53 protein-coding genes, 2 rRNA genes and 1 riboswitch (1 of these 56 running past the window's edge) are annotated in these 57,671 nt (G+C 46.7%); of the genes, 31 read left to right on the forward strand and 24 right to left on the reverse strand.

The window, feature by feature from the left end:
- Nucleotides 1–352: ribosomal RNA gene (locus tag J3U76_RS07930) — 23S ribosomal RNA — on the forward strand; the annotation flags it as partial.
- A gap of 150 nt (nt 353–502) precedes the next feature.
- Nucleotides 503–617 (forward strand): 5S ribosomal RNA (gene rrf / locus J3U76_RS07935).
- Between the two features lie 339 nt (nt 618–956).
- Here the strand turns inward: rrf and J3U76_RS07940 are convergent.
- Nucleotides 957–3,623, reverse strand: coding sequence for a bifunctional acetate--CoA ligase family protein/GNAT family N-acetyltransferase (locus J3U76_RS07940; RefSeq protein WP_208005435.1), 2,667 nt, complete (start codon nt 3,621–3,623; stop codon nt 957–959).
- Nucleotides 3,624–3,797: 174 nt separating this feature from the next.
- Between J3U76_RS07940 and J3U76_RS07945 the strand changes: the two genes are divergently transcribed.
- Nucleotides 3,798–4,409, forward strand: coding sequence for a LysE family translocator (locus J3U76_RS07945; RefSeq protein ID WP_208005436.1), 612 nt, complete (start codon nt 3,798–3,800; stop codon nt 4,407–4,409).
- Between the two features lie 119 nt (nt 4,410–4,528).
- Nucleotides 4,529–5,419 (forward strand): cysteine synthase CysM, encoded by an 891-nt coding sequence (cysM, locus tag J3U76_RS07950; protein WP_208005437.1) that lies wholly within the window; start codon nt 4,529–4,531, stop codon nt 5,417–5,419.
- Between the two features lie 81 nt (nt 5,420–5,500).
- Here the strand turns inward: cysM and cysA are convergent, their stop codons facing one another.
- The 6 genes from cysA to J3U76_RS07980 all read right to left on the reverse strand — a co-directional run bounded on the left by cysA (nt 5,501) and on the right by J3U76_RS07980 (nt 12,815).
- Entirely contained in the window at nt 5,501–6,592 is a 1,092-nt protein-coding gene (gene cysA / locus J3U76_RS07955) for a sulfate/thiosulfate ABC transporter ATP-binding protein CysA (protein WP_208005438.1), read from the reverse strand.
- 6 nt (nt 6,593–6,598) lie between these two features.
- Nucleotides 6,599–7,441 carry a sulfate/thiosulfate ABC transporter permease CysW gene (gene cysW, locus J3U76_RS07960; RefSeq protein WP_208005439.1) on the reverse strand — a complete coding sequence of 281 codons (843 nt, stop codon included), beginning with the start codon at nt 7,439–7,441 and terminating at the stop codon, nt 6,599–6,601.
- Nucleotides 7,441–8,283 carry a sulfate/thiosulfate ABC transporter permease CysT gene (gene cysT / locus J3U76_RS07965; RefSeq protein WP_208005440.1) on the reverse strand — a complete coding sequence of 281 codons (843 nt, stop codon included), beginning with the start codon at nt 8,281–8,283 and terminating at the stop codon, nt 7,441–7,443. Before cysT ends, cysW begins: the two co-directional genes overlap by 1 nt.
- 3 nt (nt 8,284–8,286) lie before the next feature.
- Entirely contained in the window at nt 8,287–9,291 is a 1,005-nt protein-coding gene (gene cysP / locus J3U76_RS07970; RefSeq protein ID WP_208005441.1) for a thiosulfate ABC transporter substrate-binding protein CysP, read from the reverse strand.
- A gap of 551 nt (nt 9,292–9,842) precedes the next feature.
- Nucleotides 9,843–11,807 carry an exoribonuclease II gene (locus J3U76_RS07975; protein ID WP_208005442.1) on the reverse strand — a complete coding sequence of 655 codons (1,965 nt, stop codon included), beginning with the start codon at nt 11,805–11,807 and terminating at the stop codon, nt 9,843–9,845.
- A 72-nt stretch (nt 11,808–11,879) separates the two neighbouring features.
- Entirely contained in the window at nt 11,880–12,815 is a 936-nt protein-coding gene (locus J3U76_RS07980; protein WP_208005443.1) for an o-succinylbenzoic acid (OSB) synthetase, read from the reverse strand.
- A 147-nt stretch (nt 12,816–12,962) separates the two neighbouring features.
- On the opposite strand from J3U76_RS07980, the gene menA reads away from it, so the two are divergent.
- From menA to J3U76_RS08010, 6 genes are all read left to right on the forward strand, one after another.
- Nucleotides 12,963–13,841, forward strand: a complete 879-nt coding sequence (gene menA / locus J3U76_RS07985; RefSeq protein ID WP_208005444.1) for a 1,4-dihydroxy-2-naphthoate octaprenyltransferase — start codon at nt 12,963–12,965, stop codon at nt 13,839–13,841.
- An 87-nt stretch (nt 13,842–13,928) separates the two neighbouring features.
- A riboswitch (TPP riboswitch) is annotated at nt 13,929–14,032 on the forward strand.
- 76 nt (nt 14,033–14,108) lie between these two features.
- The gene (gene thiC / locus J3U76_RS07990) at nt 14,109–16,109 is read left to right on the forward strand and encodes a phosphomethylpyrimidine synthase ThiC (RefSeq protein ID WP_208005445.1); all 2,001 of its coding nucleotides are present in this window, start codon (nt 14,109–14,111) and stop codon (nt 16,107–16,109) included.
- On the forward strand, nt 16,106–17,614 hold the full coding sequence (gene thiE, locus J3U76_RS07995) for a thiamine phosphate synthase (protein WP_208005446.1): 1,509 nt from the start codon (nt 16,106–16,108) through the stop codon (nt 17,612–17,614). The genes thiC and thiE overlap by 4 nt, the downstream gene beginning before the upstream one ends.
- A 1-nt stretch (nt 17,615) precedes the next feature.
- A complete protein-coding gene (locus J3U76_RS08000) occupies nt 17,616–18,401 on the forward strand; it encodes a HesA/MoeB/ThiF family protein (RefSeq protein WP_208005447.1) in 786 nt (261 codons plus the stop codon).
- Nucleotides 18,398–18,601 (forward strand): sulfur carrier protein ThiS, encoded by a 204-nt coding sequence (thiS, locus tag J3U76_RS08005; protein WP_243454144.1) that lies wholly within the window; start codon nt 18,398–18,400, stop codon nt 18,599–18,601. Before J3U76_RS08000 ends, thiS begins: the two co-directional genes overlap by 4 nt.
- Before the next feature lies 1 nt (nt 18,602).
- Complete coding sequence (locus J3U76_RS08010; RefSeq protein WP_208005448.1) at nt 18,603–19,370, forward strand: thiazole synthase; 768 nt, start codon at nt 18,603–18,605, stop codon at nt 19,368–19,370.
- A gap of 117 nt (nt 19,371–19,487) precedes the next feature.
- Here the strand turns inward: J3U76_RS08010 and frdD are convergent, their stop codons facing one another.
- Genes frdD through frdA form a run of 4 tightly spaced genes read right to left on the reverse strand, consistent with a single transcriptional unit; the run spans nt 19,488 to nt 22,775 of the window.
- Complete coding sequence (gene frdD / locus J3U76_RS08015; protein ID WP_208005449.1) at nt 19,488–19,865, reverse strand: fumarate reductase subunit FrdD; 378 nt, start codon at nt 19,863–19,865, stop codon at nt 19,488–19,490.
- Nucleotides 19,862–20,245 carry a fumarate reductase subunit C gene (locus tag J3U76_RS08020; protein WP_208005450.1) on the reverse strand — a complete coding sequence of 128 codons (384 nt, stop codon included), beginning with the start codon at nt 20,243–20,245 and terminating at the stop codon, nt 19,862–19,864. The genes frdD and J3U76_RS08020 overlap by 4 nt, the downstream gene beginning before the upstream one ends.
- Entirely contained in the window at nt 20,245–20,961 is a 717-nt protein-coding gene (locus tag J3U76_RS08025; protein WP_208005451.1) for a succinate dehydrogenase/fumarate reductase iron-sulfur subunit, read from the reverse strand. Before J3U76_RS08025 ends, J3U76_RS08020 begins: the two co-directional genes overlap by 1 nt.
- Nucleotides 20,958–22,775, reverse strand: a complete 1,818-nt coding sequence (frdA, locus tag J3U76_RS08030; protein WP_208005452.1) for a fumarate reductase (quinol) flavoprotein subunit — start codon at nt 22,773–22,775, stop codon at nt 20,958–20,960. Before frdA ends, J3U76_RS08025 begins: the two co-directional genes overlap by 4 nt.
- A gap of 249 nt (nt 22,776–23,024) precedes the next feature.
- On the opposite strand from frdA, the gene J3U76_RS08035 reads away from it, so the two are divergent.
- Nucleotides 23,025–23,426 (forward strand): TM2 domain-containing protein, encoded by a 402-nt coding sequence (locus tag J3U76_RS08035; RefSeq protein ID WP_208005453.1) that lies wholly within the window; start codon nt 23,025–23,027, stop codon nt 23,424–23,426.
- A 98-nt stretch (nt 23,427–23,524) separates the two neighbouring features.
- On the opposite strand, the gene J3U76_RS08040 is transcribed toward J3U76_RS08035, so the two are convergent.
- Entirely contained in the window at nt 23,525–25,090 is a 1,566-nt protein-coding gene (locus J3U76_RS08040) for a phospholipase D family protein (protein WP_208005454.1), read from the reverse strand.
- A gap of 316 nt (nt 25,091–25,406) precedes the next feature.
- Between J3U76_RS08040 and J3U76_RS08045 the strand changes: the two genes are divergently transcribed.
- From J3U76_RS08045 to J3U76_RS08070, 6 genes are all read left to right on the forward strand, one after another.
- The gene (locus J3U76_RS08045) at nt 25,407–26,795 is read left to right on the forward strand and encodes an NAD(P)-binding domain-containing protein (RefSeq protein ID WP_243454145.1); all 1,389 of its coding nucleotides are present in this window, start codon (nt 25,407–25,409) and stop codon (nt 26,793–26,795) included.
- A 171-nt stretch (nt 26,796–26,966) separates the two neighbouring features.
- A complete protein-coding gene (locus J3U76_RS08050; RefSeq protein WP_208005456.1) occupies nt 26,967–28,589 on the forward strand; it encodes a methyl-accepting chemotaxis protein in 1,623 nt (540 codons plus the stop codon).
- Nucleotides 28,590–28,913: 324 nt separating this feature from the next.
- Entirely contained in the window at nt 28,914–30,458 is a 1,545-nt protein-coding gene (locus J3U76_RS08055; RefSeq protein WP_208005457.1) for a TerC family protein, read from the forward strand.
- A gap of 446 nt (nt 30,459–30,904) precedes the next feature.
- Entirely contained in the window at nt 30,905–31,441 is a 537-nt protein-coding gene (locus J3U76_RS08060) for a tetratricopeptide repeat protein (protein WP_208005458.1), read from the forward strand.
- Between the two features lie 41 nt (nt 31,442–31,482).
- Entirely contained in the window at nt 31,483–32,283 is an 801-nt protein-coding gene (locus J3U76_RS08065; protein WP_208005459.1) for a tetratricopeptide repeat protein, read from the forward strand.
- Between the two features lie 385 nt (nt 32,284–32,668).
- Complete coding sequence (locus J3U76_RS08070; RefSeq protein WP_341534326.1) at nt 32,669–32,884, forward strand: SEL1-like repeat protein; 216 nt, start codon at nt 32,669–32,671, stop codon at nt 32,882–32,884.
- 126 nt (nt 32,885–33,010) lie between these two features.
- Here J3U76_RS08070 and J3U76_RS08075 read toward each other — a convergent pair whose 3' ends face one another.
- The 4 genes from J3U76_RS08075 to zntB all read right to left on the reverse strand — a co-directional run bounded on the left by J3U76_RS08075 (nt 33,011) and on the right by zntB (nt 36,131).
- Nucleotides 33,011–33,382 (reverse strand): hypothetical protein, encoded by a 372-nt coding sequence (locus J3U76_RS08075; RefSeq protein ID WP_208005461.1) that lies wholly within the window; start codon nt 33,380–33,382, stop codon nt 33,011–33,013.
- 369 nt (nt 33,383–33,751) lie between these two features.
- Nucleotides 33,752–34,153 (reverse strand): hypothetical protein, encoded by a 402-nt coding sequence (locus tag J3U76_RS08080; RefSeq protein WP_208005462.1) that lies wholly within the window; start codon nt 34,151–34,153, stop codon nt 33,752–33,754.
- A 416-nt stretch (nt 34,154–34,569) separates the two neighbouring features.
- Nucleotides 34,570–35,109: a glutathione peroxidase gene (locus J3U76_RS08085; protein ID WP_208005463.1), complete on the reverse strand. Its 540-nt coding sequence runs from the start codon at nt 35,107–35,109 to the stop codon at nt 34,570–34,572.
- A 56-nt stretch (nt 35,110–35,165) separates the two neighbouring features.
- Nucleotides 35,166–36,131, reverse strand: a complete 966-nt coding sequence (zntB, locus tag J3U76_RS08090) for a zinc transporter ZntB (RefSeq protein WP_208005464.1) — start codon at nt 36,129–36,131, stop codon at nt 35,166–35,168.
- Nucleotides 36,132–36,239: 108 nt separating this feature from the next.
- Here zntB and J3U76_RS08095 point away from each other — a divergent pair, with 108 nt between their 5' ends.
- From J3U76_RS08095 to J3U76_RS08125, 7 genes are all read left to right on the forward strand, one after another.
- Nucleotides 36,240–38,054, forward strand: a complete 1,815-nt coding sequence (locus J3U76_RS08095) for an ABCB family ABC transporter ATP-binding protein/permease (RefSeq protein ID WP_243454147.1) — start codon at nt 36,240–36,242, stop codon at nt 38,052–38,054.
- A 43-nt stretch (nt 38,055–38,097) separates the two neighbouring features.
- Nucleotides 38,098–38,580, forward strand: coding sequence for a DUF3465 domain-containing protein (locus J3U76_RS08100; RefSeq protein ID WP_208005465.1), 483 nt, complete (start codon nt 38,098–38,100; stop codon nt 38,578–38,580).
- Nucleotides 38,581–38,623: 43 nt separating this feature from the next.
- A complete protein-coding gene (locus J3U76_RS08105) occupies nt 38,624–39,181 on the forward strand; it encodes a DUF1415 domain-containing protein (protein WP_208005466.1) in 558 nt (185 codons plus the stop codon).
- Between the two features lie 12 nt (nt 39,182–39,193).
- Nucleotides 39,194–39,706, forward strand: a complete 513-nt coding sequence (locus J3U76_RS08110) for a lipocalin family protein (RefSeq protein ID WP_208005467.1) — start codon at nt 39,194–39,196, stop codon at nt 39,704–39,706.
- 114 nt (nt 39,707–39,820) lie between these two features.
- On the forward strand, nt 39,821–40,282 hold the full coding sequence (locus tag J3U76_RS08115; protein ID WP_208005468.1) for a c-type cytochrome: 462 nt from the start codon (nt 39,821–39,823) through the stop codon (nt 40,280–40,282).
- A gap of 169 nt (nt 40,283–40,451) precedes the next feature.
- Nucleotides 40,452–40,973, forward strand: a complete 522-nt coding sequence (locus tag J3U76_RS08120; RefSeq protein WP_243454148.1) for a cytochrome b — start codon at nt 40,452–40,454, stop codon at nt 40,971–40,973.
- Between the two features lie 32 nt (nt 40,974–41,005).
- Nucleotides 41,006–41,584, forward strand: coding sequence for a YceI family protein (locus tag J3U76_RS08125; RefSeq protein WP_208005469.1), 579 nt, complete (start codon nt 41,006–41,008; stop codon nt 41,582–41,584).
- Between the two features lie 667 nt (nt 41,585–42,251).
- Here J3U76_RS08125 and J3U76_RS08130 read toward each other — a convergent pair.
- Together J3U76_RS08130 and J3U76_RS08135 are read right to left on the reverse strand one after the other, a co-directional pair.
- A complete protein-coding gene (locus tag J3U76_RS08130) occupies nt 42,252–42,926 on the reverse strand; it encodes a cytochrome b/b6 domain-containing protein (protein ID WP_208005470.1) in 675 nt (224 codons plus the stop codon).
- Nucleotides 42,927–43,107: 181 nt separating this feature from the next.
- Nucleotides 43,108–43,785, reverse strand: a complete 678-nt coding sequence (locus J3U76_RS08135; RefSeq protein ID WP_208005471.1) for a hypothetical protein — start codon at nt 43,783–43,785, stop codon at nt 43,108–43,110.
- A gap of 349 nt (nt 43,786–44,134) precedes the next feature.
- Here J3U76_RS08135 and J3U76_RS08140 point away from each other — a divergent pair, with 349 nt between their 5' ends.
- Together J3U76_RS08140 and J3U76_RS08145 are read left to right on the forward strand one after the other, a co-directional pair.
- Nucleotides 44,135–45,253 carry an endonuclease/exonuclease/phosphatase family protein gene (locus tag J3U76_RS08140; RefSeq protein ID WP_208005472.1) on the forward strand — a complete coding sequence of 373 codons (1,119 nt, stop codon included), beginning with the start codon at nt 44,135–44,137 and terminating at the stop codon, nt 45,251–45,253.
- 417 nt (nt 45,254–45,670) lie between these two features.
- Nucleotides 45,671–46,645 (forward strand): transposase, encoded by a 975-nt coding sequence (locus J3U76_RS08145; protein WP_208005473.1) that lies wholly within the window; start codon nt 45,671–45,673, stop codon nt 46,643–46,645.
- Nucleotides 46,646–47,002: 357 nt separating this feature from the next.
- Here J3U76_RS08145 and ftsZ read toward each other — a convergent pair whose 3' ends face one another.
- From ftsZ to J3U76_RS08160, 3 genes are all read right to left on the reverse strand, one after another.
- Nucleotides 47,003–48,085, reverse strand: coding sequence for a cell division protein FtsZ (ftsZ, locus tag J3U76_RS08150; RefSeq protein WP_208005474.1), 1,083 nt, complete (start codon nt 48,083–48,085; stop codon nt 47,003–47,005).
- A gap of 71 nt (nt 48,086–48,156) precedes the next feature.
- Nucleotides 48,157–49,116 carry a helix-turn-helix transcriptional regulator gene (locus tag J3U76_RS08155; RefSeq protein WP_208005475.1) on the reverse strand — a complete coding sequence of 320 codons (960 nt, stop codon included), beginning with the start codon at nt 49,114–49,116 and terminating at the stop codon, nt 48,157–48,159.
- A gap of 409 nt (nt 49,117–49,525) precedes the next feature.
- Nucleotides 49,526–49,915 carry a SirB2 family protein gene (locus J3U76_RS08160; protein ID WP_208005476.1) on the reverse strand — a complete coding sequence of 130 codons (390 nt, stop codon included), beginning with the start codon at nt 49,913–49,915 and terminating at the stop codon, nt 49,526–49,528.
- A gap of 150 nt (nt 49,916–50,065) precedes the next feature.
- Between J3U76_RS08160 and J3U76_RS08165 the strand changes: the two genes are divergently transcribed.
- Nucleotides 50,066–50,494, forward strand: a complete 429-nt coding sequence (locus J3U76_RS08165; protein ID WP_424022306.1) for a DUF411 domain-containing protein — start codon at nt 50,066–50,068, stop codon at nt 50,492–50,494.
- Here the strand turns inward: J3U76_RS08165 and J3U76_RS08170 are convergent, their stop codons facing one another.
- Nucleotides 50,495–50,833 carry a DUF2500 domain-containing protein gene (locus tag J3U76_RS08170; RefSeq protein ID WP_208005478.1) on the reverse strand — a complete coding sequence of 113 codons (339 nt, stop codon included), beginning with the start codon at nt 50,831–50,833 and terminating at the stop codon, nt 50,495–50,497.
- Between the two features lie 84 nt (nt 50,834–50,917).
- Here J3U76_RS08170 and J3U76_RS08175 point away from each other — a divergent pair, with 84 nt between their 5' ends.
- The 4 genes from J3U76_RS08175 (at nt 50,918) to J3U76_RS08190 (ending at nt 55,437) form a co-directional block, all read left to right on the forward strand.
- Nucleotides 50,918–52,720 (forward strand): intermembrane phospholipid transport protein YdbH family protein, encoded by a 1,803-nt coding sequence (locus tag J3U76_RS08175; RefSeq protein WP_208005479.1) that lies wholly within the window; start codon nt 50,918–50,920, stop codon nt 52,718–52,720.
- Nucleotides 52,717–52,899: a YnbE family lipoprotein gene (locus J3U76_RS08180; RefSeq protein ID WP_208005480.1), complete on the forward strand. Its 183-nt coding sequence runs from the start codon at nt 52,717–52,719 to the stop codon at nt 52,897–52,899. Before J3U76_RS08175 ends, J3U76_RS08180 begins: the two co-directional genes overlap by 4 nt.
- Before the next feature lie 9 nt (nt 52,900–52,908).
- Complete coding sequence (locus J3U76_RS08185) at nt 52,909–53,223, forward strand: YdbL family probable chaperone protein (RefSeq protein ID WP_243454149.1); 315 nt, start codon at nt 52,909–52,911, stop codon at nt 53,221–53,223.
- 159 nt (nt 53,224–53,382) lie between these two features.
- Nucleotides 53,383–55,437 carry a prolyl oligopeptidase family serine peptidase gene (locus tag J3U76_RS08190; RefSeq protein ID WP_208005481.1) on the forward strand — a complete coding sequence of 685 codons (2,055 nt, stop codon included), beginning with the start codon at nt 53,383–53,385 and terminating at the stop codon, nt 55,435–55,437.
- Between the two features lie 175 nt (nt 55,438–55,612).
- On the opposite strand, the gene J3U76_RS08195 is transcribed toward J3U76_RS08190, so the two are convergent.
- Both J3U76_RS08195 and J3U76_RS08200 read right to left on the reverse strand, forming a co-directional pair.
- On the reverse strand, nt 55,613–56,959 hold the full coding sequence (locus J3U76_RS08195; protein WP_208005482.1) for a sodium-dependent transporter: 1,347 nt from the start codon (nt 56,957–56,959) through the stop codon (nt 55,613–55,615).
- A gap of 190 nt (nt 56,960–57,149) precedes the next feature.
- A protein-coding gene (locus J3U76_RS08200; protein ID WP_208005583.1) for an acyl-CoA desaturase crosses the window boundary here: on the reverse strand, nt 57,150–57,671 show its 3' end. Its footprint extends 603 nt past the window's final position; 522 of the gene's 1,125 nt are visible here — the last part of the coding sequence; the start codon falls outside the window, past its right edge — the gene reads right to left on this strand; it ends in the stop codon at nt 57,150–57,152.

Genomic DNA, 57,671 nt, shown 5'->3' on the forward strand with positions numbered 1-57,671 from the left:
GTTCGCCATTTAAAGTGGTACGCGAGCTGGGTTCAGAACGTCGTGAGACAGTTCGGTCCCTATCTGCCGTGGGCGTTGGATGATTGAGAGGAGCTGCTCCTAGTACGAGAGGACCGGAGTGGACGAACCCCTGGTGTTCGGGTTGTTATGCCAATAGCATTGCCCGGTAGCTACGTTCGGAATCGATAACCGCTGAAAGCATCTAAGCGGGAAGCGAGCCTCAAGATGAGTCATCCCAAGGGCTTTACGCCCTCTGAAGGGCCGTTGGAGACTACAACGTTGATAGGTTGGGTGTGTAAGCGCTGTGAGGCGTTGAGCTAACCAATACTAATGACCCGTGCGGCTTAACCATACAACACCCAAGAAGTGTGAGACCTTGCGGTCAAGAACAAACACAAATTATTTAAATCATACAAGCGCAATTTATTCTTAAGAATAAGGCACTTGTAGGGTCGAATTTATTCGACCGATTTTGATTCAGCTTTCTAGATTCCAATTTATGCCTGGCGGCCATAGCGCTGTGGAACCACCTGACTCCATGCCGAACTCAGTAGTGAAACGCAGCCGCGCCGATGATAGTGTGGCAGCTGCCATGTGAAAGTAGGTCACTGCCAGGCGCCCAATTAGTAGGGTCGAATTTATTCGACCAAGAAAGCCCTTCACCGATGTGAAGGGCTTTTTTACGTCTGGAGGTATGTGAGGGGTGAGGCGTAAAGGGTGAGGTGGACAAGCCAAAGCCAACCTTCACGCACCCTGCGAATACCGGCCTACATATTGCACGAATGTAGAGGCCGCTTCAGCTGGCCGGTGGCGCGGAGCGCCACACAAGCCATCACATCACACAGATCCCACAAAGACACACCGAAAATATACCCCAGTTCACATCGATGCCGCCTGTAGATCTTTGTTTTGCTGCGCAAAACCGGCCGACTACTCTTTACCTAAAATACGGGCCTCTACGTTCGTGCTGCGCCTTCCAATTGCAGCTTTAACTCAGCTTCACCATCTTCTAGGTTTACCTTTACTTTAAAGCCGAGCTTACGAGCGAGCCCTATCATGCCGCGGTTAGTCGGCATAGTGACACCGCTAAGGGTTTTAAGTCCCTTAATCGCCGCATAGCGGATTATTTTCTCCATTAATAAACGGCCTAATCCAGCCCCCTTAAGTGCCGAACGCACTAAGATGGCAAATTCAGCATCTTCGTTATCTGGATCCGATATGGCCCTAACAACAGCTAAAATCTTGCCATCGTCAGATACAGCAACAAACGCCATTTCACGGTCATAGTCTACTTGTGTCAAATGAGCTAACTCTTCATGGCCGATGACGACATCGGCAAAGAAGCGTTGATAACGATCTTCATCGGATACGTGATTAATAAAGTCCTTATGAGCGGGTTCATCTTCTGGTAACACGGGGCGCAGTAAAATAGTACGCCCATCTTTAAGAGTAGTCGTTTCTTCCCATTCGCTTGGATAGGGGCGTATCGCCAAACGCGCTTGCCCGTCACCACTAAAAGGCTGTAACTTGATATTCACATCGAGCGCGACTAGCTCTTTACCGGTTGCTAAAAGTGGATGAATATCGAGCTCGGTAATTTCAGGATGATTAATAATAAGGTGTGACACTTTGGTCAATACACGACACACGGCTTCCATATCCAGTGATTGATGGGAGCGGTTCGCTCTTAACTTACCGCTTTTAAGGGCATGGATGACCAAGTATCTGGCTAGTGCCATATTTAGTGGTAATAAAGAGACGGCAGCTTGCTCTTCGCCATCCCAATCAATGCCGCCATCGCCTAGCAGTATAATAGGGCCAAAGACGGGATCGGAACGCACGGCTATATGCAGCTCTTGTGAACCGGCGCGGCTGGCCATGGGTTGGACCATTAAGCCCGTAATACGCGCCCCAGGGTATGACTCTCCCACCCTGTCAAAAATAGCATCGGCTGATTGAGCAACTTCAGAGGCAGAGCGCAAGTTAAGGACAACCCCTGACACTTCAGACTTATGCACTATATCGGGAGAACGCAGTTTAATGGCGACCGGGTAGCCAATTTGCTCCGCTATGTGTGCGGCCTCTGTACTATCGCTGGCAATCCAAGTGGGCAGTGTTTGTATGCCGTAGGCGGCCATAAGGTGACTGACTTCGTGAGTATCTAGTTGGTAAATATCTTGAGAAAAGGCCTCTTGAATGAGGCCGTTAGCCGTTTTTTGATCGCTTGGCATATCAGAGATAGAGACCGGGGTTTCCATTAATAGCTTTTGGTTGCGCTTATATTCTACAAGGTGCATAAAAGCATTAGCGGCACTTTCAGGAGTGCGATAAGTGGGAATGCCGGCTTCGGTAAAACAACGTCTAGCCTCAAACGCACTGGTTTCACCTGACCAGTTGGTCAAAATATTAACGCGGCGCGCACGGGGATGATGTTTAAGTAATTGAATAATATCATTTGCTACCTTAATGCTGGAAACTGACGCAGAAGGCGCGTGCATAATTAAAATAGCGTCGCAGTCATTACTGTCGAGCAGTATTTTTAGCGTATCGGTATAACGTTTGATGGGGGCATCACCCACAATATCAATGGGGTTGGTGTGAGACCAAGAGGGCGGTAATAACTGGTTGAGCTGGTGATGGGTTTGTTCACTTAGCTCAGCCAATTTACCACCTCGGGATAACAAAGTATCTGTGGCCATGATGGCAGGGCCGCCGCCATTAGTGAGAATAACTAAGCGTTCACCTCGTAGACTTTGTGCATGATTAAGCGTCTCTACCGCAGCAAATAAATCGTGAGTGTCTCTAACTCTCAGCATACCTGCACGTCTAATGGCGGCATCGTAAGCTGCATCCATTCCTAGGTTCCCCCCTGAATGCAAGTGACCTAATTGCGCTCCAAGTTGGGTTTTGCCGCTTTTTACGACTAATACGGCTTTATTACGAGATGCAGTGCGTGCTGCCGTCATAAAGGTACGTGCTTCTTGCACTGAGTCCATATAAAGCAAGATGGCACGGGTATGACGATCTCTGGCTAAATAATCTAATAGCTGTGCAAAGTCGATGTCGCAGGCATCTCCCAAAGACACAAAGTGTGAGAAGCCAATATCATTGTGACGGGCCCAATCAAGAATTGTAGAGCACACAGCGGCAGATTGTGAAACAAAGGCAATACGACCCGGTTTGGCAGGAAAAGGCGCAAAACTAATGTTTAAGTCTAAATGGGGCAAAATGATCCCCATACTATTAGGGCCAAGCAGGCGCATTTTATGACTGCGGGCACTGTGCTTCATTTGTGTTAACTGCTCGAGAGTGGTGCCAGCCGCTAATATAATCGCGGCTTTACAGCCTTTATGGCCTAGTTGCTCTATTATGTCGGGGTTTTTATTACTGGGGGTGCAAATAATAGCCAAGTCGGGAGTGCGCGGTAGGCTGGCAATGTCGGGGTAAGCCATCACGCCTGCTATGGCTTCGTGTTTAGGGTTAACCGGCATAATAGGGCCTTTGAAGTTGCCTGCCAGCAGGTTTTTCATCACCAGTTTTCCCGCGCCATTTTCTCGGTGCGAAGCACCAATCACAGCAATGCTGGTAGGTTTAAATAGGGCGTCGAGTCCTTGCTGTGGCATGCTGGCTCCTTATTATATGGTCGAGTATCCAAGCTAGGTGTTAGGCACTATGGGCTATTATGGCCCTACGAATCACTATTTTTGATAAAGTATTAATGCTTACCGTTTGTAGCATATTATTTAAGGCTTGGCCTGTGTTTGATGTAAGAGACGTGAGCTTGATAGAGGTATTAAATGGACGTCTGGTTGCTTTTTATCCCTGCTTGTTTGGCGTTAAATTTAACGCCTGGCCCTGATATTTTCTTTGTGCTTTCGCAAGCATTAAGCACTCGTCGCTTTGCTGGCTTTTGGGCGGCGCTGGGTCTAGGGCTGTCTTATCTTGGGCATACGCTGTTAGCCGTAATTGGACTATCAGCGTTACTGATGCAGTCTGCGATGGCTTTTATTGTGATCAAATATCTTGGTGCCGCTTATTTACTGTATCTCGGTTGGACTTGTTTGCACACTGCAGCAACACTTGAACTTTTGGAAGTACCAAGTCGTGATAGTCGACTGCAAATTTTTTACCGTGGCTTGATGGTTGGCTTACTAAATCCTAAAGTTGCACTGTTCTTTCTGGCTTTTCTACCCCAGTTTGTTGATCAAGAACTGGGCTCTGTACCGGTGCAGCTGTTGATATTAGGTGCAGTGTTTACACTGACCGCCACTTTATGTAATGGCGCCTATGCGCTACTTGCTCAGCGTTTAAAACGAAGATTACAGGGCTCAAAGCGTGCGTCTGTGATAATGAATCGACTGTCGGGTTTCATTATGATGGCCTTGGGAGTGAGGCTGATTGTCATGTAGGGTTTCACGATAAATAATGAATTTGTTCGTTTAGTAATAACTGATACCTAAATAAGCTTTCTAGCGTCATAGTCAGATCAGGTAACATGGTTTAAATGCATCGCTTTCAAGGACTAACAATGCAATTTCCAACCTTAGAAGACTTTGTGGGCAATACCCCTTTGGTACGCCTGCAACGTTTGGCAAGCCATACCAAGAGTCAGGTTTTGGTTAAGCTAGAGGGAAATAACCCCGCAGGATCAGTAAAAGACCGACCGGCACTGAATATGATAAGCCAAGCCGAAACCCGTGGCGAGATTAAGCCGGGTGATACCCTGATTGAAGCAACCAGTGGCAATACCGGCATTGCATTGGCCATGGCGGCGGCCATTAAAGGCTATCACATGGTATTAATTATGCCCGATAACGCCACTGAAGAGCGCAAGGCGTCTATGTTGGCCTATGGGGCTGAGCTGATATTGGTGAGCAAGCAAGCAGGCATGGAAGGCGCGCGTGATCTGGCCGATAAAATGGCCGCCGATGGTAAAGGGGTGATTTTAGATCAATTTAATAACGCCGATAATCCAGAAGCGCATTACTTAACGACAGGCCCCGAGATTTGGCAACAAACTCAGGGTAGGCTAACCCACTTTGTATCGAGCATGGGCACCACCGGCACCATAATGGGCGTGTCTAGATATCTAAAAAAGCAAAGCGAAGATATACAAATTGTTGGATTACAGCCCTGTGAAGGTAGCAATATTCCAGGCATTCGCCGCTGGCCAGAGGCCTATTTGCCGGGCATCTTCGAGCAAAGCCGTGTTGATCAGGTGTTAGATATTAGTGAAGACGAAGCTGTGGCTACCATGCTGCGTTTAGCTCGTGAAGAAGGTTTATTTTGTGGTGTGAGCTCTGGCGGTGCGGTCGCCGGTGCGCTAAAGCTTGCCGAACAAGTGGATAACGCTATTATCGTCGCTATTATTTGCGACCGCGGTGACCGCTATTTATCGTCAGGAGTGTTTAACGGGTAACAGCAGGGAATAGGGATTGGGGACTGGAAAAGCGTGTCTGCCAATCCCTAGTCACGAATCCCTAATCCCCTTTTTGCCCTTTCAAGCTGTAAGCGCTAAGTTGCTGTCGGTGATCTGTTGCTCGCCAACATACAAGCGGCCGCCTTGGCTGCCTAAATACAAAGTTTGGCCACGGGTGACGCCTGTTAAATGCTGATGAGTCAATTGCGCCGCCATTAGTGTACCTGGCCAATCTTTAGGTTCTAACTCCAGTTGTACCAAGCTGCCACGGGCATTCACATCGGTGACCAATACCGGTAATGGATGCTGAACGTCGGGCGCTGTAGTGAGGCTTATCTCGTGGGGGCGTAAGTACCAGCTGGCGGCACCTTGCTTATGGCTGGCCACGGGAATTTGCAGTGGGTAATGACCGACCTGGAAACGACTGCCGGTAATGTCACCGTTAATTTTGTTTACTTCGCCTAAAAACTCCAACACAAAACGGCTGGCGGGCGCTTGCCAAATGGCATCGGGCGTACCGATTTGCTCAACATGACCTTGGCTCATGACTACCACTTGATCGGACACATCTAGCGCTTCTTCTTGATCGTGGGTGACAAATACACTGGTAAAATGCAGTTCGTCATGTAAACGACGTAACCAACGGCGTAATTCTTTACGTACTTGGGCATCTAGTGCGCCAAAAGGCTCATCAAGCAATAATACCTTGGGCTCTACCGCCAGTGAGCGGGCCAAGGCGACGCGCTGGCGTTGACCGCCAGACAGTTGGGCCGGAAAACGGTTCGCCACATGAGCCAGCTGGATCATTTCTAATAAGTTATTGACTCGGCGTTTAATTTCACTTTTTTCTGGGCGTTGAGCCTTAGGCATAATGCTTAAGCCAAAGGCGATATTGTCGAACACCGTCATATGGCGAAACAACGCATAGTTTTGAAACACAAAACCAACGTTACGATCGCGGGCATGCAAGTCGGTGACGTCTTCGCCGTTAAAACGAATGCGGCCGCCGTTGGCATGCTCTAATCCGGCAATAATACGCAACAGCGTGGTTTTACCCGATCCCGATGGGCCCAATAGACCGACCAGCTGGCCGCTTAGCAAGTCGAGGTTAATATCATGTAGCACCTGGGTTTTGCCGAAGGACTTGTGAATACCCTCAATCTGAATACTCATGCTGGATTACTCCTGTTCTTCAGCGCTTTGCAGGCGCCATTCAAGATAAGATTTAAATAATAAGGTGATCACAGCCATCAGTGTTAATAAGGCGGCAGCGGTAAACGCCCCCACGGCGTTATAGTCTTGATGTAATAACTCGACGTGTAGCGACAAGGTATTGGTCTCACCCCGAATTCCGCCCGAGACTACAGACACAGCACCAAATTCCCCTACGGCGCGGGCGTTGGTTAAAATAACGCCGTAAAGCAGTGCCCAGCGAATATTGGGCAAAGTAATGCGGCGAAATAACTGCCAGCCATTAGCACCTAATAATACCGCGGCTTCTTCTGAATCAGTCCCTTGGCTGCTCATCAATGGCACTAATTCGCGCACCATAAAGGGGCAGGTGACAAACACCGTTACCATTACAATGCCTGGCCATGCAAACATTAGCTGCATGTCGTAGCCGTCAAACCAGCCGCCCACAGGACCATTTACACCATACATTAGCAAATATAATAAACCGGCCACCACAGGCGAAACCGCAAAGGGTACATCCATTAAGGTGAGCAGCAACTGGCGGCCGCGAAAGTTAAAGCGGGTAACCAGCCAAGCTAACAAGGTACCGAACACTAAGTTAATGGGTACAGTCAGTGCCGCCACCATAAGTGTAAGGCCGATGGCGTGCAGCATATCGGGATCGTTGAGGTTTTCTAATACGCCCCCCACACCAGCGGCAAAAGCACCGGCAATAATAGCCAGTAAGGGCACCACTAATAACAGTATAGTGAGCAGGGTACCGGTGCCAATTAACAGCCAGCGGCCCCAAGGGCGAGAGGTGTGGCTCAAGGTGACTGATTTTTCCATTAGCTGTTACCTCGCACCCGGCGCATAAAGCGACTTTGTATGCCATTGATGGCAAAGAGCAACACGAAAGAAGCCAATAGCACGACGCTGGCAATAGCACTGGCGCCGGCATGATCAAATTCTTGGATTTTGATGAAAATCATCAAAGAGGTAATTTCAGTTTGCCAAGGCATATTGCCGGCAATAAAAATAACGGCACCAAATTCCCCCAAACTGCGGGTAAATGATAAGGCGGTACCAGTAATAAGCGCGGGCTTTAATTCGGGTAATACCACGCGGCTAAACGCCTGCCAGGGGCTTGCGCCCAAGATGGCCGCCGCTTCTTCATACTCTGGGCCTAAGTCTTCTAATACTGGTTGTACGGTACGCACCACAAAGGGCACGCTGGTAAATACCATGGCAATCACAATGCCCACCCAAGTATAAGAAACCTTAATACCTAACTCGGCCAAGGCTTCGCCGTACCAGCCGTTAGTGGCAAACAATGAGGCCAAGGTGAGGCCAGCCACAGCGGTCGGTAAGGCGAAGGGCAAGTCCATAAGCCCATCTAACAGGGCTCGGCCAGCAAAACGATAGCGGGTTAAAATCCACGCCATCAATAGGCCGAACACCATGTTAAATAAGCTGGCCACGGCGGCAGCACTAGCAGTCACCTTATAAGTGGCCACCACTCTTGGGTCACTAATCACTTGCCAGTATTGTGACCAGCCCATTTGGCTAGTGTTCATTATCAAGCCCGTTAATGGCAGCAAGATAATTAGACTGACAAACAGCAAGCTGGTACCCAAACTTAAGGTAAAACCGGGTAATACTCGCTTAGATGATCCCAAGAGCGCCGCCATGGTTTAGCGTCCTTGTGCTTGAAGCTGGTCTAGCGTGCCGCCACTAACAAAGTGATCTTGCATGGCTTGTTCCCAACCACCAAACACTTCTTCTACGTTAAACAGTTCGGTTTCAGGAAACTTATCAGCGACTTCTGCGGCTACTTCTTTATCGTTTACGCGATAGTAGTTATTAGCCAAAATACGTTGTGCCACTGGAGTGTATAAAAACTCTAAATAGGCTTTGGCTTCTTTTTCGGTGCCGTTACGCTTAACGTTTTTATCAACCCAGGTCACCGGAAACTCTGCCAATACGTCTACCGAAGGCACCACTACCTGATAGCCGTCGTCTGCGTATAAGTCGCGAATATTGTTTACTTCAGACTCAAAAGTGATCAGCACATCACCAATACCGCGGTCGATAAAGGTAGTGGTTGCGCCACGGCCGCCAGTATCAAATACCGCAACTTGCTTAATAAGCTTGCCCATGTGCTCAAGAATTTTTTCTTGGTCGCCATCAAACTGCTTATCAGCAGCGCCCCAAGCGGCTAAATACGTATAACGGCCATTACCTGAAGTTTTCGGGTTCGGGAACACCAACTGCACGTCTTCACGGGTTAAATCGTTCCAGTCTTGAATGTTTTTTGGATTATCTTTACGCACCAAAAACGCCATTGTGGATACATAAGGTGAGCTGTCGTTAGGTAGGCGAGCTTTCCAATCTTTCGGGATCAATTTGCCTTTTTGATATAGCACATCAACATCTGTCACTTGGTTATACGTGACCACGTCGGCGCGTAAGCCTTGCAAAATCGCCTGAGCTTGGCGAGAAGAGCCGGCATGAGTTTGCTTAATCTCTAGCGTTTCACCGGTTTCTTTTTCCCAGTGTTCAACAAAAATAGGATTAATTTCAGCAAACAATTCGCGGGCAATGTCGTAGCTACTGTTCAGCAGCTCTTTAGCTTGTACTGGTACCACTGAGCTTAAGCCGGCAGTGAGTAACAGAGTGGCAATAACAGATTTGCGCATAATGAGCTCCAAGAACATGAATAATGTTGATGAAGTAAGTCTAATAGATCTATAAGTGATTGATAAGTTGTTTTATATACCTTTTAAGTATACATAAGCAGAGGGGAGCATAATGGATAGGGGCAGCGCCGAGCGCCGAGCACCAAGCTAAAAACAAACACGGGCCCGAAGGGCAGCTGTCAGCTTTAAGCCGTCAGCGATCAGTTAAAGGCCAACACCAGAGACTAATCGGCAACGGAATCCACAGACGCCACGGAAAAATAGTGATCAGTTCTGAAAAATAAAGCTTTATGGGTAAAGGCCAGACACCAGATCTTTATCGGATAAGTTCTCACCATTAAATTTATTATCTTTGGTCGATCTTATCTCATCTTAATTTTTCCGTGGATTTCGTGTTCTTCCGTTGCAAAAATAGCATTAGTCTTGAGTGTGTCGGTGTTGAACTTATCTCGTCTGCTTCACTCTTTACGCCTCACCCCTCACACACCAATAAAAAAGGCCTGCTAATGCAGGCCTTTTGGCGTTCTTACTGTTGCTACTACACTCGTGCCTTACTTGGGGGTGGCGGGTGAAATAGGTTGTGCAGGTTTAGCGATTAAAGAGCGGGTGTCTTCAATGGCTTCGGTGATAATCACTTGCACCGTTTGACCCAACTCATACAAGGTTTCTTTGTCTAAGTAGACGCGGCCATTGTCCCAGCTGCATTCTAAACGGTCACGATTAGCTAAAATCAGTGATGACGGCATAAAGACGCCCGCCCCGTTTTCTTGTAAACGTAACCGTACACCGCCTCGGCTTACATCGACAATATCTGCGTCAAACACCTTGCCCTCGGCAACCGCTGGTTGCAAGAAACGCACGTATAACCAATCGGCAATATCGCGCTCGGCACGGCGGTGCATACGGCGCTGTTCCGACAAATGCACAGCCAGCTCATCACTTGGCACAAAGGCGTCGTGCGCTTGCTCAGTTAAAATCGCCTTAATTAAGCGATGGTTAACAATGTCGCCATATTTACGAATCGGTGAGGTCCAGGTGGCGTACGCTGTTAGGCCTAAACCAAAGTGTGGCCCAGGTGTTGGGCTCATCATGGCGAAAGATTGATAACGGCGGGTGCGGCTATCTAAATAGCTGGTTTCGCGCTCATCTACCCAACGGCGTAGGGCACAAAAGCCGTCTAGAGTAGATAAGGTAGCAGGGTCAAAGGGGGCGTCGTGAGCCTGTAAAAGCTCAGTTAGGCCGTCCATTTTCTCGGGATCAAAACCAGTATGTACGTTAAAAATACCGGTGCCAATACGCTCGTTTAACCAGTTGCCACAGGCTAAGTTAGCAGCAATCATCGACTCTTCAACCATTTGGTTAGCGATACGGCGATAATCAACCAAGATGGCGGTCACGCTGCTGTCGGCATCCAATGCAAAACGAAAGTCGGGTCTGTCTTTAAATACAATGGCGTGTTTGGCGCGCCAAGCGTTGCGCACTAATGTGAATTCATTCATTTGGCGCAGTTGTTCAGCTATGTCTTCAGTTGCTGGCTGCCAATCACCAATTTCTTCAATCCAGTCAGATACTTGGTCGTAGCTTAACCGAGCATGTGAGCGTATATTTGCCGCAAAGAACTCGGCGTTATCATCAACTTTGCCTTCAAAATCGATAAATAAGCGCGCGCATAATACAGGGCGCTCAACGCCTTCTTGCAGCGAGCAGAGTTCATCGGCCAGGGTGCGCGGTAACATAGGAATGTTGCGACCAGGCAAATAAACGGTAAAGGCACGCTCGGCGGCCACTTTATCCATGGCGCTGTTGTGAGCCACATAAGCGGTAGGATCGGCAATGGCAACTAATAGCTCCCAGCCGTTTTCTAAGCGCTTAATGCTCAGTGCGTCATCCATATCGAGGGTAGACTCACCGTCGATAGTGAAGAAAGGCACATCGGTGAGATCGCGTCGCGGTAATTTTTCTTCTACCTGCTGCCACTCGGCTTGGTCTGCGGGAGCTTGATTGGCAAGTTTGTTACGAGCCAACACCACCCACCAAGGAGCGATAGGATCACTCGTACCCGCAATCACTTCTACCACATTGGCAAAAAAACCATTATCTTTTAGCGCATGGCGAGTTAATTCACCTAACACCCAGTCGCCTTCTTTCAAGCTTTTTTCATCAATACCTTTGGCGGCACGAGCTTTAATGGCGTCTTTCATTAAGGGATGATCGGGCACAATATTTAAACGGTCACGAAACCACTTAACCCGGCCAACAAAGCGCGTAACACCGGCTTCAATCAGGGTTTCTGGCTCTACCAGCTCGCGATCGTTTTCGGTGCGCACTATGGCGGTAATGTGATCGCCATGCATGACTTTCTTCATGTGAGGCGGTGGAATAAAGTAGCTTTCTTTCTCGCTGACTTCTAAAAAGCCAAATGCTTTAGAGGTACCTTTAACAACACCTTCTTTAATAGGAAGGTCTTCACGCATTTGCTGCTTTAGCTGAGCTAATAGGGGGTTGTTTTGAAACATATATAGAAACCTGTCGAAATATGCAGCTGACTATACGGATTTACCTTCTTAAAGCCAAGAAGTCCTTAACTCTTAGACAGGGGTGAGTTGCGTGATATCGGGTTGCCCTAGATCATTTACTTGGGTATCTAACAAATAACGACAGCGGCCTAATGCCGCTTCAACGCCGGGGTTCCACGCTTGTGACAAACGTGCAAGCTGCTGTTGACCTAAGCGAGTTTGTAAGCTGTCGCCTATGATCACCTCTAATCCTTGGCGATGAGCGTGTGTGACTAATTGCTGACAGTCATTCAGGCCGCCTATTTGGGCGGGTCTAAGCACAACGGCGTTAAGCTCGGCAAATGGAGCAGGCAGGCGAATGCTCTTGGTATCGTTTGCATAACGCACTAAATCAAAGGCGACTGGCATTTGATATTGCTGTGCAAGGTGTTGGCCTGTAGCCATGTCTGATGCAGGGTCGAGCAGCCAATCGATGCGTTGTCGGTCAACGCGCTGCCATAAGCCTAATAACTGCTCGGCGGTTAGGTGACCACCGGCATCTAACACCAAGCGCACATAGGGTGCTAACAAACAAAGCTCTCGCACTAAGCCTGCATCGTATTGCACATCGCCCGTTAGCGTTAAGCAGGCGCGATTAGGCTGTATTCTGCGACAGCGCCATGCGCGCACTATGGGATCTCTTGGGCCCTCTAACAAAGGCAGGGTGGAGGCGGAATCTTCATTATTAGACAAAGCGGAGCTGACCTGTGCCAAAGCGCAATCAATGCCAAATTGCACGGCTGCTGTGGTGGCGCGATGAGGCAGGCCATTGCGCAGCCGTTGGCAAGCGAGACGTAAATCTTCTTCTATCGCTAATAAGGATTCAGCAGATGCAGCAGGAGGTGGGGCAATTTCGCCCCAAAAGCCGTCGATATTGATATAAAAGCCAGTGCGCTGTACTAAGGTGGTGTTATCAATGACTCGCGTCATGGTTAGCGGCAGCTGATAGCGATAAGTCGTTATTTGCATGGTGAGCCTTCTGTTATATCTTCACATAAAAATAACATGCTACTGAGGTGCTGACTAGCGATCGATATTGATATTAGTTAAAGCATAACGAATCTGTCTTGGTTACCATAACTTATTGCATTCACTACGTTAAAAGATAAAAAATTCATGTCATTACACTCTTGGTTATTAGCGATTCGGCTTAAAACACTACCTTTAACGCTGGCTGCTATTTTATTAGGCGCCGGCAGTGCGGCCAAGGCGGACAGTTTTAATGCTGTTGTTTTATTACTGGCACTCACCACAGCGTTATTACTACAAATATTATCGAATATAGCCAATGACTATGGCGACGGAGTACGAGGCACAGATTCAGGTGCGCGTACTGGCCCCACTCGAGTGTTGGCGTCTGGACAAGTGAGTGCGGTGCAATTACAGCAAGCCATGAAGGCGGTAGGCCTGTTCGCCGTGGTGTCGGGCTTATTATTATTGTGGCAGGCGTTGGGCAGCAATATTAGCGCTTGGTTAGGCTTTATCGCTCTAGGAGTATGTGCGCTATTAGCCGCACTGGGCTACACCTTAGGTCGGCGCCCTTATGGCTATTTGGGCTTGGGTGATATTGCGGTGTTTATCTTTTTTGGCCCGGTTGCGGTATTAGGTACCCATTATTTAATGCAACATCAGCTAACAGGTACGGCTGGCTGGGCGGCGCTAACGTCGGGGTTATTGTCGGTAACTGTATTGAATATTAACAACATTCGCGATCTTGAGGCAGATTTAATCGCAGGTAAACACACTTTGGCATTGCGGTTAGGTTTAGCCGGTGCCCGCATTTATCAGCTATTGCTATTAGCGGTGGTGGTATTGGCGGGCAGCCAAATTATGCAGGGAGTGGGCTTTTTAAGTTTGCTGGCACTGTGGCCATTAAGCAAAGCACTAATGCAAGTGTTAACCGTAACGGGCGGTGAGTTAAATCGCACCCTAGCGCTTACCGCCCAAGGCGCACTGCTGTTTTGTGGATTACTGGCGTTGGGGTTAGCTTGGTAATAATAGTAATAGAGCTATCCGCACAACGTAAGGTATTTTTTTGCATGTTCAGCTTTGCTTTTATAATTGAGATCTGATTTACTGGGATCTATCTTGTCGGAGTGCTCTATAAGAGCTGAGACCACCAATGTGGGATCCGTTGAACCTGATCAGGCTAGTACCTGCGTAAGGGAAGCAAGTGAGAGTATAGCGTACATTCTTCTGCTGTATTCTTCATCAACACTCCTGACAAGCTTTTTCACCAACATGGATTAACGTGAGATAGCTATGTCAACAGCAATACCAACCGAAGTAACCCAAGAAGCGACCCAACAGTCTGCTAAAAAAGTGAATCGCCGCGAAGTTCGCTCGCAAGCTCAAGCCTTTATCGATAATTTAAAAGGTGAACACTTTCCTAATTCTAAGCGAATTTATCTGCAAGGCTCGCGTCCCGACTTAAAAGTGAGCATGCGTGAAATTCATTTAGCCGACAGCTTTAAAGGTGGCACAGAAGCCAACCCTATTCTTGAACCCAATACACCTGTCCCCATTTATGACACCTCTGGCCCTTATGGCGATCCGCAGGCAAATATAGATGTGCGCCAAGGGCTACCCCAGTTACGTCGGCAGTGGATTTTAGACCGAGATGATACCCTTGAGTTAGCACAAGTCAGCTCCGAATTTACGCAAGAGCGCATGGCAGATGATGGTTTTGATCATTTACGGTTTGAGCATATGCCCAAGCCTCGTAAAGCTAAAGTAGGCCAATGCGTGACGCAAATGCACTATGCGCGTAAAGGTATTATTACGCCAGAAATGGAATATATCGCCATTCGCGAAAACATGGGCCGTGAGCGAGTACGCGATGCAATGCTGTTACAACAGCACAAAGGTGAAAGCTTTGGCGCGCATTTACCTGAAAACATTACCCCTGAATTTGTGCGTAAAGAAGTTGCAGAAGGGCGCGCTATTATTCCTGCCAATATTAACCATGCCGAATCTGAGCCTATGATTATCGGTCGTAACTTTTTGGTGAAAATTAACGCCAATATCGGTAACTCGGCGGTAACCTCCTCGATTGAAGAAGAAGTAGAGAAGTTAGTATGGGCAACCCGTTGGGGTGCGGATAACGTAATGGACTTGTCTACTGGGCGTAATATTCACGAAACTCGCGAGTGGATTTTGCGTAACAGCCCAGTGCCCATCGGTACTGTACCTATTTATCAGGCGCTAGAAAAAGTAAACGGCGTGGCCGAAGACTTAAACTGGCAAGTGTTTCGCGACACTTTAATTGAGCAGGCCGAGCAAGGGGTAGACTACTTTACTATTCACGCCGGTGTATTGCTGCGTTATGTACCCATGACGGCTAAACGGGTGACCGGTATTGTGTCGCGTGGTGGTTCTATTATGGCTAAATGGTGCTTATCGCATCATAAAGAGAGTTTTCTTTATGAACGTTTTCGCGATATTTGTGAAATTTGTGCTGCTTACGATGTGTCACTCTCGTTGGGTGATGGGATGCGCCCAGGCTCAGTAGCCGATGCCAACGACGAAGCCCAATTTGCCGAGTTATATACCTTGGGTGAATTGGCAAAAGTGGCGTGGGAATACGACGTTCAGGTGATGATTGAAGGCCCAGGCCATGTGCCGATGCACATGATCAAGCGCAATATGGAAGAGCAGCTTGAGCATTGCCACGAGGCGCCTTTTTATACGTTAGGTCCCCTCACCACAGATATTGCCCCCGGTTACGACCACTTTACCTCTGGTATTGGGGCGGCGCTTATCGGTTGGTATGGTTGCGCCATGTTGTGTTACGTGACGCCAAAAGAGCATTTAGGTTTGCCGAATAAAGAAGATGTGAAGCAGGGGCTAATTACCTATAAGATAGCCGCCCATGCTGCTGACTTGGCTAAAGGACACCCGGGGGCACAAATTCGTGATAATGCGCTGTCGTTAGCGCGGTTTGAATTTCGCTGGGAAGATCAGTTTAATTTGTCGCTAGATCCCCAAACAGCGCGCAATTATCATGATGAATCTTTGCCGCAAGAGTCAGGCAAAGTCGCCCATTTTTGTTCTATGTGCGGCCCTAAATTCTGCTCAATGAAAATTACCCAAGAAGTGCGCGAATACGCAGCAGAGCAAGAAGCCATCGCTATTCAGATGGTCGATATTGATGGTACTCATGAAACGGTAGTTGCGGGCATGGCACAGATGTCTGAAGAATTTAAAAAACGCGGCGGTGAACTGTATCACCAAGCGGATAAACTGGAGAAAGAATTGCTATGACAAGACCCATAGTCTGGACCATTGCCGGTTCTGATTCGGGCGGCGGTGCTGGAATACAGGCCGACTTGCACACCATTCACACACTGGGCGGCCACGGCTGCTCGGTTATTTCTGCCATTACCGCACAAAACTCTGTTGCTGTATCCATGGTTGAGCCTGTACTCATGCAGGCATTTACCAACCAATTGGTCTCATTAGCCACGGATATGCCGGCAAAAGCCATCAAAATCGGCTTGCTGCCCGGCGGCTTGCGTGCTGAAGTGCTGACGCGCTACTTGCGCGAATATCGCCGCCAATGGCAGCCATATGTGGTGTTCGATCCCGTCGCTATTGCAAGCACAGGTAAGGCGATGGCTGAAGCTAGCTTATTACCTGCTATAAAGCAGCATTTGTTAGCAGAAGTCGACCTGATCACCCCTAATGCTATTGAGTTAGCTGCTTTGTCGGGCATTGCGCCCGACTCTGCCGATAATGTACGAGCAGGCGCCGCAGCCTTATTAGAAATGGGGGCGCGGGCGGTGTTGGTAAAAGGTGGCCATTTAGATTGGTCTGACGCACAGGCCATCGATTTTTATACCGATGGTGAGCGTGAAATTTGGCTGGCTAGCCCCCGAGTGGACACCTCACATGGCCATGGCACGGGTTGTACTTTGTCATCAGCCATTGCCACCGCCATTGCACTTGATTACCCCATAGAAGATGCACTCGTGTTGGCTAAAGCCTATGTAAACCAAGGTTTAAAAGCGGCTCAGGGTGTGGGAGAGGGCCCAGGGCCTGTGGCTCATTTAGGTTGGCCGACGGATCTCAATGACTTCCCGACTGTGGTAATGCCAGGCTCTGCACTGGCACCGTCACTGGGAATTAGTGGCCCGCACCCGAGCGGTGAGTTTGCGGCCATGGATACACTACAGCTTGGTTTATATCCCGTGGTTACCACAGTGGCATGGCTCGAGAAATTGCTAAACTGGGGAGTGCGTACTTTACAGCTGCGTATTAAAGATAAAACCGATGCCGAAGTTGAGGCGGATATTAAAGCCGCCGTTGAACTAGGCGAGCGGTTTAATGCCCGTTTGTTTATTAACGATTATTGGCGCTCTGCCATTAAGTTTGGCGCTTATGGCGTGCATTTAGGTCAAGAAGACATAGAAATTGCCGAACTTGAAGCTATTCGCGCTGCGGGCCTTAAACTCGGTTTATCGACCCACGGCTATTATGAAATGCTGCGTGCCCGTGAACTTAAGCCTTCTTACTTGGCGCTGGGACATATTTTTCCGACCAAAACCAAAGATATGCCATCGCGTCCGCAAGGGCTTGAGCGCTTGCATCTTTATGTGGCGTTAATGGAGCAAGAGTTTCCATTAGTGGCTATTGGCGGCATTAGTCGTGATCGGGTGCCGTTAGTGGCTGAAACCGGCATTGGTAGCATAGCGTTAGTGACGGCTATTACCGAGTCCGACCATCCCGAAGCCGCTACGCGTGACTTACTAGCCTTGGTGGAGGGCTAATATGCTAAAAGATGGCGAACTGAGTGTTGATGAGCTTAGCGATAGCGAATTTATGCGCTACAGCCGACACTTATTGCTGGACGAAGTTGGCGAAACCGGTCAGCTCAAGCTGAAGCAGGCTTCTATATTGGTGGTAGGGTTAGGGGGGCTTGGTTCCCCTGCTGTGCAATACTTGGCTGCGGCGGGGGTGGGCACCTTGTGGGTTGCGGACTTTGACCATATTGAGATGAGTAACTTACAGCGCCAGACCCTGTATGATATGGACGTATTAAAGCAAAGTAAGGCAGAAACCGCGCGTATTAAGCTACAACAGCTCAATCCCGAAGTAGAAGTGATCGCCATCCATCAACAACTCGATGAGCAGAACCTGCCGGATTTTGTATCTGAAGTCGATTTAGTATTGGACTGCACCGACAATATTTTAATTCGTCAACAGCTCAATGCGGCCTGTTATAAAGCACAAACACCGCTCATTGTGGGGGCGGCTATTCGCTTTGAAGGTCAATTGCTAGCACTCGATCCTAAGCGAGACCATGGCTGTTATCGTTGTTTGTATGGCACCGATATTGGTGAGCAGCTTAATTGTAGTAATTCTGGTGTTATTGGTCCTGTGGTGGGCACTATTGGTCTGCTACAGGCATTGGAAGCCATTAAATATTTCACTGACACGGGCGTAGTGCCTTGGGGTGAATTAAAACTGTTTGATGCTAAACATCATAGTTGGCACGGCTTGCGGGTACCTAAAGATCCTGCTTGCCCGGTATGTGGACTCAAGGGAGAGAAATGATGCAAATAACACTAAATGATAAAACCATGATGTTGACAGAAGGCATTACTCTTGCCGAGCTATTGCTACAACTTGAACAAGATAAGCCGGGTGTGGCAGTGGCACTAAACAAAGAAGTGGTTGCGCGTAGCCAATGGACTAAGCACACCTTGAATACAAACGATAATATTACCCTATTTCAAGCCATAGCAGGAGGCTAACATGAGTCTTACCATTGCCGATAAAACCTTTAACTCTCGTCTTTTTACTGGAACCGGTAAATTTGCTAATAGCCAACAGATGAAAGACGCCTTTTTTGCCGGTGGTTCAGAGATGGTCACTATGGCAATGAAACAGGTTGATTTAGTGAACCACAGTGATGACATCTTGCCGCCGTTATTGGAATTAGGTGTACACTTATTGCCTAATACCGCTGGCGCATACACGGTCGAAGAGGCATTATTTGCGTCCCGTTTGGCGCGTGAGGCGTTGGGAACTAAGTGGGTGAAGTTAGAAGTACACCCAGATCCTAAGTATTTGTTGCCTGACCCAATAGAAACATTAAAAGCGGCAGAAATTTTAGTGAAGGAAGGTTTTATCGTACTGCCCTATTGCAGTGCGGATCCGTTACTGTGTAAACGGTTAGAAGAAGTCGGTTGTGCTGCTGTTATGCCACTGGGTGCGCCTATAGGTACCAATAAAGGTCTAGTAACGCACGACTTTCTGCAAATTATTATCGAACAGGCCAATGTTCCTGTGATTGTAGATGCGGGTATAGGTGCACCAAGCCATGCTGCCTATGCAATGGAATTAGGCGCGGATGCGGTATTAGTAAATTCTGGAATCGCCAGGGCAAAAGATCCTGTTGCCATGGCAAGCGCTTTTAAGCTAGCGGTCGAGTCTGGCCGCCAAGCTTATTTAGCCGGCCTGCCGAGCAAAAGCCAATATGCCCAAGCTACCAGCCCGCTTACTAACTTTTCTCAAAAATAGTTCTAAACTGAGCGGTTGAATAGGCTGATCTAGAATAAAGAGCCTCTACAAATGTGTTTGTAGAGGCTCTTATCTTTTAAACATCCGATGGATTTGTATCATTTTGTAGAGGCGAATTTATCCCCATAGCCAAATGCCAAGACAAAATAGACTCAATAAAGTGACTGCGCCATAGCAGGCGGCTTTCACTAAGCCATGTTGACGTACCTTTAAATCATGCAAGCCGTGGCGAATGCGGTGAGCTGCGTGAAATGCTGGTAGCACAATACAGGCTCCAATAAACACTAACCCCCAAAAACTAAAGAGCCCAGTATGGGCTTGCTGATAGCTGATTTCTATTAAGCCTAATGGCAAAAATAAGCCCAAATACAGCACTGTCGCGGGAATAAAGACTGCAAAGCAAATGCCACCACCACTAAATAATGCCCACCAAATAGGTTCGTCGCTGCGCTTAATGGCTTTTGTTGCTTTGGTTTGTTGGATATCAGGTTTCATTGTGCGCCTCCAAACAAGTAACCAAATAATAAAAATATCATAAATACCCCCAGCCATTGCCCTGCAATTAATAGGGTGGGTGGCAAAGCTTTTCCTGCAATACGAATGGGCATCACCCGCGGGAAAAGCTCAAAAAAAGTCCAAGCATGAAATAAGCTAGCTAACAGGGCAAGGCCATTAATGGCCAGCACCGGCGGTAGCGCCATAAAAGCGTGCCAGTGTTGCCATTGGCTTTCACCTTGCCCCAAGCTATAGATACCTGCGCTTAAGCAGAGTAAGAAAAACATTAGGGGTAATACGGTGGCCTCGCGCAGCATATAGGCTTTAAAGGCATTATTTTTTAGCCACCAAGTTCTAGATAATGTTGGGCGATAACTCATTATTTCCCCCTAAATAATTGGATCAACATATCTTTGGCTGATTCAACCTTGGTTTGGTTAACGGCAGCCGCTGGGTCTACTTTTTGTGGGCAAACATCTGAGCAGTAGCCCACAAAGGTACAGCTCCAGGCGCCTTGCTCGCGGTTAAGCTGTGGCATGCGCTGCGCTTTACCCTGATCGCGACTATCTAAGTTATAGCGGTGCGCCAGTGTAATAGCGGCAGGGCCTAAAAACTCAGGGTTTAAACCAAACTGCGGGCAGGCGGAATAACACAAGCCACAATTAATGCAGTCAGAAAACTGCTGATATTTTGCCATTTGTGCCGGCGTTTGTTTATGGGGCTGGGCGGAGTCTGGCTCCTCGCTAATCAGATAGGGCTTAACGGCCTCAAGGTGCGTTAAAAAAGCGTCCATATCAACGATTAAATCGCGCTCTATGGGCAAGTGCGCTAAGGGTTCCAATAACAGGCCGTTAGGGTAGTCACGCAAAAAGGCTTTGCAGCCAAGTTTAGGTTGTCCATTGGCCATTACACCACAAGAGCCACAAATGGCCATGCGGCATGACCAGCGAAAACTTAAACTAGGGTCTAACTCTTCTTTAATATAATTGAGCGCATCTAATACCGAAGTGCTGTCGTTGTAGGGCACCTTAAACTCTTGCACAAAGGGGGTGCTGGAGGTTTCTGGTAAGTAGCGAGCCACACTAATGGTCATCATAAGGTTGTTCCTTCTTTAGCGGCATCGCTTTTTGCGGCGTCGCCATAAGCACGAACCGCAGGGGGCAATATTGAAGTATCAACCGCTTGCCAAGCAAGGCTGGCATCGGCATTAGGCTGGTAGTACACCAAGCTGTGTTGTAGAAAATTCGTGTCGTTACGGGTATTGCAATCGGCATCTAATCGCTGATGAGCCCCTCGAGACTCTCGGCGCTCCAACGCGGCTAAGCAGGTGGCTTCGGCAATATCTAAGCCAAAGCCCACTTCAATGCATTGCAGCAGCTCAGTGTTATAAGCGCGACTTTTATCGCTCAGCTGTACATCTTGATAGCGAGCTTTAAGTGTCCGAATGGTGGCCAGAGTTTGTTCCATACCCGCTTGGTCGCGATAAATACCGCAACCTTGCTCCATGGTCATTAATAACTCGCGCTTAATGGTCACCCAGCTTTCTTGCCCTTGATGGTCACGAAGCTGTGTTAGGCGCTCTTGCTGAGCTTGCCATTGTGGGGCGAGATCAGACCATGGGCTATGTTCTTGGTGTAGCGCATGGGCCACGGCTTGCTCGCCGGCTAAGCGGCCAAACACTAATAGCTCAGTTAATGAGTTTGAGCCCAAGCGGTTAGCGCCATGTAAGCCCACAGAGGCACATTCGCCGGCAGCATATAAGCCTTTAATATGGGTTTGGCACTGGGCATCTGTGGTGATGCCGCCCATGGTGTAATGCACGGCGGGGCGCACGGGTATCGGTTGGGTGACGGGATCGACGTTAACGTAAGATTGTGCTAGTTCACAAATAAAGGGTAACCGCTCGTGTAAATAGTCTTTGCCGAGGTGGCGTAAGTCTAAATAGACCACGTCACTGTCGCCGTAACGACCGGTGCGACCGGCTTTTTGTTCATGCCAAAAAGCTTGCGATAATTTATCTCTAGGGCCCAGCTCCATGTATTTATTCTGAGGTTGACCCCGCGGCGTTTCTGGCCCTAAGCCGTAATCTTGCAAATAGCGATAGCCGTCTTTATTAAGCATTAAACCGCCTTCGCCACGAGAGGCTTCGGTGATTAAAATACCTGACCCTGGGAGTCCGGTGGGGTGATATTGCACAAACTCCATATCGCGTAAGGGCACGCCATGGCGATAAGCCAGCGCCATACCATCACCAGTCACAATGCCGCCATTGGTGTTAAAGCGAAATAATCTACCCGCGCCACCCGTGGCTAAAATTACCGATTTAGCGCGAATTTGATGCAGCTCACCGGTGGCAATATCTAAGGCGATAATACCGGCAATGCGATCGCCATCTACTTGTTCTTTATCGACCAAGAGATCCAGTACAAAAAACTCATCTAAACGCTGAATTTCTGAAAAGCGTAATGAGGTTTGAAATAAAGTATGCAGCATATGAAAGCCGGTTTTATCGGCGGCAAACCAAGTGCGCTCTATTTTCATGCCACCAAAGCGGCGCACTTGAATAGAGCCGTCTTGTTGTCGGCTCCAAGGGCAGCCCCAACGCTCCATTTGCACCAGCTCTTGATGCGCATGGCGCACAAAATAATCCACCACTGGCTGCTCTGCTAACCAGTCGCCACCGGCTATGGTGTCTTCAAGATGGGCGGCAAAGCTGTCGTCATGACGGGTAACTGCAGCGGCGCCCCCTTCAGCGGCAACCGTATGAGAGCGCATAGGGTATACCTTAGATACCAAGCCAATGCTGATGTCTTGGCCTTGTTGCTGCGCAAACTCAGCGGCGGCAATCGCGGCTCTTAACCCCGCGCCGCCACCACCGACTACCAGTACATCAAAATCATGCTGCTTCATTGTTATGCTCATCCTATGCTGTACATATTGGCTGCCAATAACCTTATATTTTGTCAGTCTATCAAACGCACTTATTGCCGTCTTGATGCTAAACAAGTCTGTATTAGATTATTTTCAAGTATTAGGCATGGCGCACAATATGGAGTGCATGACGCAAGCGGGCGTTTGAATGCGGTTTTAATGTGGTGATTACCGAGCGCTAAGCGTAAGCTAAAACACTGAGGCAATCGCACAGGGGGTGGAATAACAATGAACAACACACACAGTAAAATAATTGGCTATATTTTATGGATTTTTGGCTTTATGGGCGCACATCGTTTTTATTATGGTCGCCCAGTGAGTGGCACACTGTATTTTTTTACACTGGGACTGTTTTTTATCGGTTGGATTGTTGATTTATTTTTAATTCCCGCCATGGATAGAGACGCTGATGAGCGTTACACCACAGGGCCAACCGATTATAGTCTTGCTTGGATATTGATGACTTTTTTCGGCATATTTGGCATTCATCGTTTATATATGGGCAAGTGGATTACCGCTATTATTTGGTTTTTTACCGGTGGTTTATTTTTGCTCGGTTTTCTCTATGATTTTTGCACTCTTAATACACAAATAGATGAAGTTAACCGAAAGTCACGCCGTTATGGCTAAAGCCCTTCGGGCAGCGGTAAGCCGTCAGTTTAGAGCCAACATCAAATCTAAAGCAGTCTTTAACTGACAGCTTCCGGCTTAAAGCTGGCAGTTGTCTTTCAAAGCATTGATTCTAAAGGTAAGAAGCCAAAAATCCATGCCTGAAAGCGGCTCCAACGGTCGGCTTCGGGTTCACTGCCATGGCTAATAATGCTGGCAGGTTGCGTGGATTCATCTAGCCAAACTAACTGCTTAGTGCTGCCCCAAAAACCATCTTTTTCTGCTGTGTCGAGCCGCCAAGCGTGGTTGGGCAGTTCAGCGAGTAATGCTTGACTGGCAAACTCGGCCAGCTCTTCGCTATAAATTAATACTCCAATCTCGGTATTTAAGTTAATTGAGCGGGGATCTAAGTTCATCGATCCCACAAACATAGTGTCTCGATCAAAAATCATGGTTTTGGCATGTAAACTGGCTTTTGATGAGCCAGGTAGGTCTTTATCTCGCTTGCGCTTTTTAGCGGCTTTGGCACTGGGCTGCAGCTCCCATAACTCCACGCCGGCATTAATTAATGGCTGACGATAACGAGCATAACCGGCGTGCACTACGGGCACGTCATTGGCGGCGAGTGAGTTGGTTAAAGTGGTGACTTTGGCACCTGAGTCTATCCAGTTAGCAAAGCTTGCTACGCCACTGTTACCGGGAATAAAGTAGGGCGATACGATTAAGGCTTCGCGGTCTACGTCGCTGAGTAGGGCGTTGAGTGCCGGTGCCATGTGGCCGGTATCATCATCGGTGGCATTAAGAATTTTGTCGGGAACATCATAAATAAGGTCATACTGCGCCCAATAAAGCTCAACTTGGCCCTGTTTTAATTGCTCAACTAATTGCAACGATGCCAAGCGTGCTAAATAAGCGCGGCTGTGTTCTCTGTTGCTGGCGGCCTCTAACTGAGTGCGAACAGCCGACAAAGCTGAAGGATGTGCGGCTGGTTCAAACTGTTGTATGGGAATCGATAGCTTGTGATTCCAATACATATCGAATGCGGCCGAGACATCGGGGGCAAAATCGCCCACACCCAATACATCCAAATCAGAGAAATTAGTGTATTGGTCGGCGGCAAAGTAGGTATTACCAATATTACGACCCCCAATAATGGCGGCCTGATTATCGGCAATAAATGACTTATTGTGCATGCGTCTGTTAACCCGAGAAAAGCTGGTTAAAAAGTCTAAATAAGGCATGACGCGATTAGCAAAGGGGTTAAAGAGTCGAATCGAAATATTAGGATGCTGAATTAAGGCGGCAAAGAGTTTTTCTTGACCATAGTGGCCAAAGTCATCCAGCAATATCCGCACTCTTATCCCGCGATCAGCGGCACGTAATAAATGATGAGTAAACAGTTTGGCGGTGGCATCATCGTGAAACAAATAATATTGCACATCTAAGGTTTGATCAGCGGCTTCCATTAGCAGCAAGCGCGTTACAAAAGCATCTAACCCATTGCCCAGCAAATAAAAACCAGAGGGCGCATTATGCTGCTGCGCTTCTTTAGTAATGCCTTTACCCAAACGGGTGTCTTGGGTGTGGGTGGGCGCAAAGCTTAACTTAGGCTGAATAGCAGCCTGATTTGAGCACGCAGTGAGCGCCATACTTAATAGCAATAACAAAGAAAGTCGATATGTCATTTATGCTGGTAAAAGTTATAAGAAATTAATGCACTTAGTATATCGCTTTTGCCAGATAAATACGCGTGAGCACACCCAATGTGAGTCATCATTAAATTGACTGCTAAGCTGTTGACTTAATGAGCAAGTGCTAGCATAAATGACTGAGTTAATGATTGAAATTTAATCAGTAATTCTGTTTGTAACAAGACAGAAGGTAAGTATTTGCTACTCAAATAAGCCGCCCCATCTGGCTACTTTTAGTGCGATTTTCTTTTTTTGTTTGTAAATCAAGGGTCAAATCCTTTACAATGGCAAGGTTATTGCATTAAAGGAGATGATCTTGAAGCAGCAGAAAATAGCGATATTAGGTGCAGGCCCAAGTGGTTTGGCGCAGTTAAGAGCGTTTGAGGCGGCTCGCCGTGCAGGAGTAGAAAACCTGCCAGAAATTGTCTGTTATGAAAAGCAAAATGATATTGGCGGCATGTGGAACTACACGTGGCGTACGGGTTTAGATAAAAATGGCGAGCCAGTTCATGGCAGCATGTATCGGTACTTATGGTCTAATGGCCCTAAAGAATGCTTAGAGTTTGCAGATTACTCGTTTGATGAGCACTTTGGGCGCGCTATTCCATCTTATCCGCCGCGTGCCGTGCTTAAAGACTATATTATGGGTCGTATTGATAAGCAGGCCATTTCTAAATACATCCGATTTGAATGCCCAGTACGGTGGGTGGCTTATGACGAAAGCAGCAAAATGTTTACTGTTACCGTCATGAACCATAAAACAGGTCTGCAAGAAACGGATGAGTTTGATTATGTGGTGGTTGCCACTGGTCACTTCTCTACGCCTAACATGCCGTATTTTAAAGGTTTAGAGCTGTTTCCGGGTCGAGTGTTACACGCGCACGACTTTAGAGACGCGCTGGAATTTGCCGATCAAAATGTGCTCTTAGTGGGTGCAAGTTACTCGGCAGAAGACATTGGCTCACAGTGTTACAAGTATGGCGCTAAGTCGGTCACTATTTCGTATCGTTCTAATCCAATTGGCTTTGATTGGCCAGAAGGTATGGAAGAGCGTCCACTGTTGACTCATGTTGAGGGCAATATTGGCCACTTTTCCGATGGCAGCACCAAGCAATTCGACTCTATTGTGATGTGTACGGGTTACTTGTTCCACTTCCCGTTTTTACCTGATGCATTGCGCTTACAAACCAATAACTGTTTGTATCCTGATAGCTTGTATAAAGGTATTTTCTTCCAGCCAAACCCTAAACTGATTTATTTAGGGATGCAGGATCAGTATTACACCTTTAACATGTTTGACGCCCAAGCTTGGTATGCGCGTGATGTGATTATGGGTAAAATTGCCTTGCCTGAAGCAGAAGATCGCTTAAAGGATATGCAGCCGTGGTTAGAGCGTCATGAGCAACTGTCTAACTGTAATGAGTCGATTGATTTTCAGGGTAGCTATATTCGTGATCTCTTAGCGCCAACGGATTACCCAGAGTTTGCGGTTGAAGAACAAGCCGAGCTGTTTAAACAGTGGTTACGTCATAAACAAGAAAATATTATGGCGTTTAGGGAAAACACCTATGCCTCAACGGTCACCGGTACCATGGCCACTCAGTTACCCACGACATGGTTAGATATTAAAGGCGACTCGCTAGAAAGCTTTATGTCGCTCGACTTTATTGAAAGCAACAGCTTAGATAAATTCGACTAAACATCGTCTACAGATGATATTTAACAGCCTGCCCTTAGGGGCAGGCTTTTTTGTTTTTAGCGTATAAAAGTCCCCGTTTTGTGATCAAAGACGAGCGAAATCAAAGTTCTTTCTATAGGCTTCGGTCATACTGAGCCCAATCTCTATATTAAGATGTATAAAAGGAAGGTTATGCTCACTTTGTCTACCATTCGCGCCAAAATGATCACCTCGGTTTTACTGACCTTGGTGCTGATTGCCGCCACGCTGGGCTTTACCCTGCACGGAGTGCAGCAGGTGCGTAATGAATTTGTGTCTTTTCTTGAGGTTAATCAACCTCGCGTAGAGGCACTTAATCGCATGTATGGCGATGGCTTATTAGCAGGCATAGCGGCACGTAATAAGATATTTAATCCTTCTTTGGCTATAGCTAATAAAGTGGTGGCCAACTCGGGTAATGACTTTTCTGACACCCTTACCCAGTTACAGCAGGAGGCACAATTAAGCGCTGAGCAACGCACTAGCCTTAACTTAATTACCGAGCTATGGAACACAGTAAAAGAGACGCGAGCGCAAGTTCTGAGCTTGTCTGAGCGCCGCCAGGGTGAGCAAGCGGCAAAAATTTTAGCTGAAGTAGAAAACCCAGCTTGGCGGGTGATCCGCATTGAGCTACAAAAACTGATTAGTTTAGAGCAAGAAGCCGCTACCTTGGCGCAGCAGCGTATGCAAGAGCAAGTAGATAGCACCTATTTTCGTGGTGTGCTCTTTGGTGGCATAGTGATGTTGGTGGTGCTGGTTGTTAATTTAAGCATGGCGCGCACTCTTAGGCTGCGTATTGGCCGAGCGCAAGACATGATTAATGAATTAGCTGCTGGTGACGGTGACTTAACACAACGGCTAGACTTAGGTGGGCACGACGAACTTTCTCAAATGGGCGCTAGCATTAATATTTTTGTTGATAAGGTGCATAAGCTAGTACAAGAAGTATCGGCATCCACCCGCGAAGTGGCCACCGCCGCAGATCAGTTAGAGTACATTACTGAGCAGTCGACCCACTCGGTACAGCGCCACCATGTAGAAACCGAGCAGGTGGCCACTGCCATGAATGAAATGACCGCCACAGTGCAAGAAGTCGCACAAAGTGCCTTGTCGGCATCTGATGCCGCACAAGAAGCTGATAGTGCCACACAAGAAGGCAGTCGAGTGGTAGCACACACTGAAAACAGTATTGATGAACTGGCGCGAGAAGTAGAAAAAGCCGCACAAGCCATGGGTGTGGTTGGCGAACACAGTGAGCAAATTAGTACGGTATTAGACGTGATCCGTGGTATTGCTGAGCAAACTAACTTGTTGGCACTTAATGCGGCCATAGAGGCGGCACGCGCCGGTGAACAAGGGCGTGGCTTTGCGGTGGTAGCTGATGAGGTACGTAACCTTGCGCAACGTACTCAAGGTGCCACAGAAGAAATTCACAGCATGATTGAGCAATTACAACAAGGTACACGTAACGCGATTGGCGTTATGGAACAAGGACAAAAACAGGCTCATAACAGCGTGCAGTCGGCCACAGATGCTCGCCAAGCGCTAGAAAAAATAGCCGCTGCCGTGGCCCGCATTCGCGATATGAATACCAGCATTGCTAGTGCTGCAGAAGAGCAGTCAATGGTCGCTGAAGAAATTAACCGTAATGTGACTAATATTAATGACGTCACTTTACAGGTGAGCGATGGTACCGAGCAAACTCGTGACTCTAGTGGCAACTTGGCAAAATTGGCGGAGTTATTACAAAGTCAGGTGGGGCACTTTAAGGTCTAACACTCGTCTTACGCCTGACGTGATGGTGCGCCAGGCGTATTGGATGCCTAGATAAATAACGTAAATAACCTTGCCTGCGCTCGTTTTGCGCTTATGATATGCCTTCATTTTAATCTGAGATCCGGCTAATCACCGGTGCACCCTATGGATGGCTCGCGAACTTGCTTGCTACACGCTGTTAAATTATCGCTTCTTTCTCGACTCTTACTTTCGGCTATAGCCCTGGTCTCCCCAATTTTTTGTAACACCCACTATACTGAAACATTCAGTGCGGTTTCTGCTGCCTATTAACCTGCTCATCGACTAATTTTAAAAAGGTAAATCATGGAGTTTTTGATGGACCCGTCTATGTGGGCGGGCTTACTCACATTAATAGTATTAGAGATAGTACTGGGTATCGATAACCTAGTCTTTATTGCTATTTTAGTGAAAAAGTTGCCGCCGCATCAGCGAGATAAAGCGCGAGTTATTGGTTTATCGCTGGCGTTAGTGATGCGACTGGCGTTGCTAAGTGTGGTCTCTTGGTTGGTAACACTGACCTCGCCCATTCTCTCTTGGGGGGAGTTTGCCTTTTCTGGTCGCGATTTAATCTTAATGGCAGGGGGCGTATTTCTGTTGTACAAGGCAACCACAGAGCTGCATGAACGCTTAGAAGGTGCCACCCATGAAAGCAGCAATAGCAACGTTTATGCCGGCTTTGGCGTTGTTATTGCACAAATATTAGTGCTAGACGCTGTGTTCTCCCTAGACTCTATTATTACTGCTGTCGGCATGGTCGACAGCTTAGCGGTAATGATGACGGCGGTAATATTGGCTATGGGGGTCATGCTTATCGCCTCTAAAGCATTAACCGACTTTGTTAATGCTCACCCCACAGTGGTGGTGCTGTGCCTAAGCTTTTTATTGATGATCGGCTTTAGCTTAGTGGCAGAAGGCTTTGGCTATCATATTCCCAAGGGTTATTTATATGCCGCCATTGGTTTTTCTATTTTAATTGAGTTTTTAAATCAACTGGCTAAGCGTAATAGTGCCAAGCAACTGGCACGGGTGCCATTACGAGAACGCACCACAACCGCCATCTTTCGCTTAATGGGTGGCAAAGACAAAGCTAAAGGTGAGACCGAAGCCACGCCCGTACACACCGAACAACAGGGCTTTGTGGAAGTGGAGCGTAATATGATAAGTGGAGTCTTATCTTTGGCCGAGCGCTCTACCCGCACCGTGATGACACCCCGTTCAGAGATTGCCTGGCTTGATATCTCAGATAGCCAAGCACAAGTATTAGCAGAGTTAATGGCGTCTCCTCATAGTCAGTTTTTGGTGTGTGATGGTGAGCTAGATAACTTGTTGGGTGTGGTGCGCGCGAAAGATTTGATGGCTGGTCTTAAAGAAGGCAAAACCTTGGCTGCTTTGGCCGAAGGCGGTGACTCTATTATAGTGCCGGACAGCATCAGTGTTATTCGTTTACTTAATGTGCTGCGCGAAGCGCGGGGTAACTTGGTATTGGTAAATGATGAGTTTGGTACCATTCAAGGGTTAGTTACACCTCACGATTTATTAGAGGCCATAGTGGGGGAGTTTTTAGATGAAGACGAAGATCCTGAAGTGATTAATGAAGCTAACGGCTGGTTGGTAAAAGGCAGTACCGATATTCATTATCTTGAGCAAGTGTTATCACGCCGTGGCTTGGTTGATTCAGAAGAAGAATATGCCACTTTGGCAGGCATGTTACTGGCATGGTGCGGCCAGTTGCCCGCAGAGGGTGCAATATTTGAGCGTGAAGGCTTACAGTTTGAAGTGGTTGAACTCGATGAGTTTCGCATCGCCCAAGTACGGATCACCCCTATTACCGCCGAGCCCCTCGAGTAGCAATAGTTTGAAGTTAACAGCTGGAAAACTAACTGATCAAAACCTTTTCGCAACGGAACCCACGGAATCCACGGAAAAATAGAGATAAAATCTGAAAGGGATTTTTAATGGTGAGGGCTTAAGAGCATAGTTCACAGCTAAAGCGTGGAGCTACAGAAACACGCTGAGCTATCTTTTGTAGTGTGCCGCTTTAGCTGGCACCGAGCATTAGCGAGAATGGGTTAAGATCAAACCCTTCTTGCTCCGCAAGACCACTTAGCAAGCGGGTGGACTACAAACTGCACAAATCTAACATTTCTTTAATATGACGCCGTGTTATGTGCGGTGAAACTACTCACACTTACCATAAAATAGACTCTGGCAGCTTTATTTAACTAGAAACTTAATTTTGGGCTGAAATTGTGCGAGCATATATCTAGTTTCTTTAAAAGTGAGTCTTTATTATTTTGAAAAATATAATGTTATCGGTGTTTTGTTTCTTGCTTTTAAGCGGATGCCAGTCGATCTCGATCCGTGAAGCGGCTTATCAAGGAGATATAGATGCGCAGCTTAAGCTAGAGAGAATGTATCAGCGAGGTGAAGGTGTTAAGCAAGATGTTGTACAGGCTGCTATTTGGAGGCGGATGTCCACAGAGAAAAAAGCAAAACAAGGAGATTCAGATGCACAGTTTAAGTTGGGGAACATGTACATGAGTGGCCATGGAGGCGGGGAGAAAAATATGATTAAAGCTGTCAGTTGGTTTCGCCGTTCTGCGGAGCAAGGAAATGCTAATGGGCAGAAAGCTTTAGGAGATATGTACAAGCGTGGTAGAGGCATCCCGCTGAATTATAAGCTGGCTTATGTTTGGTTGTCTGTTGCAACGGCAAATGGCCATGGCAGCTCAGCAAAACTACGCGAAGAGGTAGCTCGGCATCTTTCATTAAGTGACCTTAATGAGGGGCAGGTACTTGCAGGAGAGTATTTTGATAAATATAGCTTTTAATAACCCTACAATATTTAACTTTAGTTAAAGGTGAGTTTGTTATGTTTTCGATGAAGTCTGTATCGCTGATACTTTGTTTCTTTTTAATTGGATGTAGTGCTCACTCATCCTTTAATAATAATCAGGAAGGTAATGAGTTTGACTCTATTGTTGACTCTGCTGAGCGAGGGGATGTAGATGCACAGAGAAAGTTAGGGTTTCTGTACGCAAAAGGTGGTGGTGGCGTAGAGCCGAATCATAAAAAGGCCATGGTTTGGTATAAAAAGTCTGCAGAGCAAGGTGATAGTAGAGCACAGTTTTCACTCGGGTGGATGTATAGCAAGCAGAAGGCTCTAGAGAGCTCAAAACAGGCTGCTTATTGGTATAAAAAATCTGCCGAACAAGGTCACTCATCAGCACTAAACAATCTAGGGAGCCTGCATGAAGGTGGGAAAGGCGTGCCACAGAACTTTAATATGGCTGCTACCTATTATCGAAAGGCTGCCGAGAAAGGGAACTCTGTAGCACAAAGAAACTTAGGGAGGCTGTTTGGCGAAGGTATTGGTGTCCCCTTTGATAATAAGCAGTCAGCAACTTGGTATCGTAAGTCAGCAGAGCAAGGAGATCTGGTTGCGCAGTACAGGCTCGGGGATATGTACAAAGATGGAGAGGGTGTGCCAAAAGATCCAATAGAAGCTTATGCTTGGTTATCTGTTGCTGCAGCTAATGGGGGTAATAGCTCCGTCGTTAGAGCACGAAATGTGGCCGGAGACTATATTCTTTCTTATTTTTCATATGATGAATTTAGTAAAGCTCAAGACCTAGCCGCTGAATATTTTAAGGGTATATTTCCTGACGGATAGGGCGCCTTATCGGCGCTGGTATTGTTCGCGCAGATTTATCTGATGGAATATGGGAGTTATCTTGGACTACTGCCCCAAATGCTAGAGGTAAAAAAGTAGCTGCAAGCGTAGGTATGATTTTAAGCCATGAAACCAATGGGGCTGCACACTATATAGGGTCGTAACTTATATAGTCAGGTAACAAGTGATTATACTCTTGCGTTACCCGACTATAATTACTTGTTTAGTTGGTTGCTTTAGCTAAAGAAAAAGCGTTGGTATTGAGTGTGGTGCTGTCAGCCGAAGCGCTTCGACCAACACGTTGCAACATACAGAGTAGCAATTGAAATAAGGTTTTTCGTCAGCTCAATTTGAGTTAGGTTCGATGCTTTCAGGGTGATGTTGTATCGGTGATCAAAATAATTTAGGGACGATGTACGCCAATGGTGAGGGTGTGCCACAGAGCTTGAAGCAGGCTTATGCTTGGTGGTCAGTCGCAGCTGCATCAGGCCATACGAAAGCTAAGAAGAATCGCGATATAGCAGCTAAAGAATTGACTCCAAAAAGCTTGAGTGAAGGACAGGCATTAGCTGTTGAATATTTTGAAAAGTATAGTAACTGACGCTGAAAGTTTAGCTCTTGACATCTAATGTATAGAAGCCGCCTAGAGCGGCTTTTTGTATTTTTATGGATCACCCTTATGCAGATAGGCATAACATAAACCCGAATTATGCCCGGTGCTTGATCATTATTTTATGTAGGTTTTTATTATAGATTCACTTAAGTTCTCACATCCCGCAGAATCAAGTAAGCGACCAGGTGATTTACTGTGTTTTATTTTATTTGTTGATACAGGTAGTAGGTGCTCAACTTCGTCAGCGATTCCTTTGTCCTCAAGGAAGGCCCATATTATGGCATTTAACTTATTTAGCTTAGCTTTTGCTGCGCCATTACTGGTGGCTCCAAGCACAATGCCGTTCGCAGCCATACACAGCGATGCTTTTTCAGGGTTTTGTAATGTGTTTGCAGCCTTGGGATTTTCTTGTAAAAAGACTGTTGGAGATTTAGCATTAACAGTAAAGGAAAGAGTTATAACTATAGCCAGTAAGATCTTTTTCATTGTTATTTCCTCGTGTCATAAATATATTTTGGTTAAGATTTTTCGCTTGTGAAAACACAAAAAACAAACTTCGCTACGTTATTTTATGATTAAGGATGATTATGATTCGGCCCTAACCAAGGACCTATTTCATCATGCTTATCATAATCTGAAAAGCTTTAGAGCTTACAATCAAAGCCTTTCGACTTTTAAATCACCAGACCCCTCATATAAAGTAGATCTTATAAGCCTAATTATACGCTCACCATGAGCTGCCTTATTTGAATATCCAATTATGCAATACACGTACCCTCCACCTGTTGTTATAGCGTTTCGTATAGAGTCCAGTTTCCCTACGCTGTAACTTCTTTCTATATGGTTAGCTACTTTTTAACAAGTAGGCAAAGACTGATTGTAATTCTCCGATCTTCGCTTTTGCTCTGCTCTGCGTTCTTCTTCACGAGCTACTTTTATTCTAATCTCTTTTATACAATTAGCAGTCGAATAATAATCAATGCTATCTTTATTGTCGACCGTCTGCGTTTTTTTGCAGGCAGGGAGCTCTATTAAGCAGATTCTTACATACTCCTTCAATTTAGCTTTTTTTTCTTGTTTTTTAAAGCAGCTTTTTACCATATTATTTCTGTCATCTAGTAGTAGTGATACACCAAGCATGCCTGGACTGATTTCACTCCTACATTCTGGATATTTATTCAGCTGACTTACAGTATGATCAGTTAAAGGGATAGCGAGAGAGCAGCCTTTAGATAATAAAATAATAGGTGACAGCACGAGCAGTTTTTTAATTTAAGTTAACCTCTTATGGTTCGGTTTTTATTTTTAAATATAGGGTATGTAATGATTTATTTTTGGTTGTAGCCATGAATGACACTGTGTCTTCATTAATTAAGTAAGCTAGCAAGAATGACTTGCCCCATAAGTTATCCTTTTAGTTATTATTAAATCGTATTTTAAGCCGAAAGATCCTAGTCGCTTTAGAGGTGCTTCTGGATTAAACTGAGGTGAGTAGGTTTAAAGTCTGCGCTTTCATAGTATAGTTCCGAAGTGTAGACTCTAAATATATTAACGGTATTAGCAATTCTACACTGTAATATTACTACAGCACCCAATGGTCTCAGCGGCCGCCTAAGTTTTTATAAAGCAGCTAGCCTTGGCCTCTCACTTCAAGATTTTTCAAAAAAGCCACTTTACAACACTGCTTGTATTGCGGCCTGTAATTTAGGGTCACTGGGTTTGGTGCGGCTGCCAAATACTGCGGTTACTGCGCCGTCTTTATTGATTACAAACTTATAGAAGTTCCAGCGCGGCGCTTTACCACTTTGCCGTGTTATTTCTTGAAAAATAGGGTGGGCGTCTTTGCCTCGCACCTTGATGGGGTGGGCCATATCAAAAGTCACACCAAAGTTAACAAAGCAGACCTCGGCTGTTTCAGCTTCGTCTTTGGCCTCTTGCTTAAAGTCATTTGACGGAAAGCCCACCACCTTTAAACCTTGGCCTTGATACTGCTGATGCAAGGCTTCTAGCCCCTCAAACTGGCCGGTAAAGCCGCAGTGACTGGCGGTATTAACCACTAACATGGGCTTGCCTGCAAAGGGTTGCATATTAAGCGTTTCGCTAGAATGTAGCCTGGGTATTTGGTGGTCAAACAAGGCGCTAGTATCAGGTTCAGCGGCCAGCACGGGTTGGCTGAGTAATAATCCACATAAGCTGGTTAGTAATGCTTTCATCAGAAACTCCTTAAAAAGTTATACGCCGCGGTTGTGTCGCTAAGGCGGTGGCTTGATTACCACCAGCGTTTAAGCTTTAGCCACAAGGCTAAGCTCAAGCCTAACCCGGTAAGTATGGCGCAAAAAATCCAGAACGCGAGTGGGTTATCAGCGCCGGGCATGCCGGCTAAGTTAATACCAAATAAGCCGGTTAAAAAGCTAGCGGGTAAAAATAGCAGTGCCATTATTGACATCTGATAAGCGCGCTTGTTGGTTGCTTCTGCCATTATATTATTGATTTCGTCCGCTAATATGGCGGTGCGAGCGACACCTGCGTCTAAATCATCAAGCCAGCGGCGTAAACGGTCGGCAATATCAAGCAGGCGGCGGCGATCCTCTTCGTTTATCCATGTTACTTTTTCACTGGCCAGCCGGGCTACTAAATCTCGCTGGGGAGAAAGATAGCGGCGGATCATAATAAGTTGTTTGCGAATGCGCCCCAGTTGGCCGGTGGCGGGTAGGGTGTTTTCTAATACCGCCTCTTCAAGAGCCAGTATATTATCGTGCAGGGTCTCAACAAACTCACCAGCTCGCTCAGTAAGAGCATCACAGATATTAACTAACCAATCACTAGTATTGAGCGAGCCATCTTGAGTTGAAAACGGTTCAAACACGTCACTTTCTGAAAGTAATGGCCGACAGCGACTGCTTAATATCATGTGAGAGCTGATAAAAATACGCAGCGCCACCATTTCTTCGGGTCGGTCGTGGTCGTTATGATTAATGCCGCGTAAAATCAGTAATAACTTTTCTCCTTGGCGTATTAACTTGGGGCGGCTGCTTTGGCCAAGTAGTGCCTCGCGTGCAGTATCATTTAATAGCGATGTGTGTTGCAGCCATAACGCGGCTTCTGGCTCTGTATAGTCTATATGTAGCCAACAGGCTTGCTCTGTAGGAAGTGGCGCCCCCTTAATAAGAGGCTGCATACCGCCAGCGCCGTCTAACTGCAGGCTATAAATCGTGTTTGTTGGCACCTGTTCCATGACAAATCCTTTTATGACACCGATACGTTAGCTTACAGCAAAGAATGGCTAAGCGAAGCAGGCGACCTTGTGATACAGAAGGAGGTATCATAAGGCTATTATTTTCAAATGGCAGACTCATGTATGCGACGCGGCTCTTTTCATCCCGAGGCTAAAGACAGCTCTTTTAACTGGCAAACGTTAAAGACCTTAGGGCCCTACCTGCTGGAGTATCGTGGGCGTATTGCGCTGGCACTGCTGTGTTTGGTGGCGGCAAAAGTGGCCAGCGTAGGCTTACCCTTTATTCTTAAACATATTGTGGATGCCATGGATGTGAGCGTCAGTGATGGCAGCAGCAGTAAGTTATTGGTGCTGCCGTTAGGTTTATTACTGGCCTATGGCATGGTGCGCTTAAGTAATGTGTTATTGGGCGAAATTCGCGATGCGCTATTTGGCCGAGTAACCGAGCGGGCGATGCGTCGTATTGGGCTGGCTGTTTTTAATCATTTGCACCGTTTAGAGCTTAATTTTCACCTCAATCGGAACACCGGTGGCTTATCGCGAGATGTTGAACGGGGCGTGTCTGGGGTGAGCTTTTTGCTGCGTTTTATGGTGTTTAATATCGTGCCCACCTTATTTGAAATTACCATGGTAATTGGCGTTTTGCTGATTAATTATTCGGTGTGGTTTGCGCTAGTGACCTTTATCGCGGTAGTGGCTTATGTAGGCTGGTCTGTTATTGCCACAGATTGGCGAACAGGCTTTGTGCGGGCAGCAAACCTTGCAGACTCACAAAGTAATACCCGTGCGGTAGACAGCTTATTAAACTTTGAAACCGTTAAATACTTCACCAATGAGCAATATGAGGCTGAACGTTACGATAAAGATTTAGCCCAGTGGGAAAAGGCGAGGCGCAGTAATCGTTTAAGTTTGTTTGCTCTTAATGGTGGGCAGGCGCTGATTATTGCCATTGCCATGACCACTATGATGATTTTAGCGGGCAAAAATGTGGTGGCGGGCATCATGACCTTAGGGGATTTTGTGCTGATTAATGCCTTTATGATGCAGCTGTTTATGCCACTGAATTTTTTAGGGTTTGTGTACCGTGAAATGAAAGGTTCAATGGCCAATGTAGAGCGTATGTTTGCCTTATTGCGCCGTTCACCGGTGATTAATGATGATGCACAGGCGAAACAGCTGGTTATCAGCCAAGGAAAAATAGAGTTTAGTAATGTGAGCTTTGGTTATGGTGATGAGCGCCTAATTTTAGACCAAGTGAGCTTTAGCGTTCGGCCACAACAAAAAGTGGCAGTGGTGGGGGCCAGTGGTAGCGGAAAATCGACTTTAGTAAAATTGCTGTTTCGCTTTTACGATACCAATAGCGGCGACATCTTGATTGATGGTCAGAGTATTCGCGATCTTACGCAACATTCTTTGCGTCAAGCCATTGGCATAGTGCCGCAAGATACGGTGTTATTTAACGCCTCCATTTTTGAAAATATTCGCTATGGTCGTATTAATGCCAGCGATGAAGAAGTAGAAGAGGCAATTAAGCTGGCGCATTTGGCTGATTTTATTGAGCGTTTACCCCAGGGCGCCAATACCCAAGTAGGAGAGCGCGGCCTTAAGCTCAGTGGCGGCGAAAAACAACGAGTAGCCATTGCCCGCACCATTCTTAAGCGCCCACCGATATTAGTGTTTGATGAAGCCACCTCGTCACTGGATAGTCGCTCCGAACAAAGTATTTTGCAGGCCATTCGCGAGGTTTCTCAAGGACAAACCAGTTTAGTGATTGCCCACCGGCTATCCACCATTATAGATGCCGACCATATTTTGGTGATGGATAAAGGGCAGATAGTCGAGCAGGGCGATCATCCCTCTTTATTAGCCCAACAAGGGCGCTATGCACAGTTGTGGCAAATACAGCAACAGCAAACACCCTAAATACGAGTGTGGGTGAACAAGTCAGCACAAAGGAGTAAAACTGGTGAAAAAAAGAGGCTTATTTGGCTTATTACTGATATTAGTGGTGCTGGGAGCAGAGCAATATAATCCTACCTTGTTGTCGTTATTTTCTAATGACACTGCCACTACTACGCCCAGCACTGGGCTTACAGCCAAGCCGGCCACCAAGCACGCAGCAACCGGCACACAAGCTGTTTATCAAAAGCAGCATAATAAGCAGCAAATTGCGGATCGGGGACAAGTGGTAAAGCTGTTGGCGGATGATAATAAAGGCATCCGGCACCAACGCTTTATTTTACGTTTAGCCAGTGGGCAGACCTTGTTAGTGGCGCATAATATCGACTTGGCGCCTTACCTTCGGGATCTTAAGGTGGGGGACAGTGTCGAGTTTGTGGGGGAATATATGTGGAATGACAAAGGTGGCATTTTACACTGGACTCATCATGACCCTAAAGGCCGTCATCCTAGTGGCTGGTTAAAGCATAATGACCGACTCTACCAATAGCCCTACCAATCAACATCTTGGTGATGTTCAACGAGAGAACACAATGTTAGAACAAGAACACTATATTAGCGCCACCGAGCACTGGGTGAAGCGTGTGATCATGAAATATAATCTTTGCCCGTTTGCGCGCCAAGAAGTAGAGCGAGCCAGTATTCGTTATGCCGTGGTTGAAGAGCATCAGCCTAAAGCGGTGTTACAGGCTTTGCTTAACGAATGCAGCATGTTGGATGAACAAAACGAGATTGCCACCACACTGGTGATATTACCCCGTGGTTTTGAAGGTTTTTATGCTTATCTAGACTTAGTCGATCTCGCCGATGAGGCCTTGTTTAATCAAGGTTATGAGGGAAAATATCAGCTAGCCAGTTTTCATCCGGATTATTGCTTCGACGGCGAGCCCCAAGATGATGCCGCTAATTATACTAATCGTTCGCCTTACCCCACCTTGCATATTATTCGTGAAGACAGCATGGAGAAAGCCTTGGCCAGCTATGCTCACCCTGAATCTATACCTGAGCGTAATATAATCTTTGCCCGTCGTAAAGGCAGCGAATTTTTTGTTAAGCTGCTGGCTGAGTGTCATGAGCCACACACTAAATAATAAGGATCCAGCATGCGTATTTTATTAATGAGCATGTTCATGTTATTAACTGCTTGTACTGGGTTACCCGATGCCGTCACGCCGGTTAAAAACTTTGATAGCGAGCGGTATTTGGGTACTTGGTATGAAATAGCGCGCCTTGATCACTCATTTGAACAAGGTTTAGAGCAGGTAACTGCCGAGTATCAGCAAGGTGATAATGGCGAGATTCGGGTGATTAACCGCGGTGTTGATCAGCAAACTCAAGAACAAAAAAAAGCCGTCGGCAAGGCGTACTTTGTGAATGATGAACAAGAAGCACACTTAAAAGTCTCATTTTTTGGTCCTTTTTATTCTACTTATGCCGTATTTGAATTAGATGAAGATTATCGGCATGCCTTTGTGTCTGGTTATAATCACGATTATTTATGGTTGCTTGCCAGAGAGCCACAAGTTAGCCCAGCGTTAAAAGCACAGTTTATTGAACAAGCACAACAGCTTGGGTTTGTAACCGATCAGTTAATTTGGGTTAACCACCCAGACTAAGGTCGCACTTTGTTATTGTGAGTGGCTTTGCTACATTTTATGGTTTATCGTTAGGCTCTAATTGACGTAATTCTGATTTATGTGCTGTAAATAATAAAAATGAAGGAGTAAGTGATGCTGAAAAAAATCGCGCTAGTGGCTATGGGTGGTCTTTTTGCCACAACAGCAATGGCCCAGTCAGATCTATTTAAAGCGGATGACTTGGTAAAATATCGCCAGTCTATCTACCAAGTGATGAGCGCCCAAGCGACAGTGCTAGGTGCCATGGCTAAAGGTGACACTGAGTTTGATGCTGAAGCCGTACATGAGCGTGCATTAAACCTAGGCAACGTAAGCAAGTTACTGGGTGAAACCTATGTACCTGCAACCAAAGGCGTAAAAGACAGCAATCTGCTGGACTCTGCTTGGGACGACTTAGACGGCATGGGCGAAAAAGGCAAAGCCTTTGGTGGTGCCCTGCAAGAGCTAATTGCGGTATCCGGTGAAGAAGGTTTTGATAAAAAAGCCGCCGCTCCTGCTATTGTTAAAGTATTAAAAAGCTGTAAAGCCTGTCACGATGATTACCGTGCAGACTAAAGCCTGAGTAACGCATGCTTAAGCAATGTAAAAGGGGAGCCAATAGCTCCCCTTTTATTTAATCCCTGCTTGCTAGGGGGAGTTTATTCCGCCGATGTTACTCACAGCTTATGCTGTGCTTTATACTTAAAATTGGCATTATCACAATAAAAGTGGAGGTTACTTCGCGATGCAGAAATTTTCTATTCCTATGCGGTTGTTACATTGGCTAAGTGCCTTATTAGTAGTGGGATTATTTGCATTAGGCTTGTGGATGCGTAATTTAAGCTATTATGACTCTTTATATCAAGTGCTGCCGTTTTGGCATAAAAGCATCGGTTTTTTATTATTATTCTTAATACTGTTACGCTTACTCACTCGAATATTAACCCCACAGCCGACACCACTGGCATCTCATAAAAAATGGGAGCAAGTATTAGCACGCGGAACTCATTGGCTGTTATACGGACTAATGTTTGGTCTGTTTATTAGTGGCTACTTAGTGGTCACCGCCGACAATCGGCCGGGTACTTTTTTTGGCTGGTTTGATATTCCGGTATTGTTTAGCGCTATTGAGCAACAAGAAGACCTAGCAGGGCTAGTGCATGAATATTGTGCTTGGTCGCTGATTGGCCTATCGGCATTGCATGCATTAGCTGCCATAAAACACCATTTTTTGGATAAAGATAACACGCTAAAGCGAATGTTTTAACGCATTCAACATAGCCTATAAGGAGAGTCATAATGAAAAAAACGATGATCGCAGCTTCACTACTTTTATTAACTCCTACTGCTTTTGCCAGCGCAGATACCTACACCATAGACACAGAAGGTATGCATGCGTCAGTTAACTTTAAGGTTAATCACTTAGGTTATAGTTGGCTAACCGGTCGTTTTAACGACTTTAAAGGGCACTTTGTGTTTGATGAAGACAACACCGCGAATAACAGCGTTGAGGTGACCATTAACACCAATAGCGTAGACACCAACCATGCAGAGCGTGACCGTCATATACGCAGTGATGACTTTTTGAATGTAAAAAAATACTCACAAGCCAGCTTTAAAAGTACCAGTGTGACCCCAGACGGTGATGACGAGGGCGAGTATATCGTTAAGGGTGACTTAACCTTACATGGCGTAACTAAGCCTGTAGAGTTTGAAATTGAACAAGTGGGTGCGGGTAAAGATCCTTGGGGTGGATATCGTCGCGGTTTTGAAGGTGAGCTAGAACTAAAAGCGGCCGACTTTGGCATAAACTACGACCTAGGCCCAGCCGCCGCCACTGTATACCTTGAGTTAAATTTAGAAGGTATAAAACAATAGCTCAGCGCCAAGCAGCTAGATAAAGAAAACACCGAGCCTGATGCTCGGTGTTTTTGTCTTTAACTGACAGCTGATCGCCTGTCACTTCATCACATCCTTTTGTTGAAGTTTGAGTAGAAGTCAGGCAGAGCGCTCGACTCGCCGCTGGGCTAGCCACCTTTGCTGGGTAACGGCTGCAAATATTCACAGGATATTTGGTCCATTACCCAGCAAAGGTACACGGCAGCAAGCTGCCCCATACGGGCTCCGCCGCGCCCTCCCTGGCGCGGAGGGTCGACGGAGCAGACACCCTCAGCCTTCCCATTAGCACCTGAGCTGCCTGAAGGTGTAGGCAAACGCTTGCTCTCGCATTGGGCCGCAGGCGCAAATTAGCTTCTTTCGGGAAATGGCTTGATTTCAACCATTCGCTCAAGGGTATCGGTAATCGATACCAATAGACGACACCGAGGTGTGTGGCCGGATAAAGGGATCTACTCCACCGACCATCACATAACAGGGATGTTATGTGTTTGAGCGCCACATGGACGTGCTTGCAGCGTGTCGGTGGAGTAGACCCTTTGTTCGGCAGTTATGCAGCCCAAACCGACTACATCATGCACCTCATTTTTATTTATAATGCAAGAAGAAGATGTGACTAAGTGACAGGCTGATCGCTTCCAGCTATTAGTTAGATGTAATAAAACAACACCCAAACCGGCAGTGCCGCAAGTGCTACGGCAATCACAAAACGTACCCAAGGAAAGCTTGCATGAGGCAACTTATCTACCACTTGCTCACCGGGTGCCTGCTTATGGCCGGTGATCATGGCCTTAACTAACCCCTCGCCTCTTAGCTTATACGCCACAATAGCCAGCACATGCAAAGCCACCAGCAGCAAAATGCCATAATAAAACCACTTCTTATGTATAAATGTCATCAAAGACGTAGTGTCACTTGAGGCGTACATATACAAAGGGCCATTATAAAAAATATCATCTGTGCTGTATAAACCGCTAGTGAGTTGAAACAACAAGGTCGCCAGCAACGCCAGCACCATAATGCCGCCTACTGGGTTGTGACTTAGATAAATCGGCTTATTGGACTTAGCGCTGGCCACTAAGTAGCCGAAAATGTGTTTAGGGTGATACACAAAGTGGCTAAAGCGCGCATAAGGGGTACCAATAAAGCCCCAAATAATGCGATAAGTCAGCAAGGCAAGCAGCGCTTGGGCAAACAGCATGTGCTGATCCATATCGTCACCCGCTGAGCGCCACAACAAAAAGAGTAATACGGGTAAACTCCAATGAAAAATCCGAATAGACCAGTCCCAAACTTTAACTGGGGGGGAGAGTGAACTGCTCATAAAGGTGCGCTCCTGTGGCATGAGTAAGGAGGTATATTAACCTAAGTTAATACTTTATTTAAGACGATGCTTATTTGCATTGCCTGCCGTGTGACGCATGTCGTTGCCATTTATATACCTGCCGCCCAAATAAAACACCCCAGCAAAGGCTGGGATGTTGATATATCAAAAGCAGAGAGTGCTATTGAGCTGTTGGCTGCTTAATTTTCGCTAGTGCTTGCTCTAACCCTTGGCGAAATTGGCTGCGGGTAAGGGCATCAATTTCTGGCCATTTTTGTTGTGGAGCAAAGTTAACTTTGGTTTGGGTAGTCACATCTTGCCCTTGTAATGCAACCCAACGAGGGTCGTAGTTACGTGTTTGCTCGCTGTCCCACTCTAATACTTGGCTAACAATGGCTTTCAAGCGGTCGGGGTTGCTCATCGAATAAGGTGCAATGTTAACGCCAAAGCGTTTATTTAGCTGGCTCACCGCGGCGTGGGTGGTGTTATCACCGGATTTGTTAGCATCACTACGGGCGCGTAATTGGGCAGCATAAAACCAGAATGTGGCCTGATCTTGATAGTCATTATCGAACATAATGGCAGATATCAAATACAGCACAGGTGGCGCATATTCGTTAGGCTGTTGCAATATGTCATTGATCATCTCGCCGTTGCCGTTAGTAATCTCATCCATGGCTTGTTGAGATTTAGTGACATCAATTTGGGCAAACTCCCCTTTAGGGGTCATATCTGGCGTTGCTGTATCTTGTGTTGTTTCAACCTTGGTGTTGGCAGTCGCTTTATTCGCTTGTTCAGAAGTGGGGGCCGTAGAGCAGGCGGCTAATAGGCCACAGAGTAAAAAAGGATAGAGTTTCATAGGGTAACCTCATTAAGAATAATATATCTAGCAAAGCGAGAAATTGGCGTTAGGTCAAGGTCTGAGAGACAATTTTAAGCTTGTATCAAAAATAATGATGCCGATAAGGCAGTTATTGACCTATTACTTTCATTAAAGCCACTAAAAATAACCGTTATAACAATAAAAGTAACATAGATAAGCGTGTATTTGATAATGCTATAATAGCAACTGGCCGTTGCTAGATGCCAAGCCACAGTGTAAAACACACTCAAGATAATAGTCATGCCTTGTCTAATATCAGTGCTCAGTAAATATTCGCCGCCTCCTTTATCAACAATAATCCCTTAATAAAAAGATCAGTGCCATTATGACATTGCCACTCACCATAAGAGTTGCCACCTTTAATATTGCTCTAGACAGACCACAAGCTGGGCAACTCGCAGCCGAATTAGCGGCCGGTCATCGTCAACCTCAGCACATTGCCCGCATTTTGCAGCATGTTAGGCCAGATATCGTGCTACTTAACGAGTTTGACCATACAGGGGACGCGCTAGATGACAATCACTTGCAGCTATTTTGCCGAGATTATCTCGCCAAGGGTGAACAAGGTATTGATTACCCCTATCGGTATTTAGTGCCGACCAATACTGGCATTTTGGCGCCATTGTCGTTAAGTGGTAAAGAAAGCCCTCATTTACCCGGCGATGGCTTAGGCTTTGGTGCTTTTCATGGGCAATACGCCTTTGCCATACTGTCGCGTTGTCCTTTACTGCTTGAGCAAGCGCGTAGTTTTCGTCACTTTTTATGGCGAGATATGCCTAATGCACGCCTCCCCCAAACTGCGCAGGGCAATTATTATTGTAACGAAGTACTCAACATACTGCCGCTATCTTCTAAAAATCACCTCGACTTACCTGTTTTGCTACCCAACGGACGGGTATTGCATTTATTAGCCTGTCACCCAGCGCCCCCTATCGATGAAGGGCCAGAGCGACGTAATAGCTGTCGTAATTATGATGAACTGCGACTTTGGCACGACTATGTGCGACCCAAACACGGCCATTACTTAATTGATGATAATGGCGTTCAAGGTGGCTTAAAGCCCCAAGCAGATTTTATTATTTTGGGCGATTTAAATGCCGACCCACAAGATGGCGATGGTTTTCGTGAGGGCATTCAGGGACTATTAGCCGATCCTGTACTAAACCGGCAAGTATCAATGGGCAGGTTACGGCCCGTCTCTCGGGGTGGCTTTGGCCTTAAACCCAGAAGTACTCGATTAGGTTCGCCCAAATACTGGACGCACATGCAAGGCTTACGGCTCGACTATGTGCTGCCCAGCGCAAACTTAACGGCAGTGGCCAGTGGGGTATATTGGCCCGCTCGTAATAAGGCGAACGCAGAGCTGTTTTGGAATAAGCGCGGCTGGCCCGATCGAAAAGCCAGCTCCGATCATCGGTTAGTGTGGGTTGATTTGGCCTTTTAAACGCAAGCGCTAAGCGTGAGTATGCTCACGTTTTTAGTGGGCTAAACATCAATAACGCGAGCAATGTCAAACATTAGTTATTAAAGGCTGGGTTTTTAAGCGATTTAACTATTTAATAATACTCGAGACCCTGTATTGCTTTCGAAGTTCAGTTATCCGAGTTGGTGACCCGGATAAAACAGCTGGTATTCTTCATAGCGGGCAAGCCTTTTGGCTTGCCCTTTTTTTTGCCTGCTTTTTAATGGCTAAAGACTTTTTGCTACGGGATACACACAATTAAGGCCCTGCAACTAATTGGCCACCCATAGAAATTGGTTGTTTTTAGCCCAACTAATTGGCCACCCATAGAAATTGGTTGTTTTTTAGCCTAAAGCCTATACTTAACATGTTCAGGGTTGAACTTTTTAGGAGGTTAGGATGGCTAAACCACGGGTTGCCCAAGTGAGTTTACAAGATACGCCCTTTTACCATTGTGTGAGTCGCACGGTGAGAAGGGCATTTTTGTGTGGTGTGGATGAGGTTTCTGGTCGCACGTTTGAACACCGTCGAAAATGGTTAGAGAAGCGATTGCTGTTTTTGACGCAGGCGTTTGCCATAGATATTACAGCTTATGCAGTTATGTCTAATCATGTGCATGTGGTGCTGCGTATTGATGCAGAAACAGCAATGAATTGGCGAGATATCGATGTGGTAAATCAATGGCATAAGCTGTTTAAAGGCACACCGCTCACCCAACGATTTGCGAACGGCGAGGTCGTTAAGGCTTATGAAATCGACACGCTTAACGAGAGAGTTGCCGAGTATCGACGTCGACTGATAGACATCAGCTGGTTTATGCGCGCTTTAAGCGAGCCAATTGCTCGCCAAGCCAATAAAGAAGACAACTGCACGGGACGCTTCTGGGAAGGGCGCTTTAAATCTCAAGCCTTACTCGACGAAGCCGCAGTGCTGGCCTGTATGACTTATGTCGATTTAAACCCTATTCGCGCCAACATGGCCACCACCCCAGAAACGTCTAAGCACACCAGCATTAAGCGACGTATCGATGCTGCAAAGCAGGGAGCACAACCGAAGCGTTTACTGCCCTTTGTGGGTAATGACCGTAAAGAGTTGCCCAAAGGCTTACTGTTTGAGGCAAAAGACTACATCACCCTCGTAGACGATATGGGCAGAATACTACGTGATGATAAACGAGGTGCCATTGCAGACAGTACCGCCAACATACTGAACAGGTTGAATATTCCGCTAGAAAACTGGTTAAAGATAACCGAAGAGTTTAAATATCTGTTTACCGGACCGGTTGGGTCGCTTGAAGACTTAACGCGTTACTGCAAACACTTAGGTATGCAGCGGCGCGCGCACCTTAAAAGTTGCCAACACTGGTCAAACTGAGTACTTAGCGTCAATCAACAGAGATAAATGCATACACTCCAACAGGAGTGCACTAGTGCTGCCTGAATACCGCCTAAACGAAGCAAATTACTAGCAAATCACATCAAGTAGTAACAATCAGCTCCATTTTGGTTTTCCATCCCATTCAATTTTACCAATCACGGCCAAAAATCTAGGTTGCTGGCCCAACATGAGTCTCAATGAAACAATTTAACATAGGGTGGCATTTTAGGTTTTTTTTAGGTTTTTTAGGTTGCAATGTTGCTCACTACTTAACGTGGCGTTAAGGTTAAAACACAAAAAAGCCAATGTTTAACATCGGCCTTTTTAATGGGCGCTTGCTGTGAGCTTGGCCTGTTATTGCTGGCGTTGGCGCAAGAAAGCGGGAATATCTAGGCCTTCTGGTGTGGGCTCACTGGGGTGCTCTGCCGTTTGTGGTTGAGGCTGGGTGGGGGCTATGGTTTCTTGCTGTGGCTGAATGCCTGTGGCAATCATAGTCACCTGAATGCTGTCGGTTAAATCGGGGTTTAAACTAATACCCGATACCACGGTTGCATATTCGCCTACACACTCGGCTACGTGATCCCCAATTTTTTGGAAGTCGTCTAAGCCAATATCCATAGACGCTACCACGTTTAATAACACGCCGCGTGCGCGTTCTAACTCTACGCGCTCTAACAGTGGGTTATTAAGTGCTTGTAAGGTTGCATCTTCTACCTTGTTGTCACCTGTGGCCAAGCCTATGCCCATTACCGCCTTACCTTGTTGGCTCATAATGGTGCGAACATCGGCAAAGTCGATGTTAATAAGGCCAGTTTGGCCAATAATGTCGGCCAAGCCTTTAACTGCATTTTGTATGACTTTACTGCTTTCGGTAAATGCTTGTAGCAATGGGGTTTTAGCGCCCAGCACTTTAAGCAGGTAGTCGTTGGGTAAGACTAATAAGGCATCAGTGTGATCCGCTAATACCTTAAGGCCATCGTCGGCGGATTTAGCACGCAATTTACCTTCAAAGGCAAAGGGTCGGGTGACGATAGCTACTGTCATTATGCCTAATTCGCGGGCTACTTTGGCAACGATGGGGGCCGCGCCTGTACCTGTACCACCGCCCATACCGGCAGTAATAAAGCATAAATCCGCACCTTTTAATTGGGCGCGGATTTCGTCAATGCTTTCTTCAGCGGCTTGGTGACCAATCTCAGACTGCGCGCCGGCACCTAGGCCACGGGTTAATACTTTACCAAGTTGTAAGATATCGACACGGCTTTGTTGCAGCGCCTTGGCGTCGGTATTCATAGCAACGATATTAACATGCTCGGGTAGGCTGCTATCGGCTAATAAGTTGACGGTATTGCCGCCACAACCGCCTACGCCAATAACGCTGATATTAATAGCGTCACAATCTGCTTCAGCCGGTTCAAAAAGGAGGTGGTCGTTCATCCGGTACTCCGTGGAAAAACAAAAGGGCTGATTGAGTCAGCCCTGAAAGTTAAGGTTCAATGATAAATAGTTTAGCTGTTTTTTAACGACTCTGGGGCGAGAATTTCAACTTTTCCTGCCATATCGGTTAGCCAGCGACGAAACTCGGGCGTGTCTTTCACTTCGGTTTCTACCATCATGCTTTGCTTGTCGTAACGGGTCAACCTAGGGTTATGCCCAGGGATGGCCGTTTCAATAATGGCGCGATTAGGGTTAGTAATGCGGCCTACAAAGTGAATGGTATCTGACTCTTCGTGGTATCCCTTTTCGCGTAATAATTTATTAACGCTAAATTCATGAGGTTGTTTCACCGGTAGGCTGGTTAGCTCTACCTCTTTAATGTTATCAAAGGCAATACCGTAAATTTTAGGATCCATATCCGATACGGTGCATAACAGCATGGTGCCATCTTTACGGGCCACAATGCCTAATGGGTTAACCTGTTCGTAACGTAACCATACGGTACGACCTTTGATCACGCGTTTAATTTCAGCACTAAATTTACGGCCGCGCCATAGTGCATCACGAATCGTGGTGGCACGGCGTATGTCTGGGCTGCCAGCAAATGGTTTTGGTAAACGCACTACGTTTTCTGTCCAGCGGCTAGCTAATTCGCTTTGGCTATCACTAATTACCTGGTTTGCTTTATCAATAATTGGATTTAGCTCTGTTAATACACTAGCAGGCAATAGATCGGCGGCCTGATCATTCCAGGTTTTTAGTGCCATGGCTAAGCCCAGTGGCATAAAGTTAGCAAAATCGTTTAAACCATTGCGTTCAAAACACCAGCCATGGGGCTTGCTGCGATCATCAGAGGTGAGATCAAACAGGCCCATGCCAGACATTTCTTCTAAGTCTCGCTGTACGGTGCGCAAACTTACTTGAATACCTTCTTCTTCTAGTTTTACTTGCAGCTGGCGTGCGGTCAGCTTGTATGGACGATAAGGAACACAGCGCGCCAGGGTCAATTGTCTTAATAGCTTCTTACTCATGGTGATGCCCTCTTGCTTGGTATGATTGTATCCTAGATGAGGGGTGTGACAACTTTTGTCGCATCTTTTGCGGAGGATACTGTCGCTATTTTTCTACAGTTAGCATTAATGGGTCTATTTCTGACGCGGCACAAGGGTTGAGATATAGGGGGTTATACATTTAACTGTTTGAATTTACAGGTTTAACTTTTAATTATGAGCGCTATTTGGCTGCTGCGCTTATTTTGGTCATTGGCGAGATATGCTGCTGAAACGGAAAAATAAAATGTCGTGATGTCTGTTTTAATAAGCAATTAAGGCAATGGCAGAGCTTGACATTACGGATTTGGGATTCGAAGAGGGCTAGATAATGCGGTGTGGGTATAAAGCAGGGTAAAGGAGCGACAGCCCTTTACCCTAAGCGAGTAGGTTAGAGCGCCAACCAAGATAAAGGTGACTTGCTTATGGCTACACCATAGATATACGCAAAAATAGCAATGGAGACGAGGGTGGCGACCAGTCGTTGGTGGCGCGTCTTACCCCGCTTAATGGCAATGGTACCCACGACAATATAGAGCACCAAGCCGATGACTTTAGCCGTCAGCCAAGGGCTGTTACCAAAGGGTATTTGACTGGTGAGCACGGCCAACCAAATACCCAGGGCAAGTAGTAAGGTGTCAATAACATGAGGGGCAATTTTTAGTAGCTTGTTGTGAACGCGCGCCGGCGAGGGAATAGCTAACCAAGCACGTAATATAAATAGGGTAATACTGATGATAGCAAACATCATGTGAGCATGTTTAATGGCCATGTAAGGCATGATAACTCCACAAAATACAATTAAGAGAACGCCATGATAACAGGAAGCCGTTTTATGGTAGTGTTGAATCTAGGATAAGGCTCAGATTTTATGTAATTTTTGCCTGTATTTTTCAGATGTTGAAATCACTTACGAGGAAACAGCTATATGATACTGAAACACTCTCTTTATGGTTTGATGGCAACGTTACTAGCCGCCCCTGCGTTAGCCGCGCCTATTACTGTGTATAAATCGCTTAGCTGCACCTGTTGTGAAGACTGGGTGAGTCATATGCAAGCGTCGGGCTTTGAGGTAGATGTTATTAATGGGGACAACTTAACGCCCATCAAAAAGCTGGCTGGAGTGAACGCCGAGTTGGCGTCTTGCCATACTGGTATTATTGATGGCTACGTGATTGAAGGCCACGTGCCAGCGAGTGATGTGCGCCAATTATTAAAGCAACAGCCCGAAGTGCGTGGGTTAACCATTCCGGGTATGCCACAAAGTGCACCGGGGATGGATATTCCGGGTTCTCCTTATGAAGTACTTAGTTTTGATACTCAAGGCAATACGGCGGTATTTAACCGTTACCCTGGCTGATTAAGGCTGAGCCTCAAACTCAATAAACCGAGTCCCCTGAAATATCAAGATCCCGGTTTGCTCGGGCGTGAGTTGTTCATATAAGAAAGCATCAACTTGAAACTCACGCTCGTCGTGACTATTAAGCGGGCGAAAGGTTACATAATAGTTCACTCTAGGAGGCGGCATTTCGGTTTGTTGCTTATATGTTTGCCCCATAAATTCGCGCGTCTTTTTATCAACCACCAGCACTGATAGGCGAGTTGGGTCTTGTGCATTATTATGTAAATGAATGTAAAGGCGACGGCCGATCACAATAACGGCAATGATAATAATGGCCCCAAATACCAGTTTGCCCATTGAGCTTCCTTATTGGTGATGTGGTGTGTTGCACTATAAAGCATAACTAGGCGGCGTGAAGGTGACATTTTGAGTGAGTTAATCATGCTCCGCATAAGTGCGGTACTAGCCATGTGGTTGTTTAGTGGCGCGGTGGCGGCCTTGACGTTGCCGCCACAGTTACAGATAAGCGCCCACCTTAGTCAAGCAAGCGTGCCAGCCTGCCCAAAAGAAACCGCCAGTAAACTGGCGCTAACCTTCAATAATAATCAGCTGACTGGGCACCTTGCGCAGTTAAGTTTAGATTTAACCTGTTCTAATCGTCGCTCGGCGAGTTCGCAACAAGCAAGCGCGTCAAACAGCGATGCTTTATCCTTATTATTCACCCTCCCCGATATTGATTTTCAGGTTGATGAACTCACCCTGCATTTACCTAGCGGCAGCGTCAGTGGCCCTGCCGTGTTACGTCATCATCAACAAGGGGTCACTGTGCAGTGGCAAACCGATGCGGGCGACACTCAACTTGATATTATTCCTGAAAAACAAGGCTGGCGCTGGCAAGGTAAACTGCCGGGCCAGCTGCTTACCCCATACTTAACGCAGCCGTTGCAGGTTAGTGGTGGCTGGCAGCCTAGGCAACCGTTAACGCTTAAGGTGGCAGGCACACTGCCTACGCCATTGCAGGGCAAATGGCAGTTAGCACTCAATGCCAAACAAACTGCACAGGGTTGGCAGTTGCAACCTAGCTCGCAATTGAGGGTGCCACAACTTACATGGCAAGAGTTAACTTTATCTCAGTTAAGATTTGCGCCGTTAACCGCCGTTAGCTTAGGGCAAGCTTGGCAGGGTGAGCTAAGTTGGCAGCAAGGGCGCTGGCAACAACAAACCATACCCGCAGCCAGTTTGCAGTTGCAAGCCAAAGATCTGATAGCAAACCAAGGCCAAATGAGTTTGAAACTGGCACCCAAGGTACGTTTAAACGGTGCTTGGCATTATGATCAAGGGCTGGCGCTAACTGTGCCTAAACAATCGTTATCTGCGGCTGATGTTTGGTCTTGGTTAGATGAGTGGTTATTGCTGCCGGTGGTGATGGATATGCCTGCGGGTCAGTGGCAAGTGGCGCTTAACGCCGCCAATGTGTTGGATAGCAAGCAACCCATTAATATAGAGGCAGCATTGAGCAAGGGGCAGCTCAGTTACAGTGACTTATTGGCTGAAGACTTGGCAGCTAAATTTAAGCTCAGTTGGAGCGAGCAAGGGTTGCGTAGTGTAGGGCCTCAAGGGCTGTCGGTGGCACAATTAAATGTAGGGATACCTATTACGAATATTCAAGGAGCCTTACGCTTGCAAGCAGATGGATTGTGGTTATCGGGGTTAACCGCACAGGTGTTTGATGGCTACCTTGCGTTGTCGCCAATGGCATTAAACGCTACCCCTCAGGGCGAGGCACACTTTAGTGATATTTCTCTTGAACCATTACTCAATTATGCCAGTGTGGATGGGCTTACGGGGCAGGGGCGACTTAAAGGGCGACTCCCTTTTTCATTTGATCAAGGCTTAAGTGTTACCAAGGGGCGCGCCGAAAGTGAGCAAGGCTGGATAACCTATCAGGCCAGCGAACAACTGCAAGCCTCGGGGGATGCTAATATCTCGCTTGGTTTAACCTTAGGTTTATTAAGTGACTTACGTTATGACCGCTTAGGGGCGGATATTTCTATGGCGCGCAATGGTGAGGCAATCATTAATAGTCACTTATATGGCCAAGCACCCATTAACGGCAAATTACACCCAGTTAACTTAAATTATCACCACCAAGAAAACCTGTTACAGTTATTAGCCAGCTTGCGCTTTGCTCAAGATTTAAGTGAGCAGCTGCCAGCCAAGCTACAGCGGGAGAATAATCAATGAGCAAATACATGGCTATTATTGGCCTGTTACTACTAAGTGGCTGTACGCCTAGAGTCGAAATAATGGTGCCAGATAAGCCAATTACTGTGAATTTAAACGTCAAAGTGGATCATGAAATTCGAGTGCGGGTCGACAACGAGCTAGAACAATTATTTGAACAAGAAAAAGACTTGTTTTAAGGAGAGGTTATGCGGTGGTTAATGGTAGTGTTTGCAGTAGCGTTAAGCTTTTCGGCTTGGGCGCTCGACTTACAACAAGCCAAGCAACAAGGCTTGGTGGGTGAGCAGCTCAATGGCCTAGTGGGCGTGGTGCAAGCGCGAAATGATGTGAGTGCGGTGGCCAATGACATTAATCGCAAGCGTTTATCCAGTTATCAAGATATTGCTAAGCGTACCGGCACCAGCCTTACGGTTGTGCAAACGCGCGCTGGCCAATACAACATAGAGCGCACTAAAGCGGGTCATTATATTCAGCTGGCAGACGGCAGCTGGCGCAAAAAATAATGTAACTGATTGTGATGGGTAAAGAGTGAAGGGTAAGGTGTGAAAAATAAGGCGTTAACCCCTCATCTGCAGATGCGGAGATTTGTGCTGTGACCTTTATATTATGTCGTCCTCTTTCTCCTTTACGCCTCACGCTTCCTCATTTTAAAAGGTCTTAATGTGTCTATAGCCCCACCGGTTGCCAAAAAAACACCTCATACTTTTACCCTGCATAATGATACACGCCTTGATCATTATCACTGGCTGCGAGACGACGATAGAGCTAACCCAGAGGTGCTCGCCTACCTCGAACAAGAAAACCATTATGCCCAACAGATGCTAGCGCCATTAGCGGATCAGCAAGAAGCGCTGTATCAAGAGATGATTGCTCGCATTCGCCAAGACGATAGCTCTGTGCCTTATTTAAAAAATGGCTATTGGTATCAAACGCGTTTTCAGCAAGGCTTAGAGTACGCCATTATTGAGCGCTACCCTGACAGTCGGCCCACACAGCGCCAAGTATTACTCGATGGTAATGAGCACGCAGCAGATAGCGCTTATTACGATCAAGGCCAGCTTGGGGTTAGCCCTAATCAGCAGGTGTTGGCGTTTGCCGAAGACTTTGTGTCGCGTTGTCAGTATCAAATTCGTTTTAAAGATCTGTCCACGGAACAGCTTTATGACGAAGTGCTAGAAAATACCTCGGGTAATCTGGCTTGGGCCAACGACAGCCAAACACTATTTTATGTGCATCAAAACCCAGATACCTTGCTGCCTTATCAGGTTTATCGCCACACCCTAGGCACACCACAAAGCCAAGATGTATTGGTATATGAAGAAGCCGACGACCGCTTTTATACCAGTATTTATAAAAGCCGCTCTACAGATTACATCATTATTGGTGCCTGGAGCACTAAAACTAGTGAAGTAAGCTTAATTTCTGCCCAGGATCCGCAGGCTCAGGTACGCAATTTTTTGCCGCGCCAACGGGGCCATGAATATGATATTGAGCATTATCAGGGGCAGTTTTATATTCGCTCCAATAAAGATGGTGTGAATTTTGGCTTATATCAGGTCAGTGATCGGGATAATAAAACATGCCAGTGGGAGTGCGAACAGTGGCAAACTCTCATTGCCCCTCGAGCCAGCGTATTGTTAGAAGACTTTACCTTATTTAAAGATTGGCTGGTGCTAGAAGAGCGCAGTGAGGGGTTAACACAGCTGCGTCAATTGCATCGCGAGCAGAACATCGAACATGCCATTGAATTTGATGATCCTACTTATGTGACTTGGCTTAGTATTAACGCCGAGGCCGAGACACCTTGGTTACGTTATGGCTATTCATCTTTAACTCGGCCTGTTACTCAGTATGAAGTTAACATGGACACCCAAGAGCGACGCCTGCTTAAACAAGAATACGCAGGAGAGCAGTTTAATGCCGATCTTTATCGTAGCGAGCGCCTTTGGGTTATTGCCCAAGACGGTGCTCAGGTACCGGTGTCTGTGGTTTATCGCAAGGATATGTTTACCCGAGCCAATCCATTACTGGTTTACGCTTATGGTGCCTACGGTGCCAGTATGGATCCCGACTTTAGTGCGGCACGGTTAAGTTTGTTAGACCGTGGTTTTGTTTATGCCATTGCCCATGTGCGTGGTGGCGAAGAGTTAGGGCGAGATTGGTACGAGCAAGGTCGGTTACTGCATAAGAAACATACCTTTAGCGACTTTATAGATGTGACCAAAGCTCTGGTACACCAAGGTTATGGTGATAAAAACCGAGTGTTTGCCGCAGGCGGCAGTGCTGGGGGCTTATTGGTGGGTGCGGTAATGAATATGGCGCCGACTTTATATAAGGGCGCCATTGCCGATGTGCCTTTTGTAGATATTGTGACGACCATGCTAGATGAGTCTATTCCGCTGACCACGGGGGAGTTTGATGAGTGGGGTAACCCTGTCGAGGCCGAGTATTATCATTACATCAAATCGTATAGCCCTTATGATCAAGTACAGGCGCAGGCATACCCTAATATGCTAGTCACTACAGGTCTACACGACTCGCAAGTGCAATACTGGGAACCGGTCAAGTGGGTGGCTAAGCTGCGCGAGCTGAAGACTGACGATAATATATTATTGTTATGTTGCGATATGGAAACTGGGCATGGCGGTAAATCTGGCCGCTTTGAGGCTTATCGCGATCTTGCGCGTGAATACGCTTTTCTGCTGGCGCTAGTTTAAAAACAGCGCCAAGCTAAGAAAAGACCTAAAGATTTTTTGCCACGCTTCTTTGTTACAAGAGCCACGGAACCCATGGGAAAATAGCGAACAAATCTAAACGGGCTCTTAAGTGGTAAGAGCCCAACTAGGGACACCTTTAGCGTATGGCGTACAACGTTAAAGGTGCCGCTTTCTGTTAGTTAACAGACTGGATAATGACGACCAGTACTAATACTGGGCAGACGAAGCGGACGTACCAAGGCCAAATTTTCCAAAATAAACCCTGTTCAATCTCAGGGTTGCCCGCTTTTAGTTCGGTTAATACCGAATTACGTTGCCACACCCAACCGGCATAGAGGGTAATAAACATACTCACCAGTGGCTGTGCATACTGAGTGGTGGCCGTGATCACCAAGCCAAACAGGCTGCCAAAGTTAAACACAATGATAATGCTAAACAGGGTGCACACCGCTGTTACCAGCCAAGTGGCTTTAATACGTGATAGCTTTGTTGATTCCAGTACCAAAGAGACTGGCGCTTCTAGCATTGAAATGGCCGAGGTCAGTGCCGCTACTATCATCAGCAAGAAAAAAGCAAATGCCACCGGATATTGCGCCGCACCCATGGTGTCGAATAAAGCCGGTAACACCGAAAACACTAAGGTGTCTGAGCTTAACAGGCTGCCGTCGTCGGCAAAAATGGTCACACCATTATGCTGTGCCACATACATAGCCGGCAAAATCAGCATACCCGCCATAAAGGCCACACCGGTATCAAGCAAGGTTACTTGGGCTGCTAAGGCGGGAATGTTCGCTTGGCGGTTAAGGTAAGAGCCGTACAACATCATCACTGCCGCCCCTAGCGAAAGTGAGAAGAAGCTCTGGCCCAGTGCGCCTATTAATACATCACGATTTAATACCTGAGCAAAGTCCGGCACTAAATATACTTTTACCCCTTCAGTGGCGCCGGGCTGAAATAACATATAGCCGGTTAATAACACCAGCATTACTAGCAATAGCGGCATCAATCGGCTCGACCATTTTTCAATGCCTTGCTCAAGGCCGCGGCTCACCACATATAAACTCAGTAATGCAAACAGCAGGGTGAACACCACATTACGTGAGGTGGAAAAGTCCGTTAGCCAGCTGGCGGTGCTAGCTGACCCCACCAAGCTTGCAATGGGGTCTAACGCATAAGAGATAAACCAGCCAGAAACGATGGCATAAAAAGTAAAAATAAAGCTCACGGTTAATACCGACGCCAAGCCCACTAAGCCGGCAATGGATTTGCCCAGTGGTTTTTTAGTGAGGGTTTTAAGAGCTAAAAAGGGATTGGCTTGACCATGGCGACCAATGGTAATTTCTGCCACCAACATCGGATAGCCCAGCAAAAAAATAAATAATAGATAAACCAGCAAAAAAGCACCGCCACCATTACTGGCAGCTTGAGTGGGAAAGCCCCAAATATTACCTACACCAATGGCTGAACCGGCGGCGGCCATCACAAACCCTAGCTTACTGCTAAATTGCGCCCTTTTTTCCACGTATTGCTGCTCCTGCTGGCTATAAAGTTAAACAGCGAATGACTGTTCACTTAAAATAGCGGTGACTATGATATTTTGCCGTGTTTTTGTCAAAGAGAAAGCTGGGGAATAGCGCCAAGCTAAAGTGTTAAGCCGTCTGTTATAAGTCATGAATTTAAAAATAAACCTTCACAGCTCTTTATAGGGGCGCTTAAGCCAGCTCTAAGCGTGTAGTCAGCTTTAACCAGTTACGGCGCTGAATAGTAAAGGCTGCTTTAAGCTCGTCGCAGCTTAAGCGTAAGCGTAACTCTTCATATTTACAGCGTACCGCTTTTTTCTTGATATCTAACAGATGCTTACGCATTTGATAGTAGTTTCTTAGTTGCAGTAGTAACCGCTCATATTCACTTTGCAATAATGCTAACCATTGTTCGGTGTCGGCGGTTTGTTGGCGCTTCATGATCTTTTGACGGGCGAGCTCAAAGCGACGCTCTAGCTGGGCTTGTTCAATGCGCTCGGGCGGACAAGTCCTTAGTCGAGAAGTGAGTTTTAACCAGCTCATACTACGGATCAACCACTTAGTGGGGTCGTAATGCCACCAGCGAATACCGTTACGATAATCAAACTCAAATAGATGGTGAAAATTGTGATATCCCTCACCAAAGGTGAGCACGGCTAAAATATCGTTATCTCGCGCCGAGTTTTTGCTGGTATAAGGCTGACGGCCCCAAAA

Source organism: Oceanisphaera pacifica (assembly GCF_017498065.1).
Classification (GTDB): Bacteria; Pseudomonadota; Gammaproteobacteria; order Enterobacterales; family Aeromonadaceae; genus Oceanimonas; species Oceanimonas pacifica.

Coding starts and splice junctions, on each gene's coding strand:
- J3U76_RS07940 (WP_208005435.1), bottom strand. CDS start 3,623: ATGCCACAGCAAGGACTCGACGCCCTATTTAAACCTACCAGCATTGCT.
- J3U76_RS07945 (WP_208005436.1), top strand. CDS start 3,798: ATGGACGTCTGGTTGCTTTTTATCCCTGCTTGTTTGGCGTTAAATTTA.
- cysM (WP_208005437.1), top strand. CDS start 4,529: ATGCAATTTCCAACCTTAGAAGACTTTGTGGGCAATACCCCTTTGGTA.
- cysA (WP_208005438.1), bottom strand. CDS start 6,592: ATGAGTATTCAGATTGAGGGTATTCACAAGTCCTTCGGCAAAACCCAG.
- cysW (WP_208005439.1), bottom strand. CDS start 7,441: ATGGAAAAATCAGTCACCTTGAGCCACACCTCTCGCCCTTGGGGCCGC.
- cysT (WP_208005440.1), bottom strand. CDS start 8,283: ATGGCGGCGCTCTTGGGATCATCTAAGCGAGTATTACCCGGTTTTACC.
- cysP (WP_208005441.1), bottom strand. CDS start 9,291: ATGCGCAAATCTGTTATTGCCACTCTGTTACTCACTGCCGGCTTAAGC.
- J3U76_RS07975 (WP_208005442.1), bottom strand. CDS start 11,807: ATGTTTCAAAACAACCCCCTATTAGCTCAGCTAAAGCAGCAAATGCGT.
- J3U76_RS07980 (WP_208005443.1), bottom strand. CDS start 12,815: ATGCAAATAACGACTTATCGCTATCAGCTGCCGCTAACCATGACGCGA.
- menA (WP_208005444.1), top strand. CDS start 12,963: ATGTCATTACACTCTTGGTTATTAGCGATTCGGCTTAAAACACTACCT.
- thiC (WP_208005445.1), top strand. CDS start 14,109: ATGTCAACAGCAATACCAACCGAAGTAACCCAAGAAGCGACCCAACAG.
- thiE (WP_208005446.1), top strand. CDS start 16,106: ATGACAAGACCCATAGTCTGGACCATTGCCGGTTCTGATTCGGGCGGC.
- J3U76_RS08000 (WP_208005447.1), top strand. CDS start 17,616: ATGCTAAAAGATGGCGAACTGAGTGTTGATGAGCTTAGCGATAGCGAA.
- thiS (WP_243454144.1), top strand. CDS start 18,398: ATGATGCAAATAACACTAAATGATAAAACCATGATGTTGACAGAAGGC.
- J3U76_RS08010 (WP_208005448.1), top strand. CDS start 18,603: ATGAGTCTTACCATTGCCGATAAAACCTTTAACTCTCGTCTTTTTACT.
- frdD (WP_208005449.1), bottom strand. CDS start 19,865: ATGAAACCTGATATCCAACAAACCAAAGCAACAAAAGCCATTAAGCGC.
- J3U76_RS08020 (WP_208005450.1), bottom strand. CDS start 20,245: ATGAGTTATCGCCCAACATTATCTAGAACTTGGTGGCTAAAAAATAAT.
- J3U76_RS08025 (WP_208005451.1), bottom strand. CDS start 20,961: ATGATGACCATTAGTGTGGCTCGCTACTTACCAGAAACCTCCAGCACC.
- frdA (WP_208005452.1), bottom strand. CDS start 22,775: ATGAAGCAGCATGATTTTGATGTACTGGTAGTCGGTGGTGGCGGCGCG.
- J3U76_RS08035 (WP_208005453.1), top strand. CDS start 23,025: ATGAACAACACACACAGTAAAATAATTGGCTATATTTTATGGATTTTT.
- J3U76_RS08040 (WP_208005454.1), bottom strand. CDS start 25,090: ATGACATATCGACTTTCTTTGTTATTGCTATTAAGTATGGCGCTCACT.
- J3U76_RS08045 (WP_243454145.1), top strand. CDS start 25,407: ATGATCTTGAAGCAGCAGAAAATAGCGATATTAGGTGCAGGCCCAAGT.
- J3U76_RS08050 (WP_208005456.1), top strand. CDS start 26,967: ATGCTCACTTTGTCTACCATTCGCGCCAAAATGATCACCTCGGTTTTA.
- J3U76_RS08055 (WP_208005457.1), top strand. CDS start 28,914: ATGGAGTTTTTGATGGACCCGTCTATGTGGGCGGGCTTACTCACATTA.
- J3U76_RS08065 (WP_208005459.1), top strand. CDS start 31,483: ATGTTTTCGATGAAGTCTGTATCGCTGATACTTTGTTTCTTTTTAATT.
- J3U76_RS08075 (WP_208005461.1), bottom strand. CDS start 33,382: ATGAAAAAGATCTTACTGGCTATAGTTATAACTCTTTCCTTTACTGTT.
- J3U76_RS08085 (WP_208005463.1), bottom strand. CDS start 35,109: ATGAAAGCATTACTAACCAGCTTATGTGGATTATTACTCAGCCAACCC.
- zntB (WP_208005464.1), bottom strand. CDS start 36,131: ATGGAACAGGTGCCAACAAACACGATTTATAGCCTGCAGTTAGACGGC.
- J3U76_RS08095 (WP_243454147.1), top strand. CDS start 36,240: ATGGCAGACTCATGTATGCGACGCGGCTCTTTTCATCCCGAGGCTAAA.
- J3U76_RS08105 (WP_208005466.1), top strand. CDS start 38,624: ATGTTAGAACAAGAACACTATATTAGCGCCACCGAGCACTGGGTGAAG.
- J3U76_RS08110 (WP_208005467.1), top strand. CDS start 39,194: ATGCGTATTTTATTAATGAGCATGTTCATGTTATTAACTGCTTGTACT.
- J3U76_RS08115 (WP_208005468.1), top strand. CDS start 39,821: ATGCTGAAAAAAATCGCGCTAGTGGCTATGGGTGGTCTTTTTGCCACA.
- J3U76_RS08120 (WP_243454148.1), top strand. CDS start 40,452: ATGCAGAAATTTTCTATTCCTATGCGGTTGTTACATTGGCTAAGTGCC.
- J3U76_RS08125 (WP_208005469.1), top strand. CDS start 41,006: ATGAAAAAAACGATGATCGCAGCTTCACTACTTTTATTAACTCCTACT.
- J3U76_RS08130 (WP_208005470.1), bottom strand. CDS start 42,926: ATGAGCAGTTCACTCTCCCCCCCAGTTAAAGTTTGGGACTGGTCTATT.
- J3U76_RS08135 (WP_208005471.1), bottom strand. CDS start 43,785: ATGAAACTCTATCCTTTTTTACTCTGTGGCCTATTAGCCGCCTGCTCT.
- J3U76_RS08140 (WP_208005472.1), top strand. CDS start 44,135: ATGACATTGCCACTCACCATAAGAGTTGCCACCTTTAATATTGCTCTA.
- J3U76_RS08145 (WP_208005473.1), top strand. CDS start 45,671: ATGGCTAAACCACGGGTTGCCCAAGTGAGTTTACAAGATACGCCCTTT.
- ftsZ (WP_208005474.1), bottom strand. CDS start 48,085: ATGAACGACCACCTCCTTTTTGAACCGGCTGAAGCAGATTGTGACGCT.
- J3U76_RS08155 (WP_208005475.1), bottom strand. CDS start 49,116: ATGAGTAAGAAGCTATTAAGACAATTGACCCTGGCGCGCTGTGTTCCT.
- J3U76_RS08160 (WP_208005476.1), bottom strand. CDS start 49,915: ATGCCTTACATGGCCATTAAACATGCTCACATGATGTTTGCTATCATC.
- J3U76_RS08170 (WP_208005478.1), bottom strand. CDS start 50,833: ATGGGCAAACTGGTATTTGGGGCCATTATTATCATTGCCGTTATTGTG.
- J3U76_RS08175 (WP_208005479.1), top strand. CDS start 50,918: ATGCTCCGCATAAGTGCGGTACTAGCCATGTGGTTGTTTAGTGGCGCG.
- J3U76_RS08180 (WP_208005480.1), top strand. CDS start 52,717: ATGAGCAAATACATGGCTATTATTGGCCTGTTACTACTAAGTGGCTGT.
- J3U76_RS08185 (WP_243454149.1), top strand. CDS start 52,909: ATGCGGTGGTTAATGGTAGTGTTTGCAGTAGCGTTAAGCTTTTCGGCT.